Origin of the sequence: Bacillus sp. B1-b2 (genome assembly GCF_009183415.1) — a bacterium.
GTDB lineage: Bacteria > Bacillota > Bacilli > Bacillales > Cytobacillaceae > Niallia.
In genome coordinates this window covers 1-56,704 of sequence record NZ_WEHU01000003.1, presented here as the reverse complement: position 1 = coordinate 56,704, position 56,704 = coordinate 1, and the positions used below count along the sequence as shown (strand labels likewise).

Below are 56,704 nucleotides of genomic sequence, written 5' to 3'. Positions count from 1 at the left end.
AGTATCTATTTTTCGTATATGTTAAATAGTAGAAGAAACTGCAGAATATAGGATATTTCTATAGGTTGTTTGTTATGATTAAGGAGGTGACAGTATGATCTGGATATTTGGTGTTATAGCTTTTGTAGCTATACTTTGTGGTCTTGCCATCTATTTTGAAAAGAAATCTGGGATGACTCCAGTAGATGAAAATGTTCAGTTAGAAAAGCTTGGAGAAACGATTAAAAATAATACCGTCAATTCTTTTGGTCATAACCCTTAATTTCATAGGATAAGTAATGGAGAACCTACTCAAGTATAATAGATTGGATTACATGGAGCATGCAGAGAGATCTTGTGCATTAAAATACTACCTAACATAAAAAGGAGGTTTCCGATAATGAATGCCTCCTTTTCCACATCAACTGAATTTATTTCGACTATATGAAATATCAGGATATTGGAAGATGGACTTTTGTATAATCAGCAATTATGCCTCTGACGGGATTCGAACCCGCACTCCTTTCGTAAGCATAGGCTAGGGGGAACACGCTTCCCTACGGACTTTCACTGGCTAGGAATTTCACCTGCCTCAGCATATTTGCTTTTCGGTGCTTCTGAAACCCTCACCTTGCGACCCGGTTACTTACAATGTTTTCCGGCGCTCTTCCCTTCTATAGCTACAGAGGCTTATAGTTGTAACTATTATACAATTTTGATGGAGAATTGGGAATAGGGATAGAGATTACATAATGTATAAACATCCTTTATTAGAAGGAAAACGGTATACGCTCCTTGCAAGATAAAGAAATAAGGATATTATAGAGAATCTTTAAAAAAATAGCTTTCAAACGGAAAAAGGGGGTTCAAAATGGGAAGAGTCACAAATAGCAAATCAATCTATTCATTAACTCTTGGTATATTATCCATAATAGTCCCTTATATCGGTTTAATCCTTGGCATTATCGGTCTTATTTTTGCATCTAAAAGTATAAAGGAGATAGAGTCGTACAAGCAAGAGGGGAGAGGTTTAGCTACTTCAGGTAAGGTTTGTAGTATTGTTGGGATATGTCTTCAGGTTCTTTTATTACTTCTACTTGCTATTTCCATTAGTGTTTATTTCCTTACTAATACTTCACCTTAGATGGACCCTTTACATTCCTATAGCCCTCTATCATTTTACCAATATAGAAAATAAAACAATTTAGCATGACAATAGGTGTAGGAGGCTAGTAGATTGTTTATTAGTATATTAATATATATCTTTTCATACATTCTCGTAATAATGATTCATGAATTAGGGCATGCTTTTTTTGTTAAAATATATGGTGGAGAAATAAAAGGAATAGGTTTTGGAGAAGGGAATAAAATATTTGCTATTAGAAAATTTTTCATCAGAAAAAATCTAATTTTCATGGGCAGAATAGAATGGAAGCTACCACTCAAGCTTAAAAGATATCAATACATATTCATCTATATGGGTGGATTTCTATTTAATGTTCTTACAGGTTCAATAGTCTGGATATTTGGAGATATTCAATATGCTGATTATTATCGTTATATAATTATCTTTTCTTATCTAATTGGCTTCTGTTCATTAATTCCATTAAAATACAGTCCATATACGGAGAGCGATGGTCTAGCAGTTATGAGAGTACTAATGAATAAGAATAGAAGGGTAAGCTAAATTTAACTTAACGTTGGGGATTTCTAGATGGATTGGTTAATATTTCTATAACCTGCTTTACTTAACGGGTTATCCCATGTTATGGTAGTGTTAATTATATTTATATTATTTGGGGTCCTACCAGACTTTACTTAGTCACCTTCCCTTTATAATGGGGAAGGAGGGTCAACTAAATGTCTTTAGACCATACCAAGACGATGCTGAAAACATTAAAACAGTATCATACATCTGAGATTAACGTATTATTAAATGGAAAAGATGGTACACCAATATTAACTATTTGTTATAAAGATGGATGTTATGAACTAAAAAATTTAATTACCTCCGTTACTGAAACATGTGATGACATAGATGATACCATTTATTCTATTAATCGATTTATGAATGTTGGTTAATGTACGAGAATGAAAATGATAAGCTCCTCTGGCGGTTGACAGATAAGAATAAATCTGACTACGCATAGTGGGGCTTTTTTGTTTAGACTTATTACCTATTAATAGAAAAAGGTTTTTTAAGAGAAATAAAATGTTACATAGAAAAGAGGTCATTATTATGCTATTTGTTATAGCAATTGGTATTGTAATCATAGCGATTACCTGTCTATCAATAGAGGCAAATGTAAGAAAAAGCTGTGAACAAAACAAAGAAATTATAGAGTTATTAAAAGGAAAGTAGAAGTAGAATCTATCATTACATTTCATACTATTTATACAAGATATCAAGTTAGCAAGTCGTCAGCTAAGGAGTAAATAATTTGAATGAATTTTTTAAGTCATTAACTTATGTTAATGAAAATGTTTATAAACCTAACCAGCTTGTTATACATTCTATTCGAGAAGAGGTTCAGAATGCAGATTATGGTGCTGGTATATTTCAGTTAAATTCAAAATCAGTTAGATTTAGAGTAGCTAAGATAACACCAAATAAAAATGGACAGTTTGTAAGCTTCTGGGAAAAAGACGAAAATAACAAAAATCAACCTTATACATATGATCATGCTACAGATTTATTAGTGATAAATACTTTTGCTAATAGCAATAGATTTGGACAATTCGTTTTTCCAAAAGATGTACTTGAACAACAAGATATCTTAAAGACAGCTACTACAAAAGGAAAAATGGCTATTAGAGTGTATCCTAGCTGGGATGAGCCGACTAGTAAACAAGCAATTAATACACAAAAATGGCAATTAGATTATTTCATTGAGCTGGATGCTGATAATAACTTTTTTCAGCAAGCATTAATAAAGTTATATTCTTAGTAGGAAGTTTGTGAAGAAAGAATTTTATTAAAAGGCATTGTTCTAAAAAGGTCAATGCCTTTTTGCAGTTTCATAGTCTATTGTGACTTTTTATAAAATTAAAACTTTTTTTGTGTGGAATTCGTCTAAGAGTAAAAGACATAAGGAGAAAAAGATGAAAAGAATCTTTAGAATTTTATTAAGCATTACTTTTATCCTTTATTTAGCAGCAGTGAGCTACCTATTATTCTTTGGAACAAGAGGTATTAGTTGGTCTGGTATGAACTTATTTGAATATATTAAGACTTCTTCTAATTTTATCCCATTCAAAACAATTAACTTTTATTTGTCTTCTATCTTAAACAGTAGCATTAATAAGAGTATCCCTTTAAAAAATCTTGTTGGAAATCTGATTTTATTTATCCCATTGGGTATTTATCTACCTTACTTTTTAAAGAAACTAAACAGAGTATGGGCTTTTATAATTGTATTGATTTTATTATTATTCTTAATAGAATTAACACAAGTAGTTACAAGAAGAGGAAGTTTTGATATTGATGATTTTATTCTAAATATGTTAGGATCTATGCTAGGTTTTGGACTATGGAAAATGATTTTTAGAAAGAAATTAACTTTCTCTCATAGTTAGTAATGATAATGGTACTGAAAATTGGAGCAAGCACTTCCAATTGTGATCCATGAGTTGATATTTATTCAAAGGAAAGTAACCTTTAAATAATTTAGAAGGACTAATGAAAATTGTTATTGTAGAAAATAGTAACAAAAAGATAGGAGGATGTGAAAGGTATGCCCATTTCTAATAAATATGTTTTTCCTGCATTCCTACAAAAAGGAGAAGGGGTGTTTGGTGTTTATTTCCCTACATTGTTTCCTGAACATGGATGGGAATTTCCCTTGTCACAAGGAAGAACGAAATCTAGTGCTATTAATGCGGCACAAAGGGAGTTAGCATATTGCTTGGCTGGATTCTTATATGATAATGAAGAAATTCCTAGTCCAATTCCTATACAAAAAGAACAGTTATCCAAAGGGATGGAAATAATTGAAGTGGAAACTTCATTTGAACCATATGCGGAGCAAATAAAAGAGCATCTAAGAGGGCGCCATTGGCATATTAGTTATTATGACGACAAAACTAATACTTCAATAGAAGCAATTGGATTTAAAAATAAACAAGGAATGTGGGATATTTACTACATAGATGATCAAGAAGAAGCTGAAAATGATGAGCAACAATTGCTCTTTACAGTGAAACATTATAAGGAAGCAGAAGAGAAGTTCTTTCACTTTGTAGAAACAAAAATAGTTTCGAATGATAAGAAATAAATAAAAGAATGGATTGTTCTACTCTCTTATTCAATGCTTTAAGGAGGGATCTTTTGGAATTACTTTTTATTAGGCATGGTCAAGGTGAACATACATTACAACTACCTACTAGTTTACATACCTTTAACCCAGGATTAACACCAGAGGGAATGAAACAAGCAAAATTACTTAGAAAACAATTTTTATTAGTAGATGATGACTTATTATTAGTAAGCCCTTTGAAAAGAACTTTGCAAACTGCAAAGATTTGGAGTGAAGGCATTCATTGCACTAAAATGGTAACTCCCTTTGTGTCTCCAAGAATATTTCCTCCAAAACCAACTTCAAAGACACTTCCTTGTGATGAAATAATGAGTTTAGAAGATATAAAAAGAGAGTACCCTAGTTACATTCTCGATGAAGAGCTACCTTTATCTTTATGGACAAATGGGTTAAATACTGTATCAGAAAATGAGTTTTATCATCTAGCGGATTCTTTCTTAAATTGGTGTGCAGAACAAAATAAAAAGAGAATTTACATTGTATCACATGATGGAACTATGGCGTCTTATAGGCAGTATATTACAGGGGAGTTATTATCTCGAGATGATTTTCCTAAAGAAACGGGATGGTTTAAGCTATCTTATTAAATGTTAGATAGCTTGATTAATTAGATTGGTGATTAGAAGAAATCTAGTTTAGGTTGAGCCCTAATGATTAAACACAATTGAAGAAATTCTCTTTCGTTCTCAGTTCGATTTGGTTTGTTAGAAAAGAAAAATCACTATCATACAGAAAAACCACCCGTTTTACACGGGTGGAGATTTTATACAGATTTATCTTTTTTTGTATTTTCCTTTACCCAGAAGTCTGCATTCTTGATACCTAAAGGTTCAGGATTGAAAACAGGATCTAATCCTTGTTTTTTCTGAGTTTCATAATCTTTCAGTGCAATAATAGCTGGTTTCGCCAGTATGATAATGGCAATCATATTAAGCCATACCATCAAACCTAAACCGACATCTCCAAGTGCCCAAGCTAAGCTTGCTGTTTTGGTACAACCATAAAATGTTGCAACAAGTATCACTAATTTGAGTATATCAAAATATATTCTTTTATTTTTATTACGGAGCAAATACGTTAAGTTTGTTTCTGCAATGTAATAGTAGGCCATGATAGTTGTAAATGCGAATAAAAAGAGAGCTATTGCTACAAAACCAGAACCAAAGCCTGGAATGATACTGTCGATAGCAGCCTGAGTATATCCTGGTCCTGCTTCAACACCTTCTACATTATTCACAATCATTGTTCCATCTGGTGATTCTGTGTTGTACATGCCAGTAAATAAAATCATAAAGGCAGTCGCAGAGCATACAAGCAATGTATCAATATAAACGGAAAACGCTTGTACAAGCCCTTGTTTGACAGGATGAGATACTTCGGCAGCTGCAGCAGCGTGTGGTCCAGTTCCTTGTCCTGCTTCATTTGAATAGATACCACGTTTAACGCCCCATGCAATAGCCATCCCCATCATCCCACCAAATGTTGATTCGAGATTAAAGGCACTCTTGAATATTAACGATAAAACACTAGGTAGTTCTGTAATGTTTAAGATAACGATAATGATAGATAATAGAATATAACCAAGTGCCATAATTGGAACAATTACTTGAGCAACGTTCGCAATTCGTTTGACACCTCCAAAGATAATGAAGGCAAGCAACACAACAATCAATATACCTGTAATATAAGTCGGAATATTAAAGGCATTTTCCATCCCAACTGCTATTGAATTGGACTGTACACCAGGCATTAAGATCGCCATGGAAATGATCGCTGCTCCAGCAAAAAGGAAGGCAAACCACTTAGAACCAATCCCTTTTTCTATATAGTAAGCAGGTCCCCCTCTATATTGACCATCATGCTTCACTTTATAGATTTGAGCAAGAGTTGACTCAATAAATGCGGTAGAAGCACCAATGAATGCCATAAACCACATCCAAAAGACTGCACCAGGGCCACCAAATGCAATTGCGGTAGCAACCCCAGCGATGTTACCTGTCCCTACTCTTCCAGACAAAGCAATGGAAAGTGCTTGAAAAGAGGATACTCCAGCATCCGAACTTTTCCCTTTGAACATTAGAACAATCATTTCCTTCACAAGTCTAATTTGAAGGAATCTAGAAATAAACGTAAATATAAGTCCTACTATTAATACAATATAAATGACGGGGGTACTCCAAAGTATCCCATTTAGAAAAGTTACGATTTCTTCCATCCGTATACTCCTTTTATTTTATTTATTTTTATAAAATTCTGAAACTAATTATAAGATATAATTTAATATAATTCAATATGAATAATTACTCTTGTATAAAAGTAAGTAGTTTTTTGTTAGTTAGTAAAGAATTGGGTGAAGCTTTACAGGGGTTTATTAGTAATACTAAACATATACATGGAGTTGTATCAATAGTTTTAATGAAAGAATAAAGACCTCCCAAATCTAGTTTTTGCTCCCTGATCAATCTGTAAGTCCTTTCAACGAAAAAAGAATTTTTAGTATAAAAAGAAAGATGACAGCAGATTGTCATCCTTCTTCATATGCTTTTATTGTGTCTATTAACATGGATTGTAGTTCAATAAGTTCAATAATTTTAACACCACTTCCATAACCTAATAGAATGGATTTTAACCAACTTGCTTCTAAAGGCTTGTAAACGTTCTAACTTCAAAATAGTACTTACTCTTTTACCCTTAATAATCAATTAAGCGACCGTTATCATTCCATTGACCATACATTATATTTTTTTTGGTATTCTCTATAAATTTTTCTAATCTATTGTTATAGATATTCGGTTGCTTCTTATAGCTCTGGATAGTATCAATTCTTATTCTAATGTATAGATCAGGGAATTGAATGAAATTATTGTATATTTGTTTATCCTTTTTTATTAGATCTAGAATATCTTTATCTATTGTAAAAGATTCATTAATCATTTTAGGCAGTACTTTCAATCCATCTTCTTTCATCAAACCTAATTTTATTAAACGTCTTGCTCTTTCTTTATTGAGTTCTGTCCAATTACTATTATGATTTCTTGGTGAAAGCCTTTGAGCTAACTTACCATCAGAAACGTTCTTTTTTATTCCGTCAATCCAACCAAAGCATAAGGCTTCTTCAACGGCATCTAAATATTGTATTACTCCTGTTTGCTCCTTTATACTTACTATTAGCCAGCAATAATTTTTTGTTCTAGAATTTTCTTCCAGCCAATCTCTTAATTCCTGCCTAGTTGTCACTTCCATTAGATTTTCTATGTCCATAGTTAAGATAATCCTTTCTGTATAAAAGATAAAAATTGATAAATGAATCAACTTCCAGTTAAATAGCTTATAAATTTCGATACAAGATCAGTATAAAGGAGGAACTATGACTACATAATGTCATAGTTCCTCCTTATTAATTTCATTTTTGTTGCTAAACTATAAATGGATGTACTTAAAGCTTTAAACAAGACATGGAGTTAGTTGCTGAATAACCTACTTTAAAGCAAGGAAAGAATTACCCAATAAGGATTAGTGCTCAATTATAAGGAGAAGGTAAGGTTGGAGTGAGTGGTTTAGAGAGGAACTAGATTACTTGGAAAATTGTTTTGTTTCCTTGAAAGGGGCAAGTTAATAACATTTGATGAACGAGATAATTTCAGCTTGCCGAAAATCAAATCACTTATCAGTAGAAAGGATAAGTTGTTTTTAAAGATTAATTGCCGAGACAGCTTGAAATAAATAATCCTTAACATAAGTAAATCTATTCCTCAATGGAAAATTGTGTTAAAATATAACTATCAAAAAATTCTGTCATACATTTTTTGATGTTGCATTTTTTTGTATTCTATTAAGGAGGTAGATATATATGGTAATCAATAAATATTTTTGCGTGAATAGTACAAAGGGGAATACGACTAACTAAGAAAATAGCGTTTCCCCAATATGGGAAGGGGAAAAACATTTGAATCAACTATTATTAATTATTGATGCTCAACAAGAATTAATAGAGGGAAATCAAGCAACAAAGTCAATCTTCAATAAAGAATCACTGCTCAAGAATATTAATATAGTAATAGAAAAAGCACTAAATGTAGGTGTTTCCGTTGTGTTTGTAAGAGATCTAGATGTGGCTGAAGGAAATGGTGATGGGTTTCAAATTCATCGTGGCATTTCTGTACCCAATGATTCTAAGATTTTCGATAAATCAGCAACAAATGCCTTTTATGGAACAGGTTTGTTAGAATATTTAAAAATACAAAGTATAGAACATATAGTAATTATGGGGTGTGAAACACAGCATTGTATTGATAGTGCTGTTAGAACAGCAACTATAAGTGGCTTTGATGTAACATTAGTTAGTGATGGACATTCCACATTAGGAAATGATGAGCTAAGTGAAGAGCAAATCATAAGGCACCACAACACAACTCTTCACGGCCATTACAACGTGGACCACTTTTCGGTTGTTAGAAGTTCAGAAGAGGACTTGTTTCAGCCTATTCATGATTCATATAGGTAAATATGCAAAGAGATTCGGTTTTTCATTAAATACAATCAATGGAATTCGAAGCTAATAAATTGTTGATTATGAGACTTGAAAGATAATAAATTCTATAAAAGGGAGCATTAATCTTAGATGGGATGATGCTCTTTTTTTTGGATTGCTTTAAGCTAATATGATAGCTTGACTGATTTGAAGGGGACTATTCCTGGTGAAGAAGAGGCTGACCCACTTTCTCATTTAGCTTATACAGAAAACTTATAAGAAAAGAATATTTACTTATAACAAAATATTCAATAAGCAGGAGTAAAAAAAATGAATGAAAAAACATATCTAACAATAGAAGAAACTATTTCATTACCAACCCTATCAAGTACAAATATAAGTGAAGATGGCAAAAATGTCGCATTTGTTAAAAGAATAGCTGATTGGAATGATCATACATATAGAAACCATGTATGGATATATGAAGAAGCGAAAGGAGAGAGTTATCCTATAACACCTCAGGATATTGATAGTACATACCCTTTATGGTCCCCAGATTCTAACTTTATAGCATACCTTAGCCCAGTCGGTGACAGCGCTAATAAGAGAAATCAGATTTTTATTAAGTCCAAAGATGGTAAGACTACAGTTCAAATTACTGATGAAATAGAAGGAGTAAGTCAATTTAAGTGGGAGCCTACTGGTAAGAGGATATATTATGTTGCACAATCAAAAGAATCGGAAGCGATAAGGAAACGTAAGAAGCTATATGGAGAATTTCATCATATAGGTAAAGAATACCAGAATCATTGTCTTCATTCCATTGAAATGGAAGAGGGTAAACTTGAGAATAGTGTTGTTCATCAGTTAACGAATGAGAAGGATTTTCATATCCATGAATTTAATATTTCAAATGATGGGAAAAAGATTGTATTTCTAGCTACTCCTAGCCCAAATATGGAAGATGTTATTAATGGAAACTTATACATATTAGATAGTACAACTAGTGAACTTCAAAAGATACATATAGATAAGTTGTTAGAAGGAAGTGTTTGCTTTTCTCCTGATGGCAGCAAGATATGTTTCTCAGCAAGTACAAAAGAGAAGGATTACTATACAACACATATACAAGATAATACAGTAGTGATCTATGATATTCAAACTGGAGAGAAAATTCAACCATTAACAGATATGGATAGTACGGTTAGTCCATTACAATGGACAGACAAAGGAATTTTAATTAGATGGCAGAATAAAACGAATTATCTTATTGGGCTGCTTAAAGATGATGGCAATGTGAAAATGTTAAGCGAAAAAGAAGATTGCTTTATAATGGAAGCTTCTATAACAAAGGATGGAAATCATCTAGCCTATAATAAGGCAATTTCAAATGAAACCTTTGAAATCTATTTAGATGATAATAAAATAACGAAGGAAAATAGCTTTTTTGAAGGAAGGCATATATGTAACAGGAAAATCATTTCATGGAAAAATAGTGAGGGTATGGAAATAGAGGGTGTTTTATCAACCCCAGTAAAGTTTGACAAAAATAATAAATACCCATTATTACTGGTGATTCATGGTGGTCCTAATTGGGCATCCTTCCCAATATTTTCAGACTGTTTTAATGAGAAATATCCTATTGAACAGTTTATTGAAAAAGGATTTATAGTATTAGAACCAAACTACAGGGGAAGCTCTGGTTATGGTAATAAATTCTTAAAAGCAAATTATAGAAAACTGGGGATTGCCGACTACGATGATGTTATATCTGGGGTGGATCACTTAGTAAATAAAGGGATTGTAGATAATGAGAGAGTAGGAGCTATGGGATGGAGCAACGGTGGATATATATCAGCATTTTGTTCTACATATAGTAGTAGATTTAAAGCCCTTTCAGTTGGAGGGGGAATTACTAATTGGAGTACCCATTATGCAAATACAGATATACCTTACTTTATTAAAAGGTATTTAGGAAATAGTCCATATAATGATCCTGAGATATATACTAAAACATCGCCAATGAATTATATAAAATCAGCCTGTACACCTACCTTAATCCAGCATGGGGAAAAGGATGCAAGAATACAAACGCAAAATGCATACGAGTTATATCAAGGATTAAGGGATATGGGAGTTGATACAGAATTAATTATTTTTAAAGGGATGGCTTATAGTTCTGATCAGCCAGGTACTAATGTGGCTATTATGAAGCAGAATTTGATGTGGTTTTCCCACTATATTCTTGGAGAAAGTATGAAAGATTTTAGGATTTTATACTAGATTCGATTACAGAATGGATAAGGATTTAATCTGAAACTATTTTTAATAAAACTGATTGATAGAAAAGTGGCTAATGTATGAAAAAGTTGTTGGTGGGGGGGATTATATGAAAATATTTCAATTTAAAAAAGAGGTTGGTAAGAAAATTACAAAATTCGATTCTAATTTTGTGATGTCACGTATTACACAGACAGATACAGCAGCACATATAGGATGTATGTATTTAGATGCGAATGGGTTAATTGGTTATCATCAAGCTGTTGTTCCTCAGCTTCTTTTAATTGTAAGTGGAGAAGGTTGGGTTAGAGGTGAAAACAATGAATATATCAAAGTTCACAGTGGCGAAGCAGTATTCTGGGATAAAGAAGAATGGCACGAAACTAAAACAGATACAGGTTTAACTGCAATCGTGATAGAAAGCGAAGAGCTAAACACTTCATCTTTGATACCTTTATAGAGAATTATAAGTGTTAAAGAAATAGGTGTATTAAGTAAAGAGGGAACTCCAACAATTTAGGACTTCCCTTTTCTGTCTATTGAAAAAATTGAATATCATGGTAATTTGTGGTATTTTAGATAAAAAAGAGATAGATTGGTATTTTAATGAGAGTGCTTTTGTTTTCAGAGATGACTGTTTATGATCATTTGTTCACAGGTTAATACCTGTTAATGTATAAACCTAGGCAGTAGGAAAGAGAAAAAGAGCTGCTCCTATAGGTAGAAGAGTACACGAAAATACATATTTCTATCCAGCGTTTAAACATAGGGGGAGGAAAAAATGGTTACATTAGTGGAAATGAATGCGGTTGAATATCAAGAATATTTTTCTACGTCTATAAAAAAATACGCGAAAGAAAAAGTTCTATCAGGCAATTGGAAACAGGAAGAATCGATACAAAAGTCAGAAGAGGAATATACGAAGCTTTTGCCAAATGGTGAAAAGACAGAGAATAATTTTTTATATACTATAAAAAATGATGACAAGTCAGTGGGTGTAATTTGGCTTGCGAAAAAAACAGAAGAGACTGGATATATTTATGATATTTTTATATTAGAGGAATACCAAGGAAATGGATTTGGGAAGGAAGCCTTGAAACAAATAGAAAATATTGGACGGAATTTAGGACTCAAGAAAATAGGTCTTCACGTTTTTGGTCATAACACTGTTGCAAGAGGATTATATGACAAGATAGGATATGTAACTACGAATGTTTTAATGGAAAAAGAAATTTAATTGTTACTGTTGATTCCATTCAGGGGATTTTCCTTATTTAAAAAGGATATCCCTTTTTTAGTTACAAAGTTTTGTAGAAGAAGGTACATCCTAATGTAAGTTTTTACATTGAAATACAAAGTGAAACCTTTTTTTAGAAAATTCGTATATAAGAAAATAATAATCCAAGGGGGCTAACTAGTATGAAGCGAATATTCGTTTTGGTATTTATTATTCTAGGTTTAGTTGGATGTTCCAATGAAAATATAAAATCGGATTCAGACAAAGCGGAATCAGGAGATAATCTATCATTGGAGGAACAAATTATCCATGTTATGTCAGAGAATCAATTAAAGGATGAGGAGATAATTGATTACGATATAAAAGGTGATTTTGTCTACGTAATCTTTAAAAATAATCATGATAATGGGAACACGCATAATCCTGATCTAGTAATCTTAAAAAACAATGGAGGAAACTTAAAATGGATTGCTGGTCCTGAAAATCGAACGGCATCAGTAGATTCAGCTATGATATTTGGTCGAGATGATGGCCCATCCGTTACAATAAATATCCCGTCAGATTATACAAATATTAAGGATATTAAAGTACTAGGGGAGTCGGCGAAAGCAGTAACATACATACAAAGAATAACAGATGATTTTTCAAGAGAATACAAGTATTGGATTGCATATACAGATGAAGAACCTACACATTCAGATATGGAAATAATTACAGAATGAGATTTTTGCCTAATTTGTGTTTAAACAGTAACATTCTGCTTAGGAGTACAAAACACTAAGGTCTTGAATAGCAAAGTAACCAATGCATAGGCTATTTCCATATCTTATGCAAGCTCCAAATGAGTATGATCTGATAGAAGTTTACAAGAATTTGCGAAAAAAGGAGGATCTAGTAATGAATAACAGAACTAGTTTTATCTATGCCATTTTATTTTTATTCCTTCCAGTCATTTATTTGATTAGTTTTTTTAGTATTAAATACATCATTCAACAAGGAGATTTAAAGGTTATCGCTACTGATTGCTTCTCTATTTTGGGTATTTATTATATACTGATTAGCCTTGTTTTTTCATTTAAGTTGAAAAAAATTAAATTAAAGGATATGTAAAGAAGCAACAAAAACTAAATTGTTGCTGATTAAAGTAATTGGTAGCCAAATGTATTAGAAATTTAATAGAATAATAGCGCATAATTTTAGTGCATACTTTGAGGTGAATCCATGTCAATAAAAGGGATAAATCATTTATTGTTTTCTGTATCTAATTTAGAGACATCTATAGAATTTTATCAAAATGTATTCAATGCAAAGTTATTAGTTAAGGGGAGAAGCACTGCTTACTTTGATTTAAATGGTATGTGGCTAGCTTTAAATGAAGAAAAGGATATTCCAAGAAATGATATTAGCCATTCATATACTCATATTGCTTTTTCCATAGAAGAAAAGGAATTTGACCATGTTTATCACAAGCTTAAAGAATTAAATGTAACAATTCTTTCTGGTCGGCCGAGAGATGAAAAAGATAAAAAATCTATTTATTTTACGGATCCTGATGGACATAAATTTGAATTTCACACAGGTACTTTACAGGATAGACTGGATTATTATAAAAAGGATAAAACACATATGACTTTTTTTATGAATAGGTTTATGTTTGGTTGTAATTTTTCACTACTGTATCTTTTTTGTGAATCTGATTATGCTTTTCCTTCTAAAATGTCAAGATCCATGGCTAGAAGAACATTTTGTATTTAGTCCACAAATAAGCTAGAACGGAAGAGAATGAATAAAAGAGGGATAAAAATATGAGATGGTTCTTTGCTATTCTATTTATATTAATGGGTTCATTTTTATTTGCGTTAACTATTAATGAATTAGGAGATATAGGGAATGTAATGATGAAAATAACAGGACTTTTCCTTTTTTACGTTGCGGGTCTAATTGTCAGAAAGAAGAAAGAAAAGCATTAAGCGGTGTATGGTTGGCATTTAATCATTAATTCTTTATGTATGTAAAAAATCATCTGAATGGCAAAATAAGAGAAAGAAAAGCAAGACAGTAGTACTTGCTAAAGATAGTGAAATGAGAGCGGAACCATGAAAATAATGGAGACTAATCATTGTAGTGTTACAGTTTGGTCAGATTTATTAGAAGTCTTAAATAGTTTATTTTACGTTGATAATTTGTAATTTTTAAAACTTTCTATTTTTACATTCGTAGTTAGTGAATATGTGGTAAATACAGGAGGGGGCATATTGCAGAAACTCAGTGTTTTGTTTGTTGTATTAATTATTTTGTTATTGGTTTCTTGTGAGCAAGAGGAAGTAGTAAAGGAAGAAAAAGAAATTAATACAGAAGATATAAAGTATTCTTTTAAACATCCCGAAACAGGTCAAGAATACAATGTAGTTCATGCTTACAAACTCTATAATAATTATGTAAAGAAAATAAAAGACAATCCTAGTAACCCGAAAGAACAGGTTTTTGAAGAGGAAGTTATAAAGCCAATTTTCGACTCATGCTATAAGGATGCGGAATTTTTTGAAAGGATTGGAAAGATATATTCTGTGCAAGCTCCTAGTGAGGAAGATCTCAATGAAATCAAAGCTACCATGGAGAAGATAGATGAGGATAAGCTAAATGATACAGTTGTGGATGCCTTAATAGAAGCATCTAATTATATACCTTCAGAGATGGAAACAAATGTTTGTATTTATCCTTCTAAAGTATCTCCAAATTCTCCTCTTATGATGACAGAGGGTTCTGGAAAAATTAGTGCCTTTTATATAAATTTTATGAAGAAACTGTATTTAAAGCTGGCTTAGCTCACGAATATCATCATAGTGTTTGGACAGAAAGATATTATGATAGTGAAGGGTTAGAAACAGTCTTGGATCATTTAATTTTAGAAGGAAAAGCAGTGATGTTTGAAAAGTTAGTCTATCCTGATGTCACTGCGACTATTGTAAATTACAATTATAATAAAGACTATTGGGAACAAATTGAACCTTACTTATATGAAGCTGATATTAATAGGGCATATGAAATAACCTTAGGTGGTAATGGACTTCCAAATTCCTATGGTTATAGTGAAGGGTATAAAATGCTGAAATCATACTTAGATAAACATCCAGGTTTATCCGTTGAAGAGTGGACATCAATAAGTGGAAAAGTGATATATGAAGAGGGAAGATATATGGATTATTACCAATAGTATTGGTTGTCTTACTCCTTTAATTATCTGTTACTGAATAATAAATAGCAAATTCACTTTCTTTTCCATATTTAACTTTCTTTATGCTTTTTATACTTGTGCTAACTGCTTTAATATAGTTTGAAGATTTCTCTAATACATAGTGTAATTTTCTAAAGCACTTGAAATACAAGGAGCTTTGAAAGATAAATAATCTATTTTTACCTTAACTAGGAGGTACACACTTGAACACCAATCAAAAGGCAATTGAAATGTTTGAACAAAATGAACATGAGGATGCAATGGAACTGTTTCAACAAGCAGTATACGAATCTAGAGACGTACAATCTCTAAATAATCTTGCTTGGATGTACCTTTATGAGGAAGATGATAATGATAAAGCTCTTGAATTAGCAAAAGAAGCTGTTAACTTAAATCCATCCTCTCACTTTCCTTATAGCATTTTAGGGGAAATCTATATGAAACAAGAACGATGGAAAGAAGCGAAAGAAGCTCTGCGAAACTCCATATTAATCCAACCAACCAATGAAGCACACCATAATTTAGGTATAGCCTACTATAATCTTGGAGAGTTGGAACAGGCTGCGGATTTTTTCTTACAAGCTGCTGGAGATTCAGACTATACCATGTATAACTATATAAAATGTTTAATTGATTTAGGGCAAACATCAAAAGCAAAAGAGAAGTTAGATAATTTTAACGATAAAGCAGAGGATTTTGTCGGGGAAATGGATGTTGCTGATTTATATGTTGAAATGAATGGTTATAAAGAAGCCATTCAATGGTATGAAAAAGGCTACAAAGAATTCGGGAAATCTCCTTATTGGATTGGTAGATTCGTTTATGCTCTATTTAAAACGAATAGTTTATCACGTATGAATGAAGTTATAAAAGAAGCCATTCAAGAGAAGGAAGTAGAAATAGAAGATGTTAAGAAAGAGGAAGTAGAAGAAAACTGGACAGAAAATGATAAGAATGAGTTAATTGAAAAATATATGGAAGAGAATAATCAGTATATAGAAATGATAGAGCTTATCTCTTCAGGATTTGTTCCACCACTGGATTTTGAAATGTATAGTACTGGGGCTTGCTATCTATTTGGATGTAAAAGGCATAATCATCCTGAATATCAATAATATAATGATTCGACTGTCAAACATGATGGTCGAATTGTTCTTTGTTAAAGATAGATTCCTACAATAGCTTCGATTACAAAATTTATATTTAAATAGGTTTTGAACAAAAGAGAATGGGTTTAATTAACATAATATGGTATTATTTAACTAACTTCTTATTACAAATCTAAATATTAGGTAAAGGACGCTAATTATGACCAATAGACAAGAAGATAAAATCCAAATGCAAAGAAGAATGCAAAGTCTATACAAAAAGGCTAAATATCAGAGCAAACAAAATAGCGGTAATAGTTATTATCAGGATTTACCTGTTTTTTGGAAAAATTGTGAGGGCTAGTATCTTTTTCGTTGTTATCTCTATAGTTATGGGAGCTTTGTTTGATTTTGGCATAGATGTACCTGATTTTTTTGGAATCTAAGAAGTTATTGAAACATGATTTATCTTTATTAAGAAAGAATAAGAAGGACTTCTAGCAATTAAACAGAGCTACTCTTTGATCAAAAGAGAGAATAGTTTAGTAGTTAATTACTGCTTTTCTTTTTATCATCGCTTCTGTACAATCTAAATAAAGGACAAGTGATAATGATGTTCGATAATATACTTCATACTTGGCATTGTGAGGACTGTGAAGAGAGATTTTATACTGAAGCTGGTATTCAACCTGAATTCTGCCCTTTTTGTAGGTCCCTACATTTGTTTAAATCTAAATGGATAAAATGGCAGTAGTATTTAGTTTAGTTTGTTTTGAAAAATGGATTTCAAAAGGAGGAACCTAGTTGAAAGAAACTAGGGAGTTTGATAAAACACTAGAGGATATTAACAATAATCTTACAGAAAAGGATGCGAAATCCTTATTAAAGACAATATATGGTTTTATTAATACAACTACTACTGGAGAAGGAGATTATCAAGTAAAGGTAGAGGTTGTAGACAAGCTATCAAGCATTTACAATCGAATACCACATTTAATAGAAATAAGACAAAGTAAAACGATAGAATGAATGGAATTGTTTAAAGAGTAGTACTTGTTTTAGTTTTTTTACTGATTTTTACATTCAAACTGGTAATTTTATAGTGTGTTATTACTTGAATACATAATAATAATTTCTAGAATGTAAGTAAGGAGGAGGAGAAATGAAAGATAGATACCAAAATAATAGCATTCTACCATTTTTAATTCTTGTGTTTTTCTCGATCAGTATCATGGTAGCAACATACCCTTTAATCATTTCAATCAGCAACAACACTTCCTATATGTTTTTCCCAGAATTTACAGATTCGCAAAGATATGTTTTTCTTGTTTTAATAGTTATGAGTTCTTGTCTTTCTTTCACTTCCATCTATATCTCCTTTCGTCAAAAGCTTGGATTTTGGAAAATCATTTCAATTATTACACTGTTACTGTCTACTTTTTATTATCCAACACAGTTCATTTATTCTTTTTAGCAATCCTTTTATCCAATACTCCTTCATGAAAGATTTCTTCTAAGAAAGTGTATGAATCTATTTTTTTGAAATGGACAGAATGATTTAGTACGCAGCTTTTGACAAGTCGCAATAAATAGAAGGTAATCTAGGAAAAGGGAGGCAGCTACTTATGCTGTTTATGATGTTAGTGAAAGCTTCAAAAAATTCGGAAGCAGGAAAGCTACCAAGTGTTGAACTAATGGAAGAGATGAAAAAGTACAATGAGAAATTAGTGAAGGCAGGCGTGAGGGTTCTAGCTAAAGGTCTTCATCCAACTTCAAATGCTATTCGACTTTCTTTTCCAAAGCCAGGTGAAAAGCCAGTGATGACAGAAGGACCATTTACGGATACAAAAGATTTAATTGCGGGGTTCATTCTTATTGATGTGAATTCTAGGGAAGAAGCTATTGAATGGGCTATGCAAATGCCTGATCCGCAAGGCTATGGAGAAGGTCAGATAGAATTGCGTCAAGTATTTGAATAAACTATTTTGATGTACATATGATTTTTAGGCATACATAAGGGACATTCTAGCGCATTGATCCAGAGCGGATTTAATGCTATTTTTTAGTCTATAAATTATTCTACTCGTTACAGACGGCGTAATTTTATATATTTATTAATGCCTATTAAATAGGTCTTCAAAAATACTATCACTCATTATCCCTATTTTAGAAACTTTATTGTAATTAACCCGTATAGAATATTATCAGTTCATGTTGCTTAATTAAAATCATAAAAATATCACCAAGGAGTACTAGAATGGAAAACATCGAACAACTTAATGAAAAATTAAAGAAGATAGAAAAATGGGAGAAAGACCAAAAAGGGTTGTTTTTTTGGGAAAGAATTGGGAGATTACCATTTGTTTTATTAGACAAATTGACTCCTAAATTTCTTCAAGAAAAAATAAATATTTTATTAGATGAAATTGCTAAATATGTTGACACAGGTGGTCAATATTTAGTTAGTAATGATGCTACCCTAAAGAAAGTAAAAAAAGAACTGTCATTACAAGATGATGTAATGTTTAGTGATATTCAGGAACTGCCTATTGATTCAATGGAAAAGGTGGCTGAAGTATTTGTAAAATATCGAGCAAAAAATGCGCAGATTCAAGGAGCTACTACTGGCATTGGAGGGATTTTTACACTCGCAATTGATATTCCTCTTATTTTAGGAATTACCTTAAAGACTTTGCAAGAAGTAGCCTTAGCATATGGTTATGATCCTACCAGTAAGGAAGAGCGTATATTTATGATTAAATGTATGCAATTTACTTCATCTGATATAGTCGGGAAAAAAGCAATTTTAGAAGAATTAACAAACGCATCAGGTAATAACGGCTTTGCTCAACTACAAGGGTGGAGAGAGGTATTTCTGTCTTATAGAGATAACTTTGGCTGGAAAAAGCTGTTTCAAATGGTTCCAGTTGCTGGAATGATCTTTGGGGCTTTTATAAATAAATCAGCTATAAATGAGGTAGGAGAAGTTGCAAGTATGCTTTATCAAAAGCGTAGAGTAATGGAGAGATTGCAAGATATTAAGGTAGAGAAGTAAATAAATCATGCAATTAGAGGGAAATTAATGAAAATTTATGAGCAAATAAAACGAGTATTAGATAAAAAAGTGAATGAGATTGTATCGCCATCTAAATTAAGAAAAGCGCTAAATGAGTTGTATGGTACGAATCCAGAAAGCGTTATTCTTTCGGACTATTGTTACAATAGAGTGAATAATGGTATTAGTTTTAATAACCATCTATTTGAATATATAAATAGAAGTTCATATAAATATTTAGGCGAGAATTATGCATATACTGGTCTTATTTTTCAAAAACCAAAGGGATATATTAGGGAAATGGTTGTAGGAGAATGGATAAATGGTGTGAAATCTCTTCATTCCTCTACTTCTCCTAGCAATACTGAAGATTTTAGCAAAGATCAGATAGTAAATCTCTATAATGAATACAACAAAATCTTAAGGTATGAAATGAATATACTAAACTGCCAACCGACAGAATTGAGGCATTTAATTGGAAGAATTGGAGAGTTTCTCTGTGCCATTGAAACCAATGGCAATTTATCACGCCAACCTAATCAACATGGTTTTGATGTGATTAGTAATGGTAGAAGAATTAGTGTAAAAACTACCGCACAGATTACAGGATTCATTACAATTAATAAAAATACATTTAATGATTTTGATGATTTGTTTGTCATTCAGTATATAAATGATGATTTTAACGTGCTTTTTTACGGAGCAAAAGAATTAGTGGAAGAATTATGTAGAACATACGTAGGGAAATATGAACTGGATATTATGCGATTAAATAATCTTAACCTTCCTAAAAGAGAGATGATAGGATTAAGTTAGGAAATGTACTTTACTAGATCTTAGATAGAATAAGTACATATGGAAATACGGCCTTTCATCGCTAAGTTTCTAAAATATGTATTCAATGGAAGTTCATGTGAGCTAGTATTAACAACAATAATCCTTAGTTGAGAACAGAATATTATGTTCTTACTAGGGATTTTTTAGCATTATTATTTTTAAGTTTACTCAGTAGTACTTATCTGACTTTATGCAATTATCAACACATTAAAAAGTTGTATATAACCCAGTTTTGTAGTGTGCTTAGAGCTCTTTCAGTAAGCTAACTAGGTAATCTGAAATTGGGTTTTTGTGGTAAAATGTAAGAAAGGAGTGAAGGAATGGAAACATTTTATGTTGCATCAAGCTTTAAAAATATAGATAAAGTTCGTTATGTTAGTAGAGAGTTAATAAAGAAAGGCTATATTCAAACATATGATTGGACGCAAAATGAGAGGGCTATGACAATGGAGAGTTTAGAAGAAATAGGCAATCTAGAAAGAGAGGCTGTAATAGAAGCCTTCTTATCATAAAAAAAATGAGTGAATGTTCCTTTTTTAGTTCAGAAGCTTTGTATATTTTACAAGGCATTACATCTAAGATGAAGGCAAAGATACATATAGAAACAGCATAAATGAAATTTATTAAAGCTGAAGACTGGAGGGGGAATTTGATGACCTCCATACAATACCAATGGCGTGTCACAAAGTATAATCCTAATGATAGAGACAAAGACGGATATTATCCTTTAAAAGAGGAATGGACTTGTCCCTCTGAAATCGGAAAAGTGATAAACGAGAAAGAATTTACTTTAGAAGAGTACCTTCAAATGGAGAATGCTTATGTTGATGCAGTAATGACTTTTTTAGAGGAAAGTGGTATTCATTCTTTAAGGATATTAAAGCTTTCAGAGCAAACAATTACAGAAGAAGAGAAGGAATCCTTTTTATATGACTCAGGCTTCGAAGATTTGGGATTTCAAGAAGATAAGCTGATGAATAAGGAAGAAATAAGTTTAATTTGTAGAATGGTATTACGAAACTTTTTATATTGTGAGTTATATTTAAAAGATAAATTCTTTGTTCATTTCGGTTGGGATTACTATATGTACATTGGATCAAATGTTCATTGCTCAGAAGCTCTTAAGAAAGTTTCGAAAAGTGGACTTTTTGTAGAAAAAATGAAGTCACCATACTACGTCACAGAGGATGAAATTATAAGAGAAATGGTATGGAATAAAATAGGTGAAGATTCTGTTGTCGGGGAAGAGACAGTAAAAGGAATCGATTTAGATGAGTTTCGTAAAATCTTTCATTTATCTTCTGAACACCTGGTAATAGGCTCCTTTAAAATAGAAAAAGAGCATCTAGATTTTTTTCAAAAATATGTGAGGCATAAAATCGATTTGAAGAAGTATGAATATAGTTTTTGGAGCTATACATAGGAAATGCTGGCAAAATACATAGGAACATCATCAGTAATAGAGCTTTTAAGCACTATAACATTTTCTGCGATATAATGAATCAGTAAATAGAAGGGAGAATATCATTTTATGTTTACTGCCATCATTATCTTTATTATTGCAGGAATGGCCGAAATAGGTGGAGGTTATTTAATCTGGCTTTGGTTAAGAGAGGGAAAGCCTTATTACTTTGGAATTGGTGGGGGAGTAGCACTAGCTTTATACGGGGTAATAGCTACTTTTCAAAGTTTTCCATCATTCGGTAGAGTGTATGCCGCGTATGGAGGAGTCTTTATCGTACTTTCTGTTCTATGGGGCTGGGGTATTGATAAGAAAACCCCCGATCTTTATGATTGGCTTGGTGCTTCTATCTGTGTAATAGGGGTAGCAGTGATGTTATTTGCACCTAGACAGTAAACGAAATAGAATGGATGCTAATTCTTACAAGTAGAGCTGATTGTTACGCAATTTTTACATTGCTTATTTATATAAATCTTTCTAATTATCATCTAATTTTCCTACTATGATTTTAAGGATGACAAGCGCTCATCTAGTAGGAATTAACCATGAAGACATAGTAAAAGCAATTATACTAGTAGCCTTTCCTGGATCAGCAGTTGCAGCTTTAACTGCAGAAACAGCTTCTTCTTTTGTAATTAGTACATAACATTGCCAATCTTTATAACATGGCTAATATAACATATGAAAATACCTTTAAAGGGCTATCATTTCTGGTAGCCCTTTAAATCTTGGTGAAAATTTATTGTGATAAGAAGTAAGTAGAATGTTTTAATTCGTTCCTTTATTTGGTGTTAAGTTTACAAATCGAGCAAAGGAAAGGAGCATTTCTTCTCTTTTTTTCGTGTAATATTCTTTTTTAGCATAGTCGTCTAATTCTTTCTTCATATTTTCTGGTAAATATTCTTCAGGAATCAAGATAGAGACAGATGCTTGGATAGAAGGAATTTCTAATTCATCAGAAAGATAGGAAAGCTGATTTCCTTCTTCACTAGCAACAAATTTACCATTAGGTAGGTAATATAAATGCAATTGCGATGGGGGAATATCACTCCATCCTTTTATTTCAATAGATTTTCGCAATTCCATCCATGCCTCTTCTTTTTTAAATTCCTTTGGAGAGTACTTTAAAGCGATAATATCTTTTGGAGAGACTGTAGTAACACCATAAGGGACAGTAACATATGGTTTATATGGATGAACCGCTTGATCAAAGCGCTGCCACCTTTTCTTGAAAAGCTTAAGCAATGGAAAACACCTCCTGTTACATAGGTATTTTTGTAATGCTTATCTCATTCCGTAAATAAATGGTGGGATGTTCTGTGAATGAAGTGGCATTGAACTAAATCCTCACTAAATGATTATGCTTGCCACTCTTCTTTCAAGATACCATATAAAACATGATCTACGTAATGATCATAAAGCCATTCTGCTTGTCTAATTCTTCCTTCTTCCGTAAAGCCAAGGCGTTCGGGTATAGCTCTACTTTTTGTATTTTCAGGTGCTGCTGTTATTTCAATTTTATTTAAACCAAGTTCTGTAAAACCATAGTCAATAAATGCTTTACATGCTTTTGTCATAATCCCTAATCCTTGATAGTCACTTGCCAGCCAGTAGCCGATATTTCCTCTTTTACTTGTGCGATTTATGTCATTAAAGCCGATTGTTCCGGCAATTTTGCCTTTATATAAAATGGCTACAGACTTGGGATATCCTCCTGTTTCCAAAATACCTTGTAATCTTGCTTTAATATTATTTCGAGTATCTTCTACTGTTTTAGTGTTCTCCAGCCAGCCTAACCATTTCTTTAGATACTCTTTATTAGCCATTGTTAATGCGAAAAACTCATCTGCATCATCTTCTCTGAACATTCTTAATGATAATGAATCATCCATGACATATGTAAACATCTTATTTCCTCCTTTAGTTGCAGATAGCATGTATGTATGGTTTATTTTACTCTAAATAATTAGAGTATTCATTCATTTTTTTTAGTAAGGGCAGAATAGTTGTATAAAAGCTCTTCTCCTGTTTAAATAAAGAAGGATAAACTAGGGGATATAAAGGACTTGCTTTTAAATAAAGGAGGATACATATAGTGGAAATTGGTATAAGTACATTTGTAGAAACAACACCTGATGTAGCAACAGGTAAGGTGGTTAGTCATGCAGAACGTATTCGTCAAGTGGTAGAGGAAATTGTTCTTGCAGATAAAGTAGGATTAGATGTTTTTGGAGTAGGGGAACATCATCGTGAGGACTATGCGGCATCTGCACCTGCTATGATTTTAGCTGCAGCGGCACCACAGACAGCTCGTATTCGCTTAACAAGTGCAGTAACTGTTCTTTCATCAGATGATCCAGTTCGTGTTTTTCAGGATTTCGCGACATTAGATGGACTTTCAAATGGGCGCGCAGAAATAATGGCAGGACGAGGCTCCTTTATTGAATCTTTCCCGTTATTTGGGTACGATTTACAAGATTATGATGAATTATTTGATGAAAAGTTAGACTTGCTTTTAAAATTACAAGCATCAGAAAAGGTTACTTGGAGTGGAAAGCATCGCCCAGCTATTCAAAATAGAGGAGTCTATCCAAGACCAGTTCAAGATCCATTACCAATATGGATTGGTAGTGGCGGAAATAGTGAGTCAGTAGCTCGTGCAGGTCTGCTTGGATTACCTTTAGTGCTTGCTATTATTGGGGGAAATCCAGTTAACTTTGCTCCACTTGTAGATCTTTATAAGCGTGCTGCTGAACATGCAGGGCATGATCCGAAGAAATTAACGGTTGCCTCTCATTCACATGGATTTGTTGGGGAAACAACAGAAGCTGCTGCAGATTCTTTCTTTCCTTCTACACAATATGCGATGAACAAGCTTGGTAAGGAGAGAGGGTGGGGACCATATACACGCTCAACCTTTGATGCTGCAAGAAGCATGAATGGAGCACTATATGTAGGTGATCCACGAATGGTAGCAGATAAAATCATCCATCTTCGCAAAAATGTAGGAATAACCAGATTTATGCTACATGTTCCTGTTGGGAGCATGCCACATCATGAGGTATTGCGTGCTATTGAATTGCTAGGAACAGAAGTAGCTCCACTTGTGCGTAAAGAAATCGCAGAATGGGAAGCTACAAATCAATAAGAAAAAAGGGAATGTTCATCACGAAGCATTCCCTTTTTTCTTATTAGAAACAATATAGTTATGAAACCAGTAATTAACAAAGGAGAAGATATAGGCAGTTAGAAAAAGATGGATGGACTTAAATTTTGTTAGTTTATAAAATCCTACCTTTTGAAATAAAATATTCAGTGGGTACGCAAAAACGATATCTACAACTAAATTTACAAGTGTGTATAAAATAAACTTTTTATTTGTTAAATGAAAAATCCAAATATTAATAGCAAAAAAGGGACCAAATATAAAGTTTAGTGTATTCGCTACAAATGATTTTAATCCACCTTTCACTTTCCACCATTTAAAGATGATGCTAAGCAACGCTTCTGTTAAGAGGATAGACGCAGAGAAAAAGGTTACAGGTAAGTACTTTTTGACTTCTTTTTTTGGAAGAAATACTAAGCTTCCCCAGCTAATAATAAGCATAGTGATTCGAATCATAATTATAGACATACTTGAACACTCCATTTTAGTAAATCATTCTTTTGTTAGCGTTCTCTCTAGCCTTCCTAATTATTCTGTAATCGCTTAATCTCTTATTAAATGAAAAAATCCATCATTAATTAATGATGGATTGGCAGTTAGGACAAGTTATATCTGCACGTTGTTTAAATTCAATTCTTTTAAAATCTGCTTTTAAAAAGGTAGAATATGCTTTGTACTTTGATCCACACATGCAATAATTTTTGTCTTTCACTACACATCTAACTCCAGGTTTCTCTAATAAAACAGTTGGGTAAAACATCTTTCATTCCTTCTTTCTAATTTTTTAAAGGCAAATTAGACAGGAAGTGTTCATTTGTACAAGATAATTATCTTGGCAACCCGGCTGCCATTGCAGTTTGCTTTAGGCCCGTGGCTTTGCGTCTTTTACTTTCGTAAAATTTGCCCATATATAATTGTATCATTGTTTCAGACTTATTCAAGATAAAATAGGACAATTTTATTATTTTTTGTTAAATTTGGTGAGTATTAATAACTAGTAGAGATGAAATTAATGGGATTAGAGCTAAAAATGACTGAAATTATATAGCTTTTTCTATTTTTTTGACAAAGTTAAAATATTTTATTAATAAAAAGAGAAGAAGTGGATTAATCATAAAGGAATACCAAAGAGTCCACCATCCGTAATGAAAGTATCCCCATGGAGCTTTTAGTAATGCAACCCATTCATAGATCACAATAATGATATTAAAGAGGAAAACAAAACCTATTTTTGAATAAATACTCTTGTCATAGGGATAATAGTTTAAAAAAATAATATTCACAGGAGGGACTAAAAATAAAATATGAATCAGAGATTCCCAATCCACATCATCTTTACTAAAATACCAATATGCGTGGTAGCCTACATCTGTATATAAATCAAAAAGCAGTTGAAAGGCAAGAGTAAACATCCATATATGTACGATTTGATTTTTATTTAGCACCTTATTTACTTTATAAGCAATGCTGTTAAATGCTAGGACAGCAATCATTAATCCAATCATAAATGACCTCCTTAAATAAAAATAATCCATACAAGTTTGGCCATAACAATAAACCCTTATCTTTTACTATGCACTTGTTTACAGGTATTATCCTTATTTGAAGGAATTATTTCCTAGGATATATCTTCATCCTCTGCTAATAATTCTTTTAACATTTTTTCTCGATGTTGTAAAAAATATTTCGTGATTTGATAATGCTCTGTTTGCTCGTAAGCTACTTCTTCCATCCCCATTTCATTGAATTGTAAAATGGTTGCATCAGGATAGCCTAATAGAATGGGAGAATGAGTGGCTATGATAAATTGGCAGCCTTCTTGCTCGGCTAATTCATGCATAATCCGTAAGAATGTTAGCTGTCTTTGAGGAGATAGTGCTGCCTCAGGCTCGTCTAATAGATAAATGGCCTCTCCCTTAAATCGATGAAGAAACAAGGAGAGAAAAGATTCTCCATGAGATTGTTGTAAGAGAGATTTGCCACCATAGGCATCATATTTCCCTGGGTGATCTAATTGATCAATATGAGTGGCAAAATCATAGAAGGATTCTGCTCGGAGAAAAAAACCATTTGTAATTTTAGGCATCCAAGATAATTGAATATAATCTCCTAAATCAGATTGAGAAGAATATAAATCATATATATTTTGTCGGCTACCGCCTGCGGTATTGAATTCGCATTGATAAGCAATGGCTTCTAGTAAGGTGGATTTCCCTGAGCCGTTTTCTCCTACAAAAAAAGTCACATTCCTTTTTAAATCTAAAGATTTAAAAGTCTTAATTGCTGGGATGGAGAAGGGATAGGTATCTTTAGTGAAGCTTTTATCTTTTAATCGGATAGTTTTTAAAAACATGATGGTGCACCTTCTTTCTTTAAAGGGAGTAAAGAGGAGGATTATTTTTTATGTCCTCCTAATAGTTGAGCACGCTTAAGCGCAGTTCCACCTGGTGTATAAGAGACAGCACGTAATAGGGCAGTTGGTCCATGGCGATAACGAATTTTATCGACAATATAGCCAATCTTTCTTTTTTTCCAACCGTTTGTATCAAATAAATCAAGCTGCATTTCGTAATCTTTTTCTAGTTTTGTGATAGCAATAGAGATTTGTCTAACGGTTTGTCCACGATAGTTTTCAGAAAAAAGTTCTAGACAAACCCGATAAATATCCATTGTAACATTAGTTGGTTTCTCAATGGTCCTTGAGCGATGAAATCCACCACCAAACTCCTCTTTGCTATAAGAAAGACCTAAGCTAATCGTTCTAGCAGCATGGTGTTTGTTTCTTGCTCTTCTTGCTACTTCTTCACACATTTCTAGTATAACAGATTTGATTTCATTCAGTTCTTTATAATCACGAAGTAAAATTTGACTTTTTCCATAGCTAATCTGCCCCTGCATAATCGGAGCACCGATTTCGGATAAATCAATTCCCCAAGCATGATGGTAGAGTTGGTTACCCATAACTCCAAACTTCTTCTCTAATAATCCTAAATCATAGCGAGCTAATTGACCAACTGAAAATATACCCATACTATTTAATGTTTTCTCTACACGCCGACCAATTCCCCACATTTCTCGTAGAGGGGAGACGGACCATAATTTCTCTTGGATATCTTCATAGGTCCATGTAGCAATTCCGCCTTTTGCTTTTTTTGCTTCAAGGTCTAAGCAGAGTTTAGCCATAAGCATATTAGGACCAATACCAATAGTAGATGGCAGTCCAAAATCACGCATAATGTCTTTTTGAATGTATAGAGCAATTTCCTCTGGAGTTCCCCAAACTTTTTCTAAACCACTAACATCAAGAAAGCTTTCATCAACAGAGTAGGTATGAACGGCAATAGGAGGAACATAGCGAAAAAATAATTTCGTAATTTCCGTCGACATACGAACAAATAACCCCATTTTTGGATTTCTAATTTTAATTCTAGGATCCTCTGGTATTTCAAATAATCTAGAACCTGTTTTTATGTTAAAATCTTTTTTCATAGCAGGAGATGCTGCTAAGACAACACTACCTTTTTGGTCTGTGTTTCCAACAACAGCAAGATGACAACTCAAGGGATCTAAGCCTTCTGTAACAGCAATAATACTTGCATAAAAGCTTTTCATATCGACACAAAGAATCGATTTCTTTTGAAATTGAGTATAATCAAACACAGTATTGCTCCTTTTAATCATTCTGTATGTTTACTAAGGTGTGGAAAGGAATATAGTGAGTGTAATCATGACGATCCTGTATACGCAGTTCCTTTTTCATTGGGTCTATATAAATGGTCCTTCCAGATAACTGTTTAACAGAGCCATTTTTAAAGAAATGGTACTGAAGAAAAAGATTGTATTCCATTCCTTCTAATAGAAGCTGTTCCATTTCTTGTATCTTATCTTCATCTAAAATGGGTTGAGTTTCTTTTTCCTCCTCTCTCATAGCTTCTTTAACACTTTCAACATGTTCTGGAAGCATCATAGCCGTCCATTTAATGGTGCCTCGATCCCGAATCATCTTTCATCATCTCCTTGTGTGCTGTTTTTATCATAACAGAACAAATGTTCGCAATCAAGAAAGAGACCATAAAAAATGTACTGTTAATTTCTTGCTGTAGTGTAGGAAAAGATCTACTTTTATATTTTTATTGTTTGATTATTAACAGCGGATTATGCTTGTTGATTAGTTGGGGAGAGGGAGGTGAAGATTAAATAGAATGTGAAAAGAACATTTTGTAGATGTTTAAAAGAGCAAGGGGGCTGCCACTTTGTTTTTGTTGCGATTGTGTGTAATTTTGTTGCGGAAAATAGGATAATGTTGCGTTCGCACTATGCTTTGTTGCGGAAAACAAGATTTCGTTGCGTTCATACCATTATTGTTGCGAAAAAGAGAACTGGCCGAAGAACCGAGGTTCCAATAAGAGAACTAAGAACCATTCAAGCACGAAAAAGGAAGAAGGGTGGTTCCAATAAGAGAACTAAGAACCATTCAAGTACGAAAAAGGAAGAAGAATGGTTTCAATAAGTGTTCTAAGAACCATTCAAGTATGAAAAAGGAAGAAGAATGGTTTCAATAAGTGTTCTAAGAACCATTCAAGCACGAAAAAGGAAGAAGGGTGGTTCCAATAAGAGAACTAAGAACCATTCAAGTACGAAAAAGGAAGAAGGGTGGTTCCAATAAGAGAACTAAGAACCATTCAAGCACGAAAAAGGAAGAAGAGAGGTTCCAATAAGTGTTCTAAGAACCATTCAAGTACGAAAAAGGAAGAAGAATGGTTTCAATAAGTGTTCTAAGAACCATTCAAGTATGAAAAAGGAAGAAGAATGGTTTCAATAAGTGTTCTAAGAACCATTCAAGCACGAAAAAGGAAGAAGGGTGGTTCCAATAAGAGAACTAAGAACCATTCAAGTACGAAAAAGGAAGAAGGGTGGTTCCAATAAGAGAACTAAGAACCATTCAAGCACGAAAAAGGAAGAAGAATGGTTCCAATAAGTGTTCTAAGAACCATTCAAGCACGAAAAAGGAAGAAGGGTGGTTCCAATAAGTGTTCTAAGAACCATTGAAGTACGAAAAAGGAAGAAGCGTAGTTCCAAGGTGGTTCTTCACATCCCGAATCGGGAACAATCAAAAGGAAGGTCGTTCAAAATGAAAATAAGCGACCGAAAAAAGAAAGTATTAAGATAAAAAATTAGTACATTCTCTAAACAGACAGAATTGACATGATTACATGGACATTTACAAAATAAAGTTAATGTTGCGTTCGCACCCAACTTAGTGCAGAAAAAGAAAAAAGGAACAAAATCCAACCTAATAGTATCACGTTGCATAAAATACTACGCACCCAAATCCCCAACATGAAGACTAATACATTTTACGCACCCAAAATTATTTTCACAAAACATAAGAATATTTAACTAGTGATAAAAGTCACTAAACACCTTAAATATTTTCAAAATTTGAATATTAATAGTTCCATTGATATATAGTTTTAAAATTGATATGATAAATCAAAAGAACTAGATTTTAACAAAATAATACATTACCTATATGGGGCAAACTCGTTGAAAGGCGAGGACGCAAAGCTTCAGATCTAAGGAATCACTAGATTCTATGATAGCTGGGTTGCACAAAAATAGAATTCTATTTTATCTGCAAAAGCATTTTGTCCATTTTAAATGACAGAATGCTTTTATTTTTTATAATAAAGGAGATAGTAAAATGGACCTACAAAATATTCAAAAGTTATTTCCAAGTGATGATGGAAATGTAGATCAACAACAACATTTATTAGATTTAATCACAGGTTTAATTAAAGAACTGGACTTAAATAAAAATACAGAGAAATCTATTTTAGGTGAAACAAAAAATAGAGACGATGACTTTTATCGTACGCTAATTGAACAATCTGCTGTACCACAAAGTGGAAAGGAAATGACTAAAGTGCTAGAGGATCTTTTAGACCTAGTACAAGGACATCCATATCATACACACAGATTTGTTTCGAATGTATTACCAATGGCAAGTATACCTGGAATCTTAGGAGTGCTAACTACTATTCTTGTTAATGGAAATAATCTTTGGGATGTATACGGTCCAGCTGGTGCGGAAGCAGAAGTGAAGGTTGTTTCCATGATGTCTAAATTAGTAGGATACGATCATACGAAGAGCTTTGGATATACAACATGGGGTGGACAAGGAGCTGTATTTACAGGACTACGTTTAGCTATTGCCAAACAATTTCCGAAAGCAAAAGAAGAGGGACTACCATCTAATTTATATTGCTTCGCATCAGAAGGAGCTCATTACAGCTTACTAAAATCAGTAGAAGCAACTGGAATTGGAAGCAATCATTTAATTCGTGTAAAAACAACAGCTGATCACTCAATGGATATTCAGGATTTAAGAAAGAAGATGGAAGAAGTATTAAGTGCTGGTGGTATTCCAATCTATATTGTGGCAACAACAGGGACAACAGATTCATTCGGGATTGATAATGTAAAAGAAATTAAAGATGTCATTGATTCATTAAAAGAAACACATCCTCTGCATGATGTACATGTTCATGCTGATTCAGCTTTAGGTGGTTTCTACACATTGTTTAATTCCTATGATTTTGAAACAAATCCATTAAACTTTGAAGCGAATGTTTTAGAAGGCTTAGCAAGTATTCGTGAAAAAATGCAATATGTACATTTAGCAGATAGTTTATGCTTTGATTTCCAAAAGCTTGGGCAAACACCATACTTAACTAGTTTGTTTTTAACAAAAGATGGTAGCTCTTTAGGATTGTTAGATTTAGAAGAGTTTGAAACTCCTTATGTTGGTAATCGTGGATATGGTAGCTATCATACTGGATACACATTGGAATGTTCTAGAATGGCAAGCTCCATTGCTATTTATGCAGCTCTACAAGCATTTGGGGTGGAAGGCTATCAGCAAATTCTTGCAAACTATGTTCGTGTAAATCTAGCTTTCCGTGAAAGAATAGAAAAAGAGTTTACGAATGTAGCTGTCATTAATCCTACTATTGGACCAGTATCTGTATTCCGTATGTATGCAGAGAAAGAAAATTGGCAGAATGAAGTAGCTGGTAAGGCTACAGCAGAAGAAATTGCGAAAACAAATGAACTAAACAATCAGCTTTTTGAAATATTAGGTCGAGACAGAGAAGAGTACTTCTTTGGAGATACGAAAAAAGTGTGTTTAATTGATGCGGTAGATTCAAAAGAGCGTCATCCAGTTTATGCTGCTAAGCTCTTTACGATTTCTCCTTATACAGAAACAAAACATATGGATGAAATCATGGAATTTCTTATTCCACGTATTGCTGAAGCACTAGGGGTAAAACAGGAGGAGAAGGAACTTGAACTCACATACTAAGCAAAAAAAGAAGAAACAAAGCTCTATTTTTAAAAAGAATTTACAAGGCTACTTAATTCCTCTCATTATTAGTAGTTTGATTTATACTGTGGTAATGATCATGGGTTCAGAAGGTCTTGTAGTAAATTTAGTATTAAAAAGTTTAGATCAAACTTTACAAGCAAATTTAACTGTTGCTGCTAATGAAATAGATACAGCATTTGTTAGTGATGCAGAAGAAGGAGATCAACAAGCCTATCAACGATTACTAACACAACTAAATGAATTAAAAAGGCAAACAAATGTTGAGAATATTTATGTGTTAGGGAAAAGTGGCAATGATGGACATATTATTGCCTTAAGCGATACAGAAGAAAACGGATCAGACTATTCATTCACAAAGGAAATGGATAGAGCTCTAGCTGGAGAAACTGTAGTTAGTGATATATATGAAGATGAATTTGGTGTGCACAAGTCTATCTTTATGCCAGTGGATGGAGCAGATGCAATCATTGGGCTTGATATGGACGCATCTTTTATTAATGAATTAAATCAGCAAATTATCTATATTGCGATTGGGCTTTTTCTCATTGTTCTTATACTCGGAAGTTTATTTGCATACTGGATGAGTAAGAGAATCTCCAAACCAATTGTAGCTTTGGCTAAATATGTGGAGCCATTAGCTGATGGAGATTTTACGAAGGAATCATTAAAAGTAACTTCGAATGATGAAATTGGTGCACTTACTACAAATGTAAATACAATGGTAACCGAATTAAAAGGTTTGATTGGTCAAGTATCTATTAATTCAGAACAAGTAGCAGCAACTTCTCAGCAATTATATTCAAGTACGGAGCAAACAAGCTCCTCTATTTCCATGATAAATGAGTCCATTCAAGAAGTAGCAACAGCAACAAACGATCAAACAAGTACTATTGAAACAATCAGCACAGAAGTGGAAAACATTTCTCATCATTTAGAAGATATGAAAAATAGAATGAAAGAAGTGACAACTGCATCCTCTGATACTGCAACTATCTCAGAAAAGGGTTCGGATGTAATCGGAAAAGCTGTGAAGCAGATGCATACTATACACGAAAATGTTAGTGAATCAGCAGATGTTATTCAATACTTAAACGAGAGTTCTAATCAAATTAATGAAATCGTATCTTTAATAACGAATATTGCTGGACAAACTAATTTGCTTGCATTAAATGCTTCTATTGAAGCAGCTCGAGCTGGAGAACATGGAAAAGGCTTCTCAGTAGTTGCAGAAGAAGTTCGTAAATTGGCGGAAGAGTCTGCTAGCGCTGCAAATCAAATTAGTGAAAAAATTATTTTCATTCAAGAGCAATCCATTAAAGCGGTTGACTCGATGTCAAAAGGATATGAAGCGGTCCAAAAAGGAATAACTACAGTGGATGAAGCAGGAATATCATTTGAAAGCATTAGAAAATCTGTACATAATGTTGCAAATCAAATTGCTGTAATGGAAACAAAAATTATTGATATAAATAATAATGGTATGAGAATTGCGACTTCTTTAGATAATTTAACAGAAAGCTCCAGTGAGTTTTCTGGACATGCTCAAAATGTTTCAGCAGCATCTGAAGAGCAAACAGCCGTAATGGAGGAAATGGTTATAGCAACCAATACCTTAACGAAAATGGCAGTAACACTGCAAGAAGTAGTAAATAAATTTAAATTGTAATTCGTAGGTTTTAACTTCACTTAAGGGTGAAGTTAAAGCCTTTTGCTTGTTCAAGTATAGGTATTCAAGGATTAGTCATAAACTTTTAAGTAAAAGGCTGAATAAAAAAGACAATTGATGTATAATATTAGTGGTCTTAACGTTTTGGGCAGTAGACAGAGTATATTTTGCCTACGAGCTTACCTTTATATATAATAAACAATGGTAATTGTAAAAGAGAAAGAGAGTGTTCATTATGGGTCGTAAATGGAATAATATTAAAGACAAGAAAGCGTCAAAAGATGCCAATACTAGTCGTGTTTATGCTAAATTCGGACGTGAAATCTACGTTGCTGCAAAACAAGGAGAGCCTGATCCAGAATCAAATCAAGCTTTAAAAGTAGTACTAGAACGTGCGAAAACATATAGTGTTCCAAAACATATTATTGAAAAAGCGATTGAAAAAGCAAAAGGCGGTTCAGAAGAAACATTTGATGAATTACGCTATGAAGGCTTTGGTCCAAACGGTTCTATGGTTATTGTTGATGCTTTAACAAACAATGTAAATAGAACAGCATCTGATGTACGTGCAGCATTCGGTAAAAACGGTGGAAACATGGGAGTAAGTGGATCTGTTTCTTACATGTTTGATGCAACAGCTGTTATTGGAGTAGAAGGAAAAACAGAAGAAGAAGCATTAGAGCTTCTAATGGAAGCAGATGTAGATGTTCGTGATATTATGGAAGAAGAGGATTCTGTTATCGTTTATGCAGAACCAGATCAATTCCATGCTGTTCAAGAAGCATTTAAACAAGCTGGTGTAACAGAATTCACTGTTGCAGAGCTAACAATGCTTGCACAAAATGATGTAACATTAGATGGTGAAGCACAAGCACAATTTGAGAAAATGATTGATGCTATTGAAGAGTTAGATGATGTGCAACAAGTTTATCATAATGTGGATTTAGGGGAGTAAGATTGTTTGAAGAGTTGATGGGTTGGAATCTAGTGATCTTGAAGAACTCTGACATAAACCCATGGTGACTTAATAACTCTAATAGTATAGCTCACTTTTTGTATGAAAAGCTCATATGAAAAGTGGGCTTTTGTTGTTATAGGAAAGAGAACTCTACCTAGGGTCCAAAAAGCTTGCAGCAAAGGATTAGCAAACTTCTATATGGTGTGAAAGAAATTATTGCTTCTCTCTATTCGTAATAGACAGCAAAAATAAGCGTAAAATTACGGTTAAATACCAAATAGCCGCTTATTGGGAAGGAAATAAGGGCATTTTTACGGTTAAGTTCGTTAAAATCCGCCTATCTTCTAAGTTTATAAGAAAATAGGCGGAAATCTACGGCTATTGGAGGTGATTTTCTATGCTGAGAACGATATAGGCGGAAATCTACGCTTATTTATTTTTGTCTGAAAAAAACGAACACTAAATACAACGTAGGCTATGGTTTTTCTCTTTACCCATTCACCTAACACCTTTTTTAGAATACCCCAAATATTGTCAGAGAAGCTAATTAAAAACATTGTTCCATCCTTTTTCACAAGTAAAATTCATCTATATGATTTTTACAAGAAGGTTTATGTTCTTTTAAATTGAATGTTAAGGCATAGGAGGTGGAAATATATGAATGTTAATTACTATTATTATAATCAACTATTATTAAGTACAGTCACGAATGATTTAAATGGTTTAATTACAGCTATCGAAAAATCTGAAAGTCTACAATTTCAGGAAAAGATTTGTAAGCTTGATAGATTTCTCCTTAATCATTATAAAGTAGATGGAGTATGGGAAGAAGAGTTTATTGTCTATTTAAAGGATTATGATGATGAGAAGTAATAAGTTATAAAGAAGGAATAATTATTGAATTGGTAGGGAACATGGTAACTGATATATATAGCATAACAACAAAAGATGTAGGAAGAAGAACTAAAAACCCCAACTCCTATATGAGTTGGGATTCTAAACACTATTGCTTACTCTCTTTTTCTAACGTCTCTGATACCGAGTTTAATTGTTCTACTGTTGAATCTATTAAGGTTTGCAGTTCTTCTTGAGCATTGGTGTTAGCAGCATCTATACTTTCCTTCAGTTGAGTATCTACATTCTCCACACTTGCTTTTGCTTCCTCAATAGCACTTATTGTATCCGCATATTTCGTGCTAAGTTCATCTGTTAAGAGAGAGGTATACGTATCTAGCATATTAGAAATAACAAGAAGACTAGTTTCTGTTAAGAGTGTGGAGGCTTCTTCAGAAAGATTTACATCGCTTAATGCTTGTAGACTATCAGTAAGGCTTTGAACCGTCTGATTAGTGCCATCAATAAACTGTTCTTCATAATTTCCTTTTAAATCATCAATAACAGTAGAAATATTTTCATCTATATTAATATCTTCCGTATTTACGTTTTCCAGTCCTTTTTCTATCTCTTCTGAGCAACCAGTTAATAGGATAGTGGTTAATAAAATCCCACTAATTACTTTCCCTTTTAATTTCATCAAATTCCCTCATTTCTTTTAGCATGGTATATATACGTAAGAAGGGGATGAAAAGTTTCAACTTATTATGACTGTTTGTAAAAGGGGAGAGGGATTGTTAAAAAGTAATAATAATTTTCCCTTGCGCATGGCCTTCCTCTAAATATTGATATGCGTCTGAGATACTATCTAATGAAAAAGTTTTATCAATTACTGGTTTAATGTCCCCATTTTCTAATAGATCTTTTAGAAAAAGGAGATCATCATGATTAGTTCTGTGCAAAAGGTTGGTTATATTCTTTTTATCCATGAAGGAAGCAAATGGTCCATTAAGCATTGTTTGAAACAATTGAGATTGTGCTCCTCCTACATGAATGAATGTACCATTCTTTTTTAAAGCGTGCTTATAGTCAGAAATAGAGTTAGATCCATTAACTCCAAGAATCAAGTCATAGTATGCCTCTTTGAAGGGAATCTCTTCTTTTTGGTAATCAAAACAATAATCTGCACCTAACGTTTTCAGAATCTCCATATTCCTTGTACTACATACACCAGTCACTTCTGCACCAAATGCTTTAGCAATTTGAACTGCAAACGTTCCTACACCACCAGATGCACCATATATTAATATCCTCTGTCCTTTTTGAATGGTTCCTTTATTTCTAAGAGCTTGTAGTGCTGTTGCACCAGCCATTGGTGTTGCAGCTGCCTCTTCAAAAGTAACAGTAGAAGGCTTTAGGACTAATGCATCTTCAGGAACACATACATATTCTGAAAAAGCTCCCCATCCAAAAATAGATAAATCACCGAAAACATCATCACCAGGTTGAAAAAGGGTTACGTCATCTCCAACTTTCTCTACTGTTCCAGCCATATCACTACCAGGTACACTGTATTTTGGTTTTCTCAGTCCGAAAGCAAATCTTGCTAGAAATGGTTTTCCACTTAAGAGTACAAGATTACTATAGTTTAATGATGCGGCATGAACCTTTACTAAAACTTGCTTGCTTGTAGGCACTGGTTTTTCTAGATTGGTAAGGATTAAATCATCAGGTGTACCATATTTTTGACTAATAATAGCTTTCATTTTTCATACCCCACCTTCGATAATGCCTTTCTTCATTATAACTATACAATGTAAAGACATAATTAATTACTAATTAAAGGATATTAAAAAATAATAAAGAATAGATATGTAGTAAGAGAATAAGGTAGAAGGTCGGAGAAACAATGGGAAAAAACTTGTTAAAATCTTACGGGCTTATATTCGAAACGAGAAAAGAAACCGTTTATTAATGCCAATAGAAACGAAGTAAACATTACAATAGATTAGAGAAACGAAAAAACGGATTCATCATGTGTAGTAGGAGGAGTAAAATGGGTAATCACAAAGAATCACCAGAACAAAAAAGAGAAAGATTAAGACAACAAGAATTGAAAAAGACTAGTATGGGTGGTGTTGGTGATAGTTTTAATAAAGCTAGTCAAGGAAGTCTTGTCGATTTAGTAGGTAGTCTAGGTTGGAGGGGAACAGGAGTACTAGTCCTTTTACTTATTATTGGCTTTTTAGTTTATACAGTGTTTTTTAGATAGTTTAAAAATATAATCTCTGTATATTAGTCATGCTGAATTTCTGGAAGAGTAAATAGACGAAAAGAGGATTCGACAACATAAACATAATAAAAAACATTACCTAGAAATGTATGTAACTTCAAGGTAATGTCTCTTCTTTTATCTTATTTAGCATCTTTAATTCTCACTTCTATTCTCGTTACATACTCATCTTCCACATTGGTTTCGTGAAAGTCGATTAAATAGGTTTCAAAAAACTCACCAGCTGTTTCATACTTATTTTCTACAATAAAGTCTTTCAATTGAGCAAGATAATGCTGTGTTTTTTCATAGCTGCCTTTATAACAGATGGTGGCATAGCTTCCTTTTGGTATCAGCATGCTATCTGGACTTGAATGATAATCTAAGTAGTAAAATACTTGATGCTGAATCGCATCATAGCCATTCATAGGAGTAAAGTACATAAAGCTCCCAAACATACATTGATCGAGATAAGGTAGTTTATTTTGATATTTCTTATATAATTCTTTTAATGAAATATCTACATTTTCGCTTTCTGTATCCATGTCGTTGCTTACGATTACATAGCGATCTGGATAGGGAATAATTTTACAGTTACCTTCTATCAGTTGATCTGAATGAGTTAATGTATCTATTCTTTCTATAATTCTATTTTGCTTTTCTTTTAGATTCCTTAACTCTTGTTCGATAGACAGTTTTTGTTTTTTTAGTAAATGTAAGGTCTTTGGTACTGTTCGATTCTCTAGATAATCTTTAATATGTTCTAAGGGTATATCTAATTTTCTTAAATCACGAATAATGTTTAATTGTTGTAAATGTTCATCTGTATAAATGCGATAATTATTGCTTCCCCTTTGAGGGACTACCAAATTAATTTCTTCGTAGTAACGAAGTGTGTGCGCGCTTATATCATATAAACTAGTGATTTCGTTAATTTTCCAATTCATGCTTTCGCCTCATAACTGTATGCGTTCTTTATTGGGCATTTCCTCGAGTTTATTAATTGGACAATGTTTTACACATATGGTCATATTGATGACCACTTATCATAATATCTGTAATTTTTTTAAAGCCTATTTTAGAATATAACTTTTTTGCTTGGGTATTATCAATATCTACATTTAGACCAATAGTATGATAACCATCCTCCAACGCTCTATAATTTAGGTTCTCTAATAAATGGGAGCCTATTCCCAGCCCTCGATAATCTTTTTTCACCACAATAGAATCAATATACCATTCATTAGACAAGGATTCTCTATCTGTAAACAACTCTTCTGTTGGATCATATCCATGTTTTCCTAGAATTGTTTTAAAGGGTTCATCAATACTGCTTTCATCGACTGATGGATATCCAAAGGCTATACCAGCAACCTCTCCATCTATTTCATAAACCATCCCTCTATCTAAACTATATCGATAGGCAGGTTCTAAAACTGCTTCTGCAACCATCTCTTGAAGCTTGTTCTTTGAAATTTTATGAAGCAAGGGTAATTCCATATCCTCGAATATTTCCCATAAAAGACTAGTAATCATAGGTGCATCAGATTTAATTGCGTTTCTAATCATTTGTATCCAACTCTCCATTAATTTATAAGTTCGTTATTTACAGTGTAAACCCTCTAGTGATTCTAAGGTCAACTATCGTTATTTATAAATAGAAGAAATGAGCGAGCCAGAAAATCGTCGTTTCTTAATGCTAGGTTCATATACAGTAGCTGGAATATTTATGGCTTTGTTAGGTTTTGTTCAGAGCTTTACCATTCTTTTAATCTTTATTGCAGGTGTTGGATTCAGTCTTATTATATTTTCCGTTAATAACACAACCATGTATCAAAAGCATGTTCCAGATGTATTACGAGGTAGAGTTTTTGCTGTCCGCATTTTAGTATCCAAAATTGGTATGCCTGTTGGAGCATTAGTTGGTGGGAGTTTTGCAGAAGGATTTGGAATATCGACTTTATTTATCTTTATGGGATCACTGATTATTTTCGTCTCCATTATTACTTTTATGCTGCCTGTTTTCCAGGGACTTGATGAAGGGATAAGCTGTTATTATTCAGAAGCAAACTTCCTGATCGTTGATAAAGGAATGGAATGAAAATCTATTTTTAGCTGAATATATAGTAACAGATATCCATTTACCTTAAATAACGATTTAATAAATTCTGAATGATATACGTCTAAAACCTTTATATATAAGGGGTTAGATGTTTTCCTTATTAAAAAAGAGTAGAGCTAAGAAGGATTAACGCTTGTTTCTGATGTTAAGGCTCATTTACTGCGTGTTCAAGAGAATACTAGAGATAGAATCAATGTAAAATTACTTCTAGAATACTTTATTTATATAAAGGTATTTAATGTTTTTTGTTGAATAGTAAATGGAATATTAAAGTCATAATCCTGGCAAGTTAGCAATTGAATGTAACGATAAAAAAATGAATTTGAGGAGGAATAAAATGGTTACATGCTATCTAAAATATGTTATTGATCCTTATAAAGTAAAGGAATTCGAGGAATACGGTAAGATATGGATTAGATTAGTTAATAAATTGGGCGGTACACATCAAGGTTATTTTCTTCCGCATGAGGGCGCTAATAACATTGCTTATGCCTTATTTACTTTTCCAAGTTTAGCAGCATATGAAGAGTACCGAGTAAAAATGGCATTAGATACAGAGTGTCAGGAAGCTTATAAATTTGCAGAAGAAACTAAATGTATTTTAAGTTATGAGAGAAGTTTTATGCGCCCTGTTTTCGAGTGAGTAAACAGATAAAAGCTAACAGGTATTTCATTTAATTATTAGGAGCTGACAGCAGCTCCTTTTCTAATACAACTATTATGGCAGCATTTCCTGTAATAGATGTAGAAGAAAATCAAGTTTATGGCAAAAACAGGGAGTTTAGTACAATAAGACATAAACTAATTTTTTGAATGAATAGAGGATTTTTTATAATAACTATCGTAAATACTCATAATTATTATCAGAAAGCAACATGGAGGAAGAAATGAAGAAAGTAATAAACATGATTAATCCCAGTTCAAAAGTGGCAGCATTTCCTGTAATAAATGAATTGAAAAAAGATATCTTTGTGAACAAATACACTTAAACTCCCTCTGTTAAAATAGCAATAGAAATTCACCTGTATGTCTCATACAGTAATAACCTCCTTATATTAACAGTATAGTGTCAGTTTTTTCTTTGTTGATAATTTAAAATTTAATTTGAGGAATATAGAGATGGTTAGCCTGAATTATGGATTTACTAAGTGTTATAGCGAATACATATTGTTTTATTACTGAATGTTTAAGGAATCAATTCTTATGTTAATCCTTAAATGTATTTCACTTATATTACCTCAATTAGTGAAATGTTCTCTAATATAAGAAAAAAAGGTGCATACTAGAAAAAAATACAGAAGGAGCAAATGAATGCCTAAAAAATCTGTAGATGTAATAGAAGTAGATCAAATAGAAGAAAGTATGCCATCAAATAATCCAACAAATGTGGAAGCAGATAAATTGTCCAATATGCTTGCATCTGTTCTCCATTACATATCAGATGATGAAGTAGAGGAAATAGATATAGATTATATTTTAGATAAGACAGAAGGCTTAAGAGATTGGTGGAATTCATACAAGGAAAAAAACAGAAAGCATTTGGAAGAGGAAATAAAGAATTCACTAGAAGGATTATCTTTAGAGGATTTAGAAAAAATTCGAGAACAGATAGTAGAAAGTAAGAAGGAAATACATTGAACCAATTTTTTTATTAGAAGAGCCCACTACTATGATGGGCTCTTCTTCTTATTACGCTGACGTTTGATAGGATAGAACGTTCTTTTCTGTTTTCCAGCTTAGAATGGTGACAAACATAATCAAACTAAGGATAAAAATCATGATAAAGATTTGCTTGTCATATGGAATAAGATCTCTTGTTATACCTGCAATCCAAGGAATAAAAGCACTAAGAATATATCCAAAACCTTGCATCATTGAAGTCCAAGCACTTGCATCTTGTGCTGTTGTTGTGGCATGAAGTGGCAAGGAAAGTGCCAATGGAAACATTCCACCAAGACCTACTGCGAGTATCATGGTAGCTATCCATGGATTTGTTATATCGAATATTAGGATGAGTAAGCCAACTAGAACAATGAAGGTACAGCCCAAGAGCCAAGACTTCTCCGTAAAGTATATATCAGCCAATATAGGAACAACAAAAGAAAAGATAACTTGAACGATAGAAAATACGGTAATTAGTGTCCCTGACTGAGCTTCTGTAAAGCCCATAGATTGTACCATTGGAGCTAGCCATGTACTCAAGCAGTAGTAAATTCCAGATTGGAGCCCAAATATAAGGGTGAATAACCATGCCTTTTTATTATGCAGAGGCATTTTTGTTACCTGTTTAAATTTTGTTGGTATATGAATGCTATTTGCTTTTTTCAAAATGGGAAACCATGCAGCAAATCCTATTACTGCAAAAATACTCCAACTTGCTAATGAAAGCTCCCAAGAATGGGATAGAGAGTTAGTAAGTGGAACCATTAGACCAGCACAAATAGAAGAGCCAATTCCCATTGCGACAGTATAGACTCCGATCATCATTCCTATTCTACTCGGGAAATTTTTCTTAATATAACCAGAAATAAGAGGACCAGCAATAGCAATCCCAATGCCATTTAAAAATGCGGTTAAAAGCAGAATGAATGGAGAATGTGCAAATACTCTTAGAGCAGTTGCTACTCCGATAATAATAAGGGAATAGCCAATTGTTTTTTCTATACCAAAGCGGTTGCTAATACTAGTAGCAACAAAAGCAAAAAGACCCATACAAATAACTGGGATAGAAGTAAGTAAACTAATGATTCCATTACTTAATTGCAAATCATGACGGATGGACTCTAATACAGGTGAAATGGAAACAATGCTAATTCTTAAATTCAAACAAACAAGAAATAGAGCCATAATAGTAAATAAAATAGGTTTTTTCATAACATAACTTCCTTTTGTAGTCTTAATCTCATGTATTTATTCAAAGAATGTATCTAACACAACCATACACCTATTATAACGAGAAAACAATGTTAAGGGATTAGTAGATAGGAATAATAGGTGAAAAATGATAGATAATATTTTTCCAATTTTAAAAAATTCTTATCTAGCAGTATCCCTAAAAAACTTATGTGTCTCCTTATCATGCTTTTTTGCTACAATAAAGAATTAGTGTGACGAGAAAAATATTAAGAAATTCTTAAGAAATTTCCTTTCTATTCATTAAGATTTATTCATTATGATAGAAACATCAAGTGAAAAAGAGGTGTCTAAGTGGAGAATTATAATGTTTTAGTGGTGGATGATGACCAAGAAATTAGAGACGCCATTGAAATTTATTTGAAAAATGAGGGAATGAAAGTAATAAAAGCAAGAGATGGAGTAAAAGCTTTAGAAATCTTAAAAGAACAAACCGTACATCTTATTTTGTTAGATATTATGATGCCTAAGTTAGATGGAATATCAGCCACATATAAAATTCGGGAACAAAAAAATATTCCCATTATTATTTTAAGTGCAAAAAGTGAGGATACAGATAAAATTTTAGGATTACAGATTGGAGCAGATGATTATATAACAAAGCCATTTAATCCAATGGAACTGCTAGCAAGAGTGAAATCTCAATTAAGAAGATATGTCACTCTTGGAACATATGATGGAATACAAAAAATAATAGATTTGCATGAATTAGTACTAAATCCAGAAGCAAAAGAAGTAACCATGAATGGGGAATATATTAAATTAACTCCCCTTGAGTACAAAATTGTAGCTTTGTTAATGAAAAATGCTGGCAGAGTATTCTCCATTCAAGAAATTTACGAGGCAGTATGGAAAGAGCCTAGCTATAATGCAGAAAACACAGTGGCAGTACATATTAGAAAAATTCGAGAAAAGATTGAAATCGATCCGAAAAATCCAAGATTTCTAAAGGTGGTGTGGGGCATTGGCTACAAAATGGAAAAATAGAACCTTATTTGTGCTGTGGGTCATGCTTTTGACTTATGGTTTAAGTAGTATTTCTCTAATGATTACATGGGTAAATCAATATGGATATACAGATTACTTTCAAACATCGAGATTTTATGAAAAAGTGGAGCAGTTTGAAGAATATCTGAAAAACTATGAATTAAACTACGTGCCGATAGAAGAGGTTAAAAAGAATATTACAGTAAGCGACGAAGAAATAAAAGCATATCAATACTATTATGGAACTTTGGCTGAGCAAATTACAAATATAAATGGACAATATGAGGAGAAAATTCAAGAGGCTAGACTTAATGATAAGAAAGAGGAAGAAGAAAAGTATATAGCAGAAAGAGATGCTAAAATTATAGAAATTACGAAAAACTTTGAGGACAAAGAATATGTAAGTGATAAAGTCAGAAAGGAAAAAGAAGAACAGCTTCAAAGCTACTATCAGGATTTACAGGATGGAAAAAAGTATAATTATACATTAAATAGCACTTTTCATTACTATTTCAAGAACACTGCAACTGGCAAAGAATACACAAATATTTCTAAAACAGAATCACAAGAATCAGAGAATCAGGCATATATAAAAGAATATTATTTAGAGTATAACCCTAATGAAATTTTAGAGAAAATTAATTGGAGTTTACTCTGGTACAGTGATGAAGCAGAGCCAGTCTATGATAGTGAAAATGATTCTAATGCAAATGATGGTCATTTAGAAGGATATATAACTGTTCCTAAACAATTTTCTGAACGAACAGAACTAAAAAGTGAAATAGCAGCTTTTGAAAAAGAGAAACAAATAATAGGAATATATAGTATAGCTGCATTAGCATCTCTAGTCATTTTTTGTTTTGTGACTATACGGTATCGCCGATTATTAAAAAAATCAACAGTTGGCACTTGGTATATGAGAATACCAGTAGATATAAGAGCTGTTATATTTATCACTACTTTTATTCTAGCACTAATATTAGCAATACATTCAGGTGATCAATTAATATTATATATATCAAATCAACTTCAAGTGCTAAGTGATATTATAGGATTATATATAGTCTCATTCGGCACAATGAATTTGTTCGTATTTCAGGCTATATATTTTTATCTTAATAGAGAAAAAAGAAGTGTAAAAGAGCTATGGAAAAGTACATTTGCTTATAAAATCATGCAGATAACTACATATAGAGTGCACGCTTTACTAGCGGATAAAACCTTAACTAGTAGAACTTTATTTAGTGTTTTCGTATTAGCTATTGCATTACTATTTACTTTAATGAGTTTACCTTTTGAAATGATGGTAATATATTTTTTACTCTATATCTTCTTAATAATCCCAATTTTAATATCCATTGTAAAGAAGGCTAGAGATTTAGAAAAAGTGTTAAAGTATTCTAATTTGATAGCAACTGGAGATAATCCAAAAGAAATAAATGAAATGAAAGATAGAGATTTGAAACAGCTACTAGAGAATATCAATATATTAAAAAATGGAGTGATTGTTTCACAAAATGCTCAAGTAAAAAGTGAGCGTTTAAAAACAGAATTAATTACAAATGTTAGCCATGATTTACGAACACCATTAACATCTATCATAAATTATACAGATTTACTGAAAAATCAGCAGTTATCTGCAGAAGAACGAGAAGGATATCTAACAATTATTGATAGAAAATCTCAACGATTAAAAGTGTTGATAGATGATCTCTTTGAAGTTTCTAAAATGGCTAGTGGAAACATAGAACTAAAGCGAGAAAAAATAAATCTTGTCCAACTTTTACAACAGGCATTAGGAGAATATGATGAAAATATTAATGCTTCCACTTTGGAATTTAAAGTAAGTCAGCAAGAAGATGCTATATACTCCTATGTAGATGGACAGAAAATGTGGAGAGTTTTTGATAATTTAATAGGGAATATATTAAAGTATTCGTTAGAAAATACAAGAGTTTATATTTCACTCAAGCTGGAACAAGACTATGCAGTGATGCAATTTAAAAATATATCAAAATATGAGTTAGATGACCATATGGATGAACTATTTGAACGCTTTAAAAGAGGTGACACGTCTAGAAATACAGAAGGTTCCGGTCTTGGCTTGGCTATAGCTAAGTCTATAGTAGATTTGCATGCAGGATCTTTAATTATTGATACAGATGGCGATTTATTCAAGGTAACATTGAAAATAAAAACTAGTAATCACGATTGATAAAGTGATGCACATGGAGCAATGGTATTCCATCGTACAGCCTATAACACGAAATCATTTATTGACAAAAAAGATACTAGAAGAAATAACAAGTAGTTGTAAGAACAAACCTATAGAAGATCAAATTAGAATAGTAATAAATGTAGCTATTGAATCAGTGTACGAAAGGCGAAAAAACAGATAGGAAAAATAAGTATGATAAAAGGCAAAGAACCGTTAGTTCTTTGTCTTTTTGTTCTAGTAAAGAAACCCTAGACTATGCATGGGGTTCCAATGACCTTACACCGTGATATTAAAAAACTTCCTTATGATGCTAAAAATAAATAATTTTTGGTTCATATTGAATAGAATAGGGTGGAATGAGAAGAATAAGCGGACAAATTCCGGTTAAATGCAGATAGAATCTTATTTTCAAGCATAATAAGCGGAGAATTTCCGGTTAAGTAAGAAAAAAGGGTCTTATTTCATGTATTTTAAGCAAATAGCCGGAATTTCTCCGTCTATTGAAGCTGTTTTCCTGGTAGTGAACGAAATAAGGGAATATTCTCCGGCTATTTATCTGAGTGGGTTCTTTTCCTCATTCTTCAACCGAAAGATGCAAATCGGCTATACGGAACAATGGCTGTTATGGAGTATCGCAATCTGTTTGTAGGTAATGAAGTACGAAGAAGGTGGCCCTTATTTAGTAGTACAATTGGCGTACTCTTCAGTAGCTTTTTAGAGTTTGGCCAGTCACAAGGCTTTATGCAATAAAGAAAACCACCCATTTACTCACATAGCTGGAGTTCTATAACCCAAGCTCGAAATAAGCTTCTTCCTGCTCTGTATCATCAAAATACTTAATGCCAACATATTGGAAACCTATCTTGCCTAATACTTGTAAGGAAGGTTGATTTGCAATACTAGATGAAGCAACTACTTTTTTTACTTTACCACTATCTCTGGCATGTATTAAGCAAGCGATTGCTGCTTCTGTTGCAAATCCTTGCCCCCAGTGATTTTCTTTGAAATGAAAGATAAGCTCCACTTCGTCTATTGAATCCTCTATATTAAAGCCAGCAGCACCAATAACTTCCTGTGTTTCTAAATGTACAACTGCATATACGGAAAGTCCATGCTCTACTTGGCATTGCTGATAAAAATCAAGCACCTGAGGTAGTAGCTCAGAAGCAGTAGCTCCTCCACAATACTTCATCACATCTTCATTGCCCCAAAATGTTTCGCAGGCATCTATATCAGTCAACGATAATAAGCGAAAGCCTAATCTTTCACTTGTAAAAAGATAATCCAAAGAAAAAACTCCTTTATTTGTTTCTACTATCTCTATGTATTTTAACGACACCGTAAAAACTTAGCAACATTTTAGTTATAGGTAAATTGTTTAAGTGTGTTATTAGTATGAATGAGAGGAAGAATTTGCTGAGTGAGTTGCGTGCAATTCCCTTCATACATTTGAAAAATTAAAGAGCTAAGAATATGATCATATTTGCTTTCTTCACAGAGAGAAAGACTAATCTCTGTTGACCAGTTTAATTTAGGGATGGAAATCACAACAGATTGGTATGGTGTTTGTAAGATAAAAATCTTATGTCCAGATTCTAAAACCTCTTCTATAAATGTATTCATCATTTTACTCCTCCAATCTTTATTACTCATTATACCCTTATCACAATGTAGTAGTTAGAATTCATCAACTTGTTAATAGAATGAAAGATTTGCAACATATTGAATATTAAGAGTAATAATAAAACGCAAAATGGGTAAAAACTGTAGTAAAATAGATAATTTGTAAGGTACATTATTACAAGTTGTTTCATATAAATATGAAAAAGGTGATTGCTTATTAAACATTTTTGGAAGCCATTTACATTCTTAGTGGTGATTACAGTCTTTATATTATTCTTTCATTATACAAATATTTTTGAGGCAATCCGCAAAGGGGAAGTAGAGGAAATCTCTTCTGTATTTAAAGATAATATAACTTATGCACTTTTAATTAGCTTATTGTTAATGATTGTGCAGAATAGTTTTACTATAATTCCATTAATTTTAGTTATTACATTGAATTATTATTCCTTTGGATTTCTTTATGGCTTTTTATGGAGCTGGTTTTCTAGTATTATTGCTGGACTCATTATTTTTATGGCAGTGAGATTTTGGTTTCAGGATTGGGTAGTTTCAAAGGTTAAAAAGCATCAAGAAATATTAGATAGAATAGAAGAAAAGGGAATGAGTTATGTACTATACGGAAGAATATTTCCTTTTTTTCCTACTAGTATATTAAATATAATGGCAGGGATTAGTAATATTTCTATTCGCCCATTTACGATCGGTACAGCGATCGGAAACTTTGTTTACTTTTTTATTCTCTGTTTAATCCCATTCGGTGTGTTTTCCACCAATATAAATCCCATTTCTTTAATAGTAATTATTGTCATTGTAACTGCAATACTCTTTTTCATAAGTAAAAAAAATCCAGGCTTAGTAAAAAAAATAAAAGCGAAGAACCCCTTTTAAAAAGAGTTAGTCGAAAAAGAATACCTTTTTCGGCTTTTTTTCTGCTTAATATTCAAAATCATGAAACTTTATCTAACATTCTTCGTAATACAGTTAACAAAAAATGTAAGGGGGAATAGTTATGATGATCATTTTCGTGTTGTTTTTTGCTGTAATTATCGTATTAGCACTAGTAAACTCTCATTCTAATGGGAAAAAAGAGTATAGTAATCGTCATAGAGCTAACCACAATCATCGTTCTTTTTATTCTGGCGGAGAATCCTCTAGTGCTTCTTATTCTGACAATGGAAATGACTGTGGAAACTCTTTTGGAGGCGGAGATTTCTCAGGTGGTGGAGATTGCGGAGGAGGAGGCGGTGGTGGTGATTAAGGTTTTGTAGAATAAAACATTTTATAATAAAAGTTAAGTTACATGAGTACTTGAAGGGTGGAAATGAACAGTAATATGTTTAAGGTGTTTCTTGCAATTGTATTTTATATTTTGTTTATATGGATTACTGTTGATTTTCTTTATCTATCAAAATCACCAAAACCAAAAGTTAGTTGGAATTCTATGATAATCCCAACTGCGATAGGATCGAATTGTTGGAAGGGCTCTTTTAGAGGAACATGAGTGGATTATGTTTATGAATCGGGTTGGGAAATAGGATTATCAATGGGTACGGTGATAGTAGAGCCAAATGCTGCTATTACGATAGACTTTAATAAAAAACCATGTCAAGGATCATTAAAAGTAGCAGAAGTCTATGAAGATGGGGAAGAAGAAATGGTTATCGTAGAAAGTAATCGTATATATGCACCACAATAAAACAAGGGAAATATGTTTATATGATTTATGCAAAGTGGGAACAAGGAATTCCGAGTTACGCATTCTCGATAAAGGTAGGATAAAGGGGAGTATTTAAGGTGGAAAATCCATGCCTTGATACTTCCTTTTATTGTTATAATGGAATAAATGTATATAAAAACTTGTCATTATCGAGCATACAAAGACAGGGAAGCATGGTTGATATTTAGTAATATAATCATAAGGACGTGATAAAATGACTTGGCTAGAAGGATTACAGCAGGCACTTTCCTTTATAGAAAGTAATCTCACGAAAGAGCTTGAGACAGAAGAAATTGCAAGAAAAGCAAATGTTTCTTCTTTTCACTTTCAACGAACATTTGCTATTCTAACAGATGTTACTTTAGGAGAGTATATTAGAAGAAGGCGCTTAACGTTAGCTGGTAATGATTTATTACATGGAAAGGAGAAAATCATTGAAATAGCATTTAAATATGGATATGAAACTCCTGAAGCATTCACAAAAGCTTATCGAAAGCAGCATGGTGTGACACCTAGTGATACTAGGAAAGGAATTGGCAGTCTGCAAGTATATAATCCGCTAGTCATTCAAGTCCAATTGAAAGGAGCAGAGCCGATGAAAGTAAGAATGGTGGAGAAAGAAGGATTTTCTATAATTGGTATTAAGCGTAGTTACTCCTTTAAGGAGGATGAAAATTTACGGGAAATTCCTAAGCTTTGGGAGGAAGTAAATAGCAATGGTACGACAGATGATTTGATTACGTGGAATAACGGCGAGCTAAAAGGAATTCTAGGAGTTTGTGTGGATAAAAAAGATGACATGGATTACTGGGTAGCTGTTTCTAGCACGAAATCTAGTAATCATCTCTATCAAAGGATGGAAATACCTAGTACGAAATGGGCGATCTTTGAAGTGCATGGTCCAATGCCGCATAGCATGCAAAAAGTTTGGAAACAAATATATTCTGAGTGGCTGCCAACCAACAACTACCAACAATCTGGAAATATATCATTTGAGTTCTATTCCATGGGAAATCCAACTAATGAAAACTACTACTCAGAAATTTGGATACCAATAAAATAAAAATCTAAATATTTTATATTTTTTTATAAAGAGAGAAAAAGTTAAGAAAAAGTTAAGCTAATCCTATCATAATAAAAATACATTATAGATAGGAGAGATTAACATGAAGAAATTACAATATTTAATTAGTACAATAGCAATGGTTTTCTTGCTAGCACAATCTACAATAGGAGTAGTATCTAATTTTAATACAGAGGAACCAAGTCAAAGAATGGAAATGACGGGGCAACCGCCTACTATGCAAGGAAGTACTAGCAGCAGTTCACAAAGCTCAACTGATACAGAAAGTAGTAGTGATAGCAGTACGACAACGGATAGCTCTTCAGAAGATACTACTACTTCAACAGAAGGACAGAATCAGATGACACCTCCAAATGGAATGAATGGAGAATTCCCTGGAAATATGAATGGAAATACAAGTCCAGAGAGTAGTACTGCTAGCTTAGTAGGATATATTGCAGGCATCATCGTTTCTCTAGGTGGCTTAGTAATAACATTTCTTACTTGGAGAAAAAAAGACAATCCTTCTAATATAGTGGAAAATTAAGAGGATGAAAGTGGCTCTAAGTGAAAACTTAGAGCTCATTTTATATAAAAGAAAACACTGGTCTAATCCCTTGGTTTCCCAAAACCTTACAGCGAAGAAGGGAAAACTTCTCTATCGTGTCAAAATAATTGTTGTTGGCTTATCATCAAATTTACAGAAATATAAGGGGATTATCTCCGGTTATTTCTCTGATCTGGTCCTTCATCTAATTCTCCAACTGATAAAAGCGAATCCTTTAGTAGCTCTTAAGGGTTTGATTATTAATAAAGGCTGTTAGACACAGAAAAAACCACATCCTCACGAGTCGTCTTTATTCTGTAGAATTTTCTTCTTTAATAATAAGGATGATACCCGTATGTTGGAATTGGTGGAAAATTATTTTTTGCTGGAAAAGGAAGTGTGTAGGGATTATTTATTGGTTGACTGAAAGGCTGGTAAGAACCTGTTTGTGGATTATGCTGAAAAGGGTTCATGGTTATTGGATTTCCTGCAGTATAACTGGAAGCTGCTGAAAGAGAACCTAAGGGAACTGCACCTACTCCTATTGCTCCATGACCGAATACTGGTGCACCTACCATAACTGGAGGAACAACAACATGTGCCCTAGTAACTCTTCGTCCAATATTCATCATTATTCACCTCCTTTTTGATACTATATGTAAAGAAAAGGAATGAAGCAACATCCTAATTTTTTCAAGAAATAGTGGCAATTATAAAGATCTATAGGTATAATAAGAAAAAATGAAAATCGACGATAAAGAGAGTATCTAATAACAACTGTTAAAGCGAATTAGGGTTGGTGAGAGCCTAATGCAGAAATATTGGAGAAACGCACTTTGGAGATGTTATTCTGAAATTCATTAGGAGTAACCGGTTACTGCCGTTATCAGTTTATTAAGTGGTTATGATACATAACAATTAGAGTGGTACCGCGGGATAATAAGCTCTCGCCTCTTTCAATTAGAAGAGGTGAGGGCTTTTTTTATTTTGAAAGGAGAATGAGTGATGAATTGGAAAAAGGAAATAGCTGAAAGTATGAAGAATCAACTGCCCATCGATATAAGTTTAACTGAAATAGAATTACTATTAGAAAAGCCAAAACACGAGCATTTAGGAGATGTAGCCTTCCCATGTTTTTCCCTTGCTAAACAATTACGAATGGCACCACAAAAGATTGCAGAGGACTTAGCAAAAAGAATACAATCTCCACATATTGAAAAAGTAGAAGTGGTCGGGGGTTATGTTAACCTGTATTTTCATAAAGAAAAATTGATTTCGGAGGTTCTTAGCGAGATAGTGGAGAAAAAGTCTGATTATGGAAATGTTCAAACTGGTAATGGTGTGATAACCATCGATTTATCCTCTCCTAATATTGCTAAACCATTTTCAATGGGACATTTACGATCAACGGTTATTGGCAATGCTATTGCACATATTGCAGAAAAAAATGGTTATACTCCATTTAGAATTAATCATCTCGGTGATTGGGGTACTCAATTTGGAAAGCTAATAGTAGCTTATCGACTATGGGGAGAGGAAGAAAAGGTTAAAGAAAACCCAATTAAAGAACTGCTTAAGCTATATGTATTATTTCATGAAAGAGCCGAGCTAGATCCAGCTTTAAATGATGAAGGAAGAAAGTGGTTCAAATATTTAGAAGATGGAAACGAAGAAGCCCTTCAATTATGGGATTGGTTCCGCACAGAATCTCTAAAGGAATTCCAAAAGATTTATACACTATTAGGAATAACATTTGACTCGGATCACGGTGAGGCATTTTACAATGATAAAATGAATAAGGTAGTGGAACTTCTAGAAGACAAACAATTACTAGTAGAATCAGATGGTGCAAAAGTAGTTGAATTAGAAGAATTTCCTCCTTGTTTAATCAAAAAAAGAGATGGTTCCACACTATATGCTACGCGTGACTTAGCAGCTGCCATTTATCGGCAAGAAAATTATCAATTTGTTAAAAGTCTTTATGTGGTGGGGAATGAACAAACCCTTCATTTTAAACAGCTTTTTCAGGTGTTACAAAAAATGGGATACAATTGGGCAGAAGGAATGGCACATATTCCATTTGGAATGATGCTAAAAGATGGAAAGAAAATGTCTACAAGAAAAGGAAAAGTAGTATTACTAGAAGAGGTTCTAGATGAAGCTATTGCAATGGCCAAACAAAATATAGAGCAAAAGAATCCTAATTTACCTAACAAAGAAGAGATAGCAAAACAAGTGGGAGTAGGAGCAGTCCTATTTCATGATTTGAAAAATTACCGCTCAAATGATGTGGAGTTTTCATTAGAAGATATGTTGAAGTTTGAAGGAGAAACAGGACCTTATATTCAATATACACATGCAAGAGCTTGTTCCTTACTGCGCAAAGGCAATTTTGTTGAAACAGATGACTCTCCTTCATTAATATGGGATATAGAGAGTTTCCAAATAGTTAAAGCATTAAGGGAATTTCCAGAGTATGTGAATAAAGCCATGGAAATGTATGATCCATCTTTAATCGCAAAATATTTGCTTGATTTAGCAAAAGTATTCAATAAATATTATGCACAAGTAAGAATATTAGATAATGTAAAAGAAAAACAAGCAAGACTAATGACAGTATATGCAGTAACGATTGTTTTAAAAGAAGGGTTAAGATTACTTGGTATAAATGCTCCAAGTGAAATGTAAATAAGCTGTTCTTTTTATAGAAGGATCAGAATGGTGATATTGCAAAAAACTGGTATTCATAAACTGTTAAGGCAAACTGTATATTTTGAAGAAATATTGTAATCATTAGAAAGTATGTTTCTAAAGTTTTTTTATTTTTATCTTCCAGTCTTATAAGCTGGAGCTTTGCACTTTCATTTGAAAATGATTATTCTAATATTATTAGTTAAGGTTTAATCTCAATGAATGAAGTGAATAGTATAAAGAATTAACTTGTATACAGGGGATGAACAGGCATGAAGGTAACAATTACAAATGCAGCAAAGGATAAATTTCTTCAATATGAAGTTCCAAAAGGAGCTGGGTACCGATTAAGTACAATATTTAGTGGAGGTTGTAGCTATGTATATAATTTTGACTTAGCTGTAGACTTCCCGAATGAAGAAGATACAAAATTTGAGGATAACGGACTAACTATTTACCTTGATCCATTAACTATAAAACATATCAATGAAGATTTGAAGTTTGATTATGTTCAGGGTAAAGGATTCCGCATCATTGGTCCTAGTGAAATATACTCTTATCATTTAGAAGTAAAACAAAAAGCAAATAAGTAAGGAATAGGGTATGCGACTAAAAAGGAGCATACCCTTTTTTGATAAGTTAAAAAAGGAATGTAGCTGTGTACATAAGTAAGTCTCCTTATCCTCATGTTTTTTCATTGGATTTATAGGTAAATAATAGATAGGGGATACTGTTTAATAAAAACTAAACAATGAAGGAGTCTGGCAATGAACCAATTAGTATTGCGAAATCTAATGGAATTACTGCTTAATGAAGATATTGGTGTGAAAGATTTAACCACAGAAGCTATTTTTTCTAAAAATCAAATGGGAGAGATAACTTTTATTGCCGAAGATTCAGGGGTTTTTTGCGGAGAGGAAATAATCAAAACAGGATATTTTGTCTTAAATCCCTCACTTTCCATAAATCTACATGTTCATGATGGAGATCTTATCGAAAAAGGACAAGAACTTGCAACAGTAAAAGGAAATATTAGAGATTTGTTGTCAGGACAAAGAGTGATATTACAGCTTGTTCAACGCATGAGTGGTATTGCTACTAAGACTCGAGAAGCAGTTGATCAATTAAATAGCGGTTATACCAAAATTTGTGATGCTGGTGAAACATCCCCTGGTTTAAGAATAATGGAACAATACGCTGTAACGATTGGTGGAGGACATAATCACCGTTTTGGATTATCCGATGGAGTCGTTATTACTAAAGCGCATATTACTCTTGCAGGCTCAATTGCAAATGCTGTTCAATCTGTGAAGAAAAATGTTGGACATATGGTTAAAGTAGAAGTAGAGGCAGATACAAAGGAGCAAATGTTAGAAGCCTTAGCGGCAGGATCAGATGTTATTAAATTGATGAACCGAAACCCAGAAGAGCTTGTAGAGTGGATTGTTCACGTTCCAGAAACAGTCACAACAGAAGCTTCAGGGCATATTTCAATAGAAGATATTGCTTCTTATCGAAATTCAGGGGTGGATTATATTTCCTTAAAAGGTTTGACTCAAGCTAAACCAATACGTATTTTCCTACAGGTAAGGAGCATTAAATAATAAAAATACACATGAATAGATTACTTCAAATTGATGAAGTAGTCTTTTTTTTACGGAAAATTTTTATAATAGAAAAATTCTAACAAATAATGACAAGCCATCTTTCTTTCGTTAAGATAGGTAATATATGGTGATAGTAAGCAAAAAGAGAAAGGCGGAAGAGAGTGGATGAATCACCGTTTAGCAAACAAAGAAAAATGGATAAGTGATCATGTAGAAGAATGGTATCTTTATAGTTTAATATTACTTGGAAATCAAACAGATGCGAAGAAATTAGTAGAAGAAACTGTACATAGAGTGAAGAATACTGTTCTATTTAGTAGTGCTACAAGTAGTTTTAAACCATTTGTAAAAGCATATAAGAAATATAATTCTACTCACTAGCGTCGCATTAAAATAACGTATCACACTTAATTAATCTAAATTTTCTGCATTCTATCCATTACACAAAAAAATCCTTTATAATGGTCTGGTGGTAGTAACCTATCCAAATCCAATATAAAGGATCCTCGCATGGATAAGATTACACGAAAAACATCATTTGAACAATGGTTTTCACCGATTTCTACCGATTTATTTGAAGAACAAGTGAAAAACTATCAATTAAATTACTATACAAAGAAGCTTCACATGACCTCGTTTATGAAATTATTATTGTACGCGCAACTCCATGAAACAGAGAGTTTACGTGCATTAAGTGATTGTATTTTTTCAGAAGAATTACAGAACACAACGAATCTTGATTCCATCAGCTTTTCTCAGTTGGGAAGACGATTAAACCAGGTGCCGACCGAGTTCTTTCAAACCATTTTTCTTGATTTAGTAGCACAAATTCACACAAAGACTGATTTTCAAAGAAGACAAATAACGACAACACCACTGAAAATCATTGATTCAAGTACCTTACCATTGAACTTGAACAATCACAAGTGGGCAAAATTTCGCAAAACTAAGTCAGGTGTAAAGCTTC

General features: G+C 32.9%; 68 protein-coding genes, 4 pseudogenes, 2 riboswitches and 1 other annotated feature. Of the genes and pseudogenes, 54 read left to right on the top strand and 18 right to left on the bottom strand.

What is annotated here, in order from left to right:
- The first annotated feature begins 94 nt into the window (after nt 1-94).
- The 9 genes from F9279_RS24960 (at nt 95) to F9279_RS03715 (ending at nt 4,882) form a co-directional block, all read left to right on the top strand.
- Nucleotides 95-262, top strand: coding sequence for a hypothetical protein (locus F9279_RS24960; RefSeq protein WP_193224434.1), 168 nt, complete (start codon nt 95-97; stop codon nt 260-262).
- A gap of 588 nt (nt 263-850) precedes the next feature.
- The gene (locus F9279_RS03745) at nt 851-1,123 is read left to right on the top strand and encodes a DUF4190 domain-containing protein (protein ID WP_152111461.1); all 273 of its coding nucleotides are present in this window, start codon (nt 851-853) and stop codon (nt 1,121-1,123) included.
- 93 nt (nt 1,124-1,216) lie between these two features.
- The gene (locus F9279_RS03740; protein ID WP_152111460.1) at nt 1,217-1,666 is read left to right on the top strand and encodes a hypothetical protein; all 450 of its coding nucleotides are present in this window, start codon (nt 1,217-1,219) and stop codon (nt 1,664-1,666) included.
- Between the two features lie 173 nt (nt 1,667-1,839).
- On the top strand, nt 1,840-2,061 hold the full coding sequence (locus F9279_RS03735; RefSeq protein ID WP_152111459.1) for a hypothetical protein: 222 nt from the start codon (nt 1,840-1,842) through the stop codon (nt 2,059-2,061).
- 130 nt (nt 2,062-2,191) lie between these two features.
- Nucleotides 2,192-2,341: a hypothetical protein gene (locus tag F9279_RS24955; RefSeq protein WP_193224433.1), complete on the top strand. Its 150-nt coding sequence runs from the start codon at nt 2,192-2,194 to the stop codon at nt 2,339-2,341.
- Nucleotides 2,342-2,420: 79 nt separating this feature from the next.
- Entirely contained in the window at nt 2,421-2,927 is a 507-nt protein-coding gene (locus F9279_RS03730; RefSeq protein ID WP_152111458.1) for a MepB family protein, read from the top strand.
- Nucleotides 2,928-3,081: 154 nt separating this feature from the next.
- Nucleotides 3,082-3,555, top strand: a complete 474-nt coding sequence (locus tag F9279_RS03725; protein ID WP_152111457.1) for a VanZ family protein — start codon at nt 3,082-3,084, stop codon at nt 3,553-3,555.
- Nucleotides 3,556-3,713: 158 nt separating this feature from the next.
- Complete coding sequence (locus tag F9279_RS03720) at nt 3,714-4,253, top strand: type II toxin-antitoxin system HicB family antitoxin (protein WP_152111456.1); 540 nt, start codon at nt 3,714-3,716, stop codon at nt 4,251-4,253.
- A 53-nt stretch (nt 4,254-4,306) separates the two neighbouring features.
- Complete coding sequence (locus F9279_RS03715) at nt 4,307-4,882, top strand: histidine phosphatase family protein (RefSeq protein ID WP_152111455.1); 576 nt, start codon at nt 4,307-4,309, stop codon at nt 4,880-4,882.
- Nucleotides 4,883-5,058: 176 nt separating this feature from the next.
- Here the strand turns inward: F9279_RS03715 and F9279_RS03710 are convergent, their stop codons facing one another.
- Nucleotides 5,059-6,510 (bottom strand): alanine/glycine:cation symporter family protein, encoded by a 1,452-nt coding sequence (locus F9279_RS03710; protein WP_152111454.1) that lies wholly within the window; start codon nt 6,508-6,510, stop codon nt 5,059-5,061.
- Between the two features lie 476 nt (nt 6,511-6,986).
- On the bottom strand, nt 6,987-7,556 hold the full coding sequence (locus tag F9279_RS03705) for a YdeI/OmpD-associated family protein (RefSeq protein ID WP_152111453.1): 570 nt from the start codon (nt 7,554-7,556) through the stop codon (nt 6,987-6,989).
- Nucleotides 7,557-8,241: 685 nt separating this feature from the next.
- On the opposite strand from F9279_RS03705, the gene F9279_RS03700 reads away from it, so the two are divergent.
- From F9279_RS03700 to F9279_RS24940, 21 genes and pseudogenes are all read left to right on the top strand, one after another.
- Nucleotides 8,242-8,799 (top strand): cysteine hydrolase family protein, encoded by a 558-nt coding sequence (locus tag F9279_RS03700; RefSeq protein WP_152111452.1) that lies wholly within the window; start codon nt 8,242-8,244, stop codon nt 8,797-8,799.
- Nucleotides 8,800-9,096: 297 nt separating this feature from the next.
- Nucleotides 9,097-11,049: a S9 family peptidase gene (locus tag F9279_RS03695; protein WP_152111451.1), complete on the top strand. Its 1,953-nt coding sequence runs from the start codon at nt 9,097-9,099 to the stop codon at nt 11,047-11,049.
- A gap of 106 nt (nt 11,050-11,155) precedes the next feature.
- The gene (locus F9279_RS03690; protein WP_152111450.1) at nt 11,156-11,506 is read left to right on the top strand and encodes a cupin; all 351 of its coding nucleotides are present in this window, start codon (nt 11,156-11,158) and stop codon (nt 11,504-11,506) included.
- A gap of 321 nt (nt 11,507-11,827) precedes the next feature.
- Nucleotides 11,828-12,283, top strand: coding sequence for a GNAT family N-acetyltransferase (locus F9279_RS03685; protein ID WP_152111449.1), 456 nt, complete (start codon nt 11,828-11,830; stop codon nt 12,281-12,283).
- A gap of 182 nt (nt 12,284-12,465) precedes the next feature.
- Nucleotides 12,466-13,005, top strand: a complete 540-nt coding sequence (locus F9279_RS03680) for a hypothetical protein (protein WP_152111448.1) — start codon at nt 12,466-12,468, stop codon at nt 13,003-13,005.
- 175 nt (nt 13,006-13,180) lie between these two features.
- The gene (locus F9279_RS03675; RefSeq protein WP_152111447.1) at nt 13,181-13,393 is read left to right on the top strand and encodes a hypothetical protein; all 213 of its coding nucleotides are present in this window, start codon (nt 13,181-13,183) and stop codon (nt 13,391-13,393) included.
- A 111-nt stretch (nt 13,394-13,504) separates the two neighbouring features.
- A pseudogene (gene fosM, locus F9279_RS03670) lies at nt 13,505-13,921 on the top strand (FosM family fosfomycin resistance protein); the annotation flags it as partial.
- 167 nt (nt 13,922-14,088) lie between these two features.
- The gene (locus tag F9279_RS24950) at nt 14,089-14,253 is read left to right on the top strand and encodes a hypothetical protein (RefSeq protein WP_193224432.1); all 165 of its coding nucleotides are present in this window, start codon (nt 14,089-14,091) and stop codon (nt 14,251-14,253) included.
- A gap of 285 nt (nt 14,254-14,538) precedes the next feature.
- Nucleotides 14,539-15,108: a hypothetical protein gene (locus F9279_RS03665; RefSeq protein WP_152111445.1), complete on the top strand. Its 570-nt coding sequence runs from the start codon at nt 14,539-14,541 to the stop codon at nt 15,106-15,108.
- Nucleotides 15,109-15,137: 29 nt separating this feature from the next.
- Nucleotides 15,138-15,497 (top strand): annotated as a pseudogene (locus F9279_RS03660) (DUF2268 domain-containing putative Zn-dependent protease); the annotation flags it as partial.
- 224 nt (nt 15,498-15,721) lie between these two features.
- Entirely contained in the window at nt 15,722-16,633 is a 912-nt protein-coding gene (locus F9279_RS03655; protein ID WP_152111443.1) for a tetratricopeptide repeat protein, read from the top strand.
- 193 nt (nt 16,634-16,826) lie between these two features.
- Entirely contained in the window at nt 16,827-16,970 is a 144-nt protein-coding gene (locus tag F9279_RS24945; RefSeq protein WP_193224431.1) for a hypothetical protein, read from the top strand.
- A gap of 440 nt (nt 16,971-17,410) precedes the next feature.
- On the top strand, nt 17,411-17,635 hold the full coding sequence (locus F9279_RS03650; protein ID WP_152111442.1) for a hypothetical protein: 225 nt from the start codon (nt 17,411-17,413) through the stop codon (nt 17,633-17,635).
- Between the two features lie 133 nt (nt 17,636-17,768).
- Nucleotides 17,769-18,080, top strand: coding sequence for a hypothetical protein (locus F9279_RS03645; RefSeq protein ID WP_152111441.1), 312 nt, complete (start codon nt 17,769-17,771; stop codon nt 18,078-18,080).
- Nucleotides 18,081-18,231: 151 nt separating this feature from the next.
- On the top strand, nt 18,232-18,585 hold the full coding sequence (locus tag F9279_RS03640) for a YciI family protein (RefSeq protein WP_152111440.1): 354 nt from the start codon (nt 18,232-18,234) through the stop codon (nt 18,583-18,585).
- Nucleotides 18,586-18,863: 278 nt separating this feature from the next.
- Nucleotides 18,864-19,661 (top strand): EcsC family protein, encoded by a 798-nt coding sequence (locus tag F9279_RS03635; protein ID WP_152111439.1) that lies wholly within the window; start codon nt 18,864-18,866, stop codon nt 19,659-19,661.
- 27 nt (nt 19,662-19,688) lie between these two features.
- Nucleotides 19,689-20,477: a DUF6998 domain-containing protein gene (locus F9279_RS03630; protein WP_152111438.1), complete on the top strand. Its 789-nt coding sequence runs from the start codon at nt 19,689-19,691 to the stop codon at nt 20,475-20,477.
- A 341-nt stretch (nt 20,478-20,818) separates the two neighbouring features.
- Nucleotides 20,819-21,010 carry a hypothetical protein gene (locus tag F9279_RS03625; RefSeq protein ID WP_152111437.1) on the top strand — a complete coding sequence of 64 codons (192 nt, stop codon included), beginning with the start codon at nt 20,819-20,821 and terminating at the stop codon, nt 21,008-21,010.
- A 140-nt stretch (nt 21,011-21,150) separates the two neighbouring features.
- Entirely contained in the window at nt 21,151-21,921 is a 771-nt protein-coding gene (locus F9279_RS03620; protein WP_152111436.1) for a hypothetical protein, read from the top strand.
- A 108-nt stretch (nt 21,922-22,029) separates the two neighbouring features.
- Nucleotides 22,030-22,356: a YnfA family protein gene (locus tag F9279_RS03615; protein ID WP_152111435.1), complete on the top strand. Its 327-nt coding sequence runs from the start codon at nt 22,030-22,032 to the stop codon at nt 22,354-22,356.
- Between the two features lie 112 nt (nt 22,357-22,468).
- Nucleotides 22,469-22,606 (top strand): annotated as a pseudogene (locus tag F9279_RS24940) (AEC family transporter); the annotation flags it as partial.
- A gap of 122 nt (nt 22,607-22,728) precedes the next feature.
- Here the strand turns inward: F9279_RS24940 and F9279_RS03610 are convergent.
- Nucleotides 22,729-23,205, bottom strand: coding sequence for a hypothetical protein (locus tag F9279_RS03610; protein ID WP_152111434.1), 477 nt, complete (start codon nt 23,203-23,205; stop codon nt 22,729-22,731).
- A 113-nt stretch (nt 23,206-23,318) separates the two neighbouring features.
- Nucleotides 23,319-23,867 (bottom strand): GNAT family N-acetyltransferase, encoded by a 549-nt coding sequence (locus F9279_RS03605; protein WP_152111433.1) that lies wholly within the window; start codon nt 23,865-23,867, stop codon nt 23,319-23,321.
- Nucleotides 23,868-24,055: 188 nt separating this feature from the next.
- On the opposite strand from F9279_RS03605, the gene F9279_RS03600 reads away from it, so the two are divergent.
- A complete protein-coding gene (locus F9279_RS03600; RefSeq protein ID WP_152111432.1) occupies nt 24,056-25,108 on the top strand; it encodes an LLM class flavin-dependent oxidoreductase in 1,053 nt (350 codons plus the stop codon).
- A gap of 18 nt (nt 25,109-25,126) precedes the next feature.
- On the opposite strand, the gene F9279_RS03595 is transcribed toward F9279_RS03600, so the two are convergent.
- The 6 genes from F9279_RS03595 to F9279_RS03570 form a co-directional block, all read right to left on the bottom strand.
- Nucleotides 25,127-25,594, bottom strand: a complete 468-nt coding sequence (locus tag F9279_RS03595; RefSeq protein ID WP_152111431.1) for a hypothetical protein — start codon at nt 25,592-25,594, stop codon at nt 25,127-25,129.
- A 106-nt stretch (nt 25,595-25,700) separates the two neighbouring features.
- On the bottom strand, nt 25,701-25,886 hold the full coding sequence (locus F9279_RS03590) for a hypothetical protein (protein WP_152111430.1): 186 nt from the start codon (nt 25,884-25,886) through the stop codon (nt 25,701-25,703).
- 71 nt (nt 25,887-25,957) lie between these two features.
- Nucleotides 25,958-26,041: riboswitch (cyclic di-GMP riboswitch) on the bottom strand.
- Nucleotides 26,042-26,166: 125 nt separating this feature from the next.
- Nucleotides 26,167-26,631 (bottom strand): CBO0543 family protein, encoded by a 465-nt coding sequence (locus F9279_RS03585; RefSeq protein ID WP_152111429.1) that lies wholly within the window; start codon nt 26,629-26,631, stop codon nt 26,167-26,169.
- Between the two features lie 113 nt (nt 26,632-26,744).
- The gene (locus tag F9279_RS03580; RefSeq protein ID WP_152111428.1) at nt 26,745-27,479 is read right to left on the bottom strand and encodes an AAA family ATPase; all 735 of its coding nucleotides are present in this window, start codon (nt 27,477-27,479) and stop codon (nt 26,745-26,747) included.
- 41 nt (nt 27,480-27,520) lie between these two features.
- A complete protein-coding gene (locus F9279_RS03575; protein WP_152111427.1) occupies nt 27,521-28,807 on the bottom strand; it encodes a DNA polymerase thumb domain-containing protein in 1,287 nt (428 codons plus the stop codon).
- A complete protein-coding gene (locus F9279_RS03570; protein ID WP_152111426.1) occupies nt 28,800-29,129 on the bottom strand; it encodes a YolD-like family protein in 330 nt (109 codons plus the stop codon). Before F9279_RS03570 ends, F9279_RS03575 begins: the two co-directional genes overlap by 8 nt.
- Before the next feature lie 201 nt (nt 29,130-29,330).
- Between F9279_RS03570 and F9279_RS03565 the strand changes: the two genes are divergently transcribed.
- From F9279_RS03565 to F9279_RS03545, 6 genes and pseudogenes are all read left to right on the top strand, one after another.
- Nucleotides 29,331-29,636, top strand: coding sequence for a hypothetical protein (locus F9279_RS03565; protein WP_152111425.1), 306 nt, complete (start codon nt 29,331-29,333; stop codon nt 29,634-29,636).
- Nucleotides 29,637-30,653: 1,017 nt separating this feature from the next.
- Nucleotides 30,654-30,742, top strand: a riboswitch (cyclic di-GMP riboswitch).
- 88 nt (nt 30,743-30,830) lie between these two features.
- Complete coding sequence (locus tag F9279_RS03560; RefSeq protein ID WP_152111424.1) at nt 30,831-32,492, top strand: pyridoxal phosphate-dependent decarboxylase family protein; 1,662 nt, start codon at nt 30,831-30,833, stop codon at nt 32,490-32,492.
- A gap of 94 nt (nt 32,493-32,586) precedes the next feature.
- Nucleotides 32,587-33,240: pseudogene (locus tag F9279_RS26150) on the top strand (HAMP domain-containing protein); the annotation flags it as partial.
- Complete coding sequence (locus F9279_RS26145) at nt 33,235-34,182, top strand: methyl-accepting chemotaxis protein (RefSeq protein ID WP_413463189.1); 948 nt, start codon at nt 33,235-33,237, stop codon at nt 34,180-34,182. The pseudogene F9279_RS26150 and the gene F9279_RS26145, both read left to right, overlap by 6 nt.
- Before the next feature lie 235 nt (nt 34,183-34,417).
- Nucleotides 34,418-35,137: a YebC/PmpR family DNA-binding transcriptional regulator gene (locus F9279_RS03550; RefSeq protein ID WP_152111422.1), complete on the top strand. Its 720-nt coding sequence runs from the start codon at nt 34,418-34,420 to the stop codon at nt 35,135-35,137.
- Between the two features lie 660 nt (nt 35,138-35,797).
- A complete protein-coding gene (locus F9279_RS03545; protein ID WP_152111421.1) occupies nt 35,798-36,013 on the top strand; it encodes a hypothetical protein in 216 nt (71 codons plus the stop codon).
- 130 nt (nt 36,014-36,143) lie between these two features.
- Here F9279_RS03545 and F9279_RS03540 read toward each other — a convergent pair whose 3' ends face one another.
- The gene (locus tag F9279_RS03540; RefSeq protein ID WP_152111420.1) at nt 36,144-36,674 is read right to left on the bottom strand and encodes a hypothetical protein; all 531 of its coding nucleotides are present in this window, start codon (nt 36,672-36,674) and stop codon (nt 36,144-36,146) included.
- A gap of 97 nt (nt 36,675-36,771) precedes the next feature.
- Nucleotides 36,772-37,740 (bottom strand): NAD(P)-dependent alcohol dehydrogenase, encoded by a 969-nt coding sequence (locus tag F9279_RS03535; protein WP_152111419.1) that lies wholly within the window; start codon nt 37,738-37,740, stop codon nt 36,772-36,774.
- A 290-nt stretch (nt 37,741-38,030) separates the two neighbouring features.
- Here F9279_RS03535 and F9279_RS03530 point away from each other — a divergent pair, with 290 nt between their 5' ends.
- Nucleotides 38,031-38,246: a DUF6366 family protein gene (locus tag F9279_RS03530; RefSeq protein ID WP_152111418.1), complete on the top strand. Its 216-nt coding sequence runs from the start codon at nt 38,031-38,033 to the stop codon at nt 38,244-38,246.
- A 143-nt stretch (nt 38,247-38,389) separates the two neighbouring features.
- Here F9279_RS03530 and F9279_RS03525 read toward each other — a convergent pair whose 3' ends face one another.
- Together F9279_RS03525 and F9279_RS03520 are read right to left on the bottom strand one after the other, a co-directional pair.
- On the bottom strand, nt 38,390-39,193 hold the full coding sequence (locus F9279_RS03525; protein WP_152111417.1) for a MerR family transcriptional regulator: 804 nt from the start codon (nt 39,191-39,193) through the stop codon (nt 38,390-38,392).
- Between the two features lie 52 nt (nt 39,194-39,245).
- Nucleotides 39,246-39,815 carry a GNAT family N-acetyltransferase gene (locus F9279_RS03520; RefSeq protein ID WP_152111416.1) on the bottom strand — a complete coding sequence of 190 codons (570 nt, stop codon included), beginning with the start codon at nt 39,813-39,815 and terminating at the stop codon, nt 39,246-39,248.
- Between the two features lie 97 nt (nt 39,816-39,912).
- On the opposite strand from F9279_RS03520, the gene F9279_RS03515 reads away from it, so the two are divergent.
- From F9279_RS03515 to F9279_RS03505, 3 genes are all read left to right on the top strand, one after another.
- Nucleotides 39,913-40,347, top strand: a complete 435-nt coding sequence (locus F9279_RS03515) for an MFS transporter (protein ID WP_152111415.1) — start codon at nt 39,913-39,915, stop codon at nt 40,345-40,347.
- Between the two features lie 358 nt (nt 40,348-40,705).
- Nucleotides 40,706-41,011: an NIPSNAP family protein gene (locus tag F9279_RS03510; RefSeq protein WP_152111414.1), complete on the top strand. Its 306-nt coding sequence runs from the start codon at nt 40,706-40,708 to the stop codon at nt 41,009-41,011.
- 668 nt (nt 41,012-41,679) lie between these two features.
- Nucleotides 41,680-42,006, top strand: a complete 327-nt coding sequence (locus tag F9279_RS03505) for a hypothetical protein (protein ID WP_152111413.1) — start codon at nt 41,680-41,682, stop codon at nt 42,004-42,006.
- A gap of 51 nt (nt 42,007-42,057) precedes the next feature.
- On the opposite strand, the gene F9279_RS03500 is transcribed toward F9279_RS03505, so the two are convergent.
- On the bottom strand, nt 42,058-43,242 hold the full coding sequence (locus tag F9279_RS03500; protein ID WP_152111412.1) for a CynX/NimT family MFS transporter: 1,185 nt from the start codon (nt 43,240-43,242) through the stop codon (nt 42,058-42,060).
- Between the two features lie 333 nt (nt 43,243-43,575).
- Here F9279_RS03500 and F9279_RS03495 point away from each other — a divergent pair, with 333 nt between their 5' ends.
- From F9279_RS03495 to F9279_RS25890, 3 genes are all read left to right on the top strand, one after another.
- Nucleotides 43,576-44,268 carry a response regulator transcription factor gene (locus F9279_RS03495; RefSeq protein WP_152111411.1) on the top strand — a complete coding sequence of 231 codons (693 nt, stop codon included), beginning with the start codon at nt 43,576-43,578 and terminating at the stop codon, nt 44,266-44,268.
- Complete coding sequence (locus tag F9279_RS03490; protein ID WP_152111410.1) at nt 44,246-46,483, top strand: sensor histidine kinase; 2,238 nt, start codon at nt 44,246-44,248, stop codon at nt 46,481-46,483. Before F9279_RS03495 ends, F9279_RS03490 begins: the two co-directional genes overlap by 23 nt.
- Before the next feature lie 627 nt (nt 46,484-47,110).
- The gene (locus tag F9279_RS25890; RefSeq protein ID WP_264298218.1) at nt 47,111-47,236 is read left to right on the top strand and encodes a hypothetical protein; all 126 of its coding nucleotides are present in this window, start codon (nt 47,111-47,113) and stop codon (nt 47,234-47,236) included.
- 34 nt (nt 47,237-47,270) lie between these two features.
- On the opposite strand, the gene F9279_RS03485 is transcribed toward F9279_RS25890, so the two are convergent.
- Both F9279_RS03485 and F9279_RS03480 read right to left on the bottom strand, forming a co-directional pair.
- Nucleotides 47,271-47,774: a GNAT family N-acetyltransferase gene (locus F9279_RS03485; RefSeq protein WP_152111409.1), complete on the bottom strand. Its 504-nt coding sequence runs from the start codon at nt 47,772-47,774 to the stop codon at nt 47,271-47,273.
- Nucleotides 47,775-47,845: 71 nt separating this feature from the next.
- The gene (locus F9279_RS03480; RefSeq protein ID WP_193224429.1) at nt 47,846-48,112 is read right to left on the bottom strand and encodes a YueH family protein; all 267 of its coding nucleotides are present in this window, start codon (nt 48,110-48,112) and stop codon (nt 47,846-47,848) included.
- A gap of 249 nt (nt 48,113-48,361) precedes the next feature.
- On the opposite strand from F9279_RS03480, the gene F9279_RS03475 reads away from it, so the two are divergent.
- The 5 genes from F9279_RS03475 (at nt 48,362) to F9279_RS03455 (ending at nt 51,439) form a co-directional block, all read left to right on the top strand.
- A complete protein-coding gene (locus F9279_RS03475) occupies nt 48,362-49,000 on the top strand; it encodes a TVP38/TMEM64 family protein (protein ID WP_193224428.1) in 639 nt (212 codons plus the stop codon).
- A 121-nt stretch (nt 49,001-49,121) separates the two neighbouring features.
- Entirely contained in the window at nt 49,122-49,370 is a 249-nt protein-coding gene (locus F9279_RS03470; protein WP_152111406.1) for a hypothetical protein, read from the top strand.
- A gap of 243 nt (nt 49,371-49,613) precedes the next feature.
- Nucleotides 49,614-49,808: a hypothetical protein gene (locus tag F9279_RS03465; protein WP_152111405.1), complete on the top strand. Its 195-nt coding sequence runs from the start codon at nt 49,614-49,616 to the stop codon at nt 49,806-49,808.
- A gap of 235 nt (nt 49,809-50,043) precedes the next feature.
- Entirely contained in the window at nt 50,044-50,892 is an 849-nt protein-coding gene (locus F9279_RS03460) for an AraC family transcriptional regulator (protein WP_152111404.1), read from the top strand.
- Between the two features lie 103 nt (nt 50,893-50,995).
- Nucleotides 50,996-51,439 carry a hypothetical protein gene (locus F9279_RS03455; RefSeq protein WP_152111403.1) on the top strand — a complete coding sequence of 148 codons (444 nt, stop codon included), beginning with the start codon at nt 50,996-50,998 and terminating at the stop codon, nt 51,437-51,439.
- Nucleotides 51,440-51,771: 332 nt separating this feature from the next.
- On the opposite strand, the gene F9279_RS03450 is transcribed toward F9279_RS03455, so the two are convergent.
- On the bottom strand, nt 51,772-52,068 hold the full coding sequence (locus F9279_RS03450) for a hypothetical protein (protein WP_226793177.1): 297 nt from the start codon (nt 52,066-52,068) through the stop codon (nt 51,772-51,774).
- A gap of 113 nt (nt 52,069-52,181) precedes the next feature.
- Nucleotides 52,182-52,397 (top strand) — a binding site (T-box leader).
- Nucleotides 52,398-52,444: 47 nt separating this feature from the next.
- Here F9279_RS03450 and argS point away from each other — a divergent pair.
- The 5 genes from argS to F9279_RS03425 all read left to right on the top strand — a co-directional run.
- Nucleotides 52,445-54,127, top strand: a complete 1,683-nt coding sequence (gene argS / locus F9279_RS03445; RefSeq protein ID WP_152111401.1) for an arginine--tRNA ligase — start codon at nt 52,445-52,447, stop codon at nt 54,125-54,127.
- A 275-nt stretch (nt 54,128-54,402) separates the two neighbouring features.
- Nucleotides 54,403-54,723, top strand: a complete 321-nt coding sequence (locus tag F9279_RS03440; protein WP_152111400.1) for a HesB/IscA family protein — start codon at nt 54,403-54,405, stop codon at nt 54,721-54,723.
- A gap of 174 nt (nt 54,724-54,897) precedes the next feature.
- Nucleotides 54,898-55,734, top strand: a complete 837-nt coding sequence (nadC, locus tag F9279_RS03435; protein WP_152111399.1) for a carboxylating nicotinate-nucleotide diphosphorylase — start codon at nt 54,898-54,900, stop codon at nt 55,732-55,734.
- Between the two features lie 168 nt (nt 55,735-55,902).
- On the top strand, nt 55,903-56,118 hold the full coding sequence (locus F9279_RS03430) for a hypothetical protein (protein ID WP_152111398.1): 216 nt from the start codon (nt 55,903-55,905) through the stop codon (nt 56,116-56,118).
- Nucleotides 56,119-56,247: 129 nt separating this feature from the next.
- Nucleotides 56,248-56,704: DUF4372 domain-containing protein (locus F9279_RS03425; RefSeq protein WP_152111397.1), on the top strand; the 457-nt coding region annotated here is incomplete at its 3' end.

What these genes read in the sequence shown, in the direction of transcription:
- F9279_RS24960 (WP_193224434.1), top strand. Translation starts at nt 95, where the DNA reads ATGATCTGGATATTTGGTGTTATAGCTTTTGTAGCTATACTTTGTGGT.
- F9279_RS03745 (WP_152111461.1), top strand. Translation starts at nt 851, where the DNA reads ATGGGAAGAGTCACAAATAGCAAATCAATCTATTCATTAACTCTTGGT.
- F9279_RS03735 (WP_152111459.1), top strand. Translation starts at nt 1,840, where the DNA reads ATGTCTTTAGACCATACCAAGACGATGCTGAAAACATTAAAACAGTAT.
- F9279_RS24955 (WP_193224433.1), top strand. Translation starts at nt 2,192, where the DNA reads ATGTTACATAGAAAAGAGGTCATTATTATGCTATTTGTTATAGCAATT.
- F9279_RS03725 (WP_152111457.1), top strand. Translation starts at nt 3,082, where the DNA reads ATGAAAAGAATCTTTAGAATTTTATTAAGCATTACTTTTATCCTTTAT.
- F9279_RS03720 (WP_152111456.1), top strand. Translation starts at nt 3,714, where the DNA reads ATGCCCATTTCTAATAAATATGTTTTTCCTGCATTCCTACAAAAAGGA.
- F9279_RS03710 (WP_152111454.1), bottom strand. Translation starts at nt 6,510, where the DNA reads ATGGAAGAAATCGTAACTTTTCTAAATGGGATACTTTGGAGTACCCCC.
- F9279_RS03705 (WP_152111453.1), bottom strand. Translation starts at nt 7,556, where the DNA reads ATGGACATAGAAAATCTAATGGAAGTGACAACTAGGCAGGAATTAAGA.
- F9279_RS03695 (WP_152111451.1), top strand. Translation starts at nt 9,097, where the DNA reads ATGAATGAAAAAACATATCTAACAATAGAAGAAACTATTTCATTACCA.
- F9279_RS03690 (WP_152111450.1), top strand. Translation starts at nt 11,156, where the DNA reads ATGAAAATATTTCAATTTAAAAAAGAGGTTGGTAAGAAAATTACAAAA.
- F9279_RS03685 (WP_152111449.1), top strand. Translation starts at nt 11,828, where the DNA reads ATGGTTACATTAGTGGAAATGAATGCGGTTGAATATCAAGAATATTTT.
- F9279_RS03680 (WP_152111448.1), top strand. Translation starts at nt 12,466, where the DNA reads ATGAAGCGAATATTCGTTTTGGTATTTATTATTCTAGGTTTAGTTGGA.
- F9279_RS03675 (WP_152111447.1), top strand. Translation starts at nt 13,181, where the DNA reads ATGAATAACAGAACTAGTTTTATCTATGCCATTTTATTTTTATTCCTT.
- F9279_RS24950 (WP_193224432.1), top strand. Translation starts at nt 14,089, where the DNA reads ATGAGATGGTTCTTTGCTATTCTATTTATATTAATGGGTTCATTTTTA.
- F9279_RS24945 (WP_193224431.1), top strand. Translation starts at nt 16,827, where the DNA reads ATGACCAATAGACAAGAAGATAAAATCCAAATGCAAAGAAGAATGCAA.
- F9279_RS03645 (WP_152111441.1), top strand. Translation starts at nt 17,769, where the DNA reads ATGAAAGATAGATACCAAAATAATAGCATTCTACCATTTTTAATTCTT.
- F9279_RS03640 (WP_152111440.1), top strand. Translation starts at nt 18,232, where the DNA reads ATGCTGTTTATGATGTTAGTGAAAGCTTCAAAAAATTCGGAAGCAGGA.
- F9279_RS03635 (WP_152111439.1), top strand. Translation starts at nt 18,864, where the DNA reads ATGGAAAACATCGAACAACTTAATGAAAAATTAAAGAAGATAGAAAAA.
- F9279_RS03630 (WP_152111438.1), top strand. Translation starts at nt 19,689, where the DNA reads ATGAAAATTTATGAGCAAATAAAACGAGTATTAGATAAAAAAGTGAAT.
- F9279_RS03625 (WP_152111437.1), top strand. Translation starts at nt 20,819, where the DNA reads ATGGAAACATTTTATGTTGCATCAAGCTTTAAAAATATAGATAAAGTT.
- F9279_RS03620 (WP_152111436.1), top strand. Translation starts at nt 21,151, where the DNA reads ATGACCTCCATACAATACCAATGGCGTGTCACAAAGTATAATCCTAAT.
- F9279_RS03615 (WP_152111435.1), top strand. Translation starts at nt 22,030, where the DNA reads ATGTTTACTGCCATCATTATCTTTATTATTGCAGGAATGGCCGAAATA.
- F9279_RS03605 (WP_152111433.1), bottom strand. Translation starts at nt 23,867, where the DNA reads ATGTTTACATATGTCATGGATGATTCATTATCATTAAGAATGTTCAGA.
- F9279_RS03595 (WP_152111431.1), bottom strand. Translation starts at nt 25,594, where the DNA reads ATGTCTATAATTATGATTCGAATCACTATGCTTATTATTAGCTGGGGA.
- F9279_RS03590 (WP_152111430.1), bottom strand. Translation starts at nt 25,886, where the DNA reads ATGTTTTACCCAACTGTTTTATTAGAGAAACCTGGAGTTAGATGTGTA.
- F9279_RS03585 (WP_152111429.1), bottom strand. Translation starts at nt 26,631, where the DNA reads ATGATTGGATTAATGATTGCTGTCCTAGCATTTAACAGCATTGCTTAT.
- F9279_RS03580 (WP_152111428.1), bottom strand. Translation starts at nt 27,479, where the DNA reads ATGTTTTTAAAAACTATCCGATTAAAAGATAAAAGCTTCACTAAAGAT.
- F9279_RS03575 (WP_152111427.1), bottom strand. Translation starts at nt 28,807, where the DNA reads ATGATTAAAAGGAGCAATACTGTGTTTGATTATACTCAATTTCAAAAG.
- F9279_RS03570 (WP_152111426.1), bottom strand. Translation starts at nt 29,129, where the DNA reads ATGATTCGGGATCGAGGCACCATTAAATGGACGGCTATGATGCTTCCA.
- F9279_RS03560 (WP_152111424.1), top strand. Translation starts at nt 30,831, where the DNA reads ATGGACCTACAAAATATTCAAAAGTTATTTCCAAGTGATGATGGAAAT.
- F9279_RS26145 (WP_413463189.1), top strand. Translation starts at nt 33,235, where the DNA reads ATGGTAACCGAATTAAAAGGTTTGATTGGTCAAGTATCTATTAATTCA.
- F9279_RS03550 (WP_152111422.1), top strand. Translation starts at nt 34,418, where the DNA reads ATGGGTCGTAAATGGAATAATATTAAAGACAAGAAAGCGTCAAAAGAT.
- F9279_RS03545 (WP_152111421.1), top strand. Translation starts at nt 35,798, where the DNA reads ATGAATGTTAATTACTATTATTATAATCAACTATTATTAAGTACAGTC.
- F9279_RS03540 (WP_152111420.1), bottom strand. Translation starts at nt 36,674, where the DNA reads ATGAAATTAAAAGGGAAAGTAATTAGTGGGATTTTATTAACCACTATC.
- F9279_RS03535 (WP_152111419.1), bottom strand. Translation starts at nt 37,740, where the DNA reads ATGAAAGCTATTATTAGTCAAAAATATGGTACACCTGATGATTTAATC.
- F9279_RS03530 (WP_152111418.1), top strand. Translation starts at nt 38,031, where the DNA reads ATGGGTAATCACAAAGAATCACCAGAACAAAAAAGAGAAAGATTAAGA.
- F9279_RS03525 (WP_152111417.1), bottom strand. Translation starts at nt 39,193, where the DNA reads ATGAATTGGAAAATTAACGAAATCACTAGTTTATATGATATAAGCGCG.
- F9279_RS03520 (WP_152111416.1), bottom strand. Translation starts at nt 39,815, where the DNA reads ATGATTAGAAACGCAATTAAATCTGATGCACCTATGATTACTAGTCTT.
- F9279_RS03515 (WP_152111415.1), top strand. Translation starts at nt 39,913, where the DNA reads ATGAGCGAGCCAGAAAATCGTCGTTTCTTAATGCTAGGTTCATATACA.
- F9279_RS03510 (WP_152111414.1), top strand. Translation starts at nt 40,706, where the DNA reads ATGGTTACATGCTATCTAAAATATGTTATTGATCCTTATAAAGTAAAG.
- F9279_RS03505 (WP_152111413.1), top strand. Translation starts at nt 41,680, where the DNA reads ATGCCTAAAAAATCTGTAGATGTAATAGAAGTAGATCAAATAGAAGAA.
- F9279_RS03500 (WP_152111412.1), bottom strand. Translation starts at nt 43,242, where the DNA reads ATGAAAAAACCTATTTTATTTACTATTATGGCTCTATTTCTTGTTTGT.
- F9279_RS25890 (WP_264298218.1), top strand. Translation starts at nt 47,111, where the DNA reads ATGGAGTATCGCAATCTGTTTGTAGGTAATGAAGTACGAAGAAGGTGG.
- F9279_RS03480 (WP_193224429.1), bottom strand. Translation starts at nt 48,112, where the DNA reads ATGATGAATACATTTATAGAAGAGGTTTTAGAATCTGGACATAAGATT.
- F9279_RS03470 (WP_152111406.1), top strand. Translation starts at nt 49,122, where the DNA reads ATGATGATCATTTTCGTGTTGTTTTTTGCTGTAATTATCGTATTAGCA.
- F9279_RS03460 (WP_152111404.1), top strand. Translation starts at nt 50,044, where the DNA reads ATGACTTGGCTAGAAGGATTACAGCAGGCACTTTCCTTTATAGAAAGT.
- F9279_RS03455 (WP_152111403.1), top strand. Translation starts at nt 50,996, where the DNA reads ATGAAGAAATTACAATATTTAATTAGTACAATAGCAATGGTTTTCTTG.
- F9279_RS03450 (WP_226793177.1), bottom strand. Translation starts at nt 52,068, where the DNA reads ATGAATATTGGACGAAGAGTTACTAGGGCACATGTTGTTGTTCCTCCA.
- argS (WP_152111401.1), top strand. Translation starts at nt 52,445, where the DNA reads ATGAATTGGAAAAAGGAAATAGCTGAAAGTATGAAGAATCAACTGCCC.
- F9279_RS03440 (WP_152111400.1), top strand. Translation starts at nt 54,403, where the DNA reads ATGAAGGTAACAATTACAAATGCAGCAAAGGATAAATTTCTTCAATAT.
- nadC (WP_152111399.1), top strand. Translation starts at nt 54,898, where the DNA reads ATGAACCAATTAGTATTGCGAAATCTAATGGAATTACTGCTTAATGAA.
- F9279_RS03430 (WP_152111398.1), top strand. Translation starts at nt 55,903, where the DNA reads ATGAATCACCGTTTAGCAAACAAAGAAAAATGGATAAGTGATCATGTA.